At 59.0% G+C, this 57671-nt stretch carries 39 protein-coding genes, 2 rRNA genes and 1 pseudogene (2 of these 42 only partly in view); 27 read left to right on the plus strand and 15 right to left on the minus strand.

The features are described 5' to 3' along the window. The 8 genes from ACZ0AZ_RS12345 to yfiB form a co-directional block, all read left to right on the plus strand. Window positions 1-2024 (plus strand): 23S ribosomal RNA (locus ACZ0AZ_RS12345) (it extends 870 nt beyond the left edge of the window). 153 nt (window positions 2025-2177) lie between these two features. Further along, window positions 2178-2293, plus strand: a 5S ribosomal RNA gene (gene rrf / locus ACZ0AZ_RS12350). A 153-nt stretch (window positions 2294-2446) separates the two neighbouring features. After that, window positions 2447-5899: an exodeoxyribonuclease V subunit gamma gene (gene recC / locus ACZ0AZ_RS12355; RefSeq protein ID WP_463537462.1), complete on the plus strand. Its 3453-nt coding sequence runs from the start codon at window positions 2447-2449 to the stop codon at window positions 5897-5899. After that, entirely contained in the window at window positions 5896-9582 is a 3687-nt protein-coding gene (gene recB / locus ACZ0AZ_RS12360; RefSeq protein WP_463537463.1) for an exodeoxyribonuclease V subunit beta, read from the plus strand. Before recC ends, recB begins: the two co-directional genes overlap by 4 nt. Beyond that, window positions 9579-11687: an exodeoxyribonuclease V subunit alpha gene (gene recD, locus ACZ0AZ_RS12365; protein ID WP_130000072.1), complete on the plus strand. Its 2109-nt coding sequence runs from the start codon at window positions 9579-9581 to the stop codon at window positions 11685-11687. Before recB ends, recD begins: the two co-directional genes overlap by 4 nt. A 119-nt stretch (window positions 11688-11806) precedes the next feature. Continuing rightward, the gene (gene yfiR, locus ACZ0AZ_RS12370; protein WP_130000073.1) at window positions 11807-12376 is read left to right on the plus strand and encodes a regulatory sequestration protein YfiR; all 570 of its coding nucleotides are present in this window, start codon (window positions 11807-11809) and stop codon (window positions 12374-12376) included. Further along, entirely contained in the window at window positions 12373-13641 is a 1269-nt protein-coding gene (dgcN, locus tag ACZ0AZ_RS12375) for a diguanylate cyclase DgcN/YfiN (RefSeq protein WP_130000074.1), read from the plus strand. The genes yfiR and dgcN overlap by 4 nt, the downstream gene beginning before the upstream one ends. Next, window positions 13641-14141: an outer membrane lipoprotein YfiB gene (gene yfiB, locus ACZ0AZ_RS12380; protein WP_205884352.1), complete on the plus strand. Its 501-nt coding sequence runs from the start codon at window positions 13641-13643 to the stop codon at window positions 14139-14141. The genes dgcN and yfiB overlap by 1 nt, the downstream gene beginning before the upstream one ends. Here the strand turns inward: yfiB and ACZ0AZ_RS12385 are convergent. Then, window positions 14138-15085: a LysR family transcriptional regulator gene (locus ACZ0AZ_RS12385; protein WP_130000137.1), complete on the minus strand. Its 948-nt coding sequence runs from the start codon at window positions 15083-15085 to the stop codon at window positions 14138-14140. The genes yfiB and ACZ0AZ_RS12385 overlap by 4 nt on opposite strands. A 148-nt stretch (window positions 15086-15233) precedes the next feature. Here ACZ0AZ_RS12385 and ACZ0AZ_RS12390 point away from each other — a divergent pair, with 148 nt between their 5' ends. Together ACZ0AZ_RS12390 and mmsB are read left to right on the plus strand one after the other, a co-directional pair. Then, window positions 15234-16760, plus strand: coding sequence for a CoA-acylating methylmalonate-semialdehyde dehydrogenase (locus ACZ0AZ_RS12390; RefSeq protein WP_463537464.1), 1527 nt, complete (start codon window positions 15234-15236; stop codon window positions 16758-16760). A gap of 10 nt (window positions 16761-16770) precedes the next feature. Beyond that, window positions 16771-17658 (plus strand): 3-hydroxyisobutyrate dehydrogenase, encoded by an 888-nt coding sequence (gene mmsB, locus ACZ0AZ_RS12395; RefSeq protein WP_310408239.1) that lies wholly within the window; start codon window positions 16771-16773, stop codon window positions 17656-17658. 201 nt (window positions 17659-17859) lie between these two features. Here mmsB and ACZ0AZ_RS12400 read toward each other — a convergent pair whose 3' ends face one another. Both ACZ0AZ_RS12400 and ACZ0AZ_RS12405 read right to left on the minus strand, forming a co-directional pair. Beyond that, window positions 17860-18210: a cupin domain-containing protein gene (locus tag ACZ0AZ_RS12400; protein ID WP_016770579.1), complete on the minus strand. Its 351-nt coding sequence runs from the start codon at window positions 18208-18210 to the stop codon at window positions 17860-17862. Between the two features lie 39 nt (window positions 18211-18249). Beyond that, a complete protein-coding gene (locus ACZ0AZ_RS12405; RefSeq protein ID WP_130000078.1) occupies window positions 18250-19188 on the minus strand; it encodes a LysR family transcriptional regulator in 939 nt (312 codons plus the stop codon). A gap of 216 nt (window positions 19189-19404) precedes the next feature. Between ACZ0AZ_RS12405 and ACZ0AZ_RS12410 the strand changes: the two genes are divergently transcribed. Continuing rightward, complete coding sequence (locus ACZ0AZ_RS12410) at window positions 19405-20169, plus strand: sulfite exporter TauE/SafE family protein (protein WP_039759650.1); 765 nt, start codon at window positions 19405-19407, stop codon at window positions 20167-20169. Here the strand turns inward: ACZ0AZ_RS12410 and ACZ0AZ_RS12415 are convergent. Next, on the minus strand, window positions 20159-20473 hold the full coding sequence (locus tag ACZ0AZ_RS12415; protein WP_039759648.1) for a putative quinol monooxygenase: 315 nt from the start codon (window positions 20471-20473) through the stop codon (window positions 20159-20161). The two genes, ACZ0AZ_RS12410 and ACZ0AZ_RS12415, sit on opposite strands and share 11 nt — an antisense overlap. Window positions 20474-20654: 181 nt before the next feature. Here ACZ0AZ_RS12415 and mdaB point away from each other — a divergent pair, with 181 nt between their 5' ends. From mdaB to ACZ0AZ_RS12430, 3 genes are all read left to right on the plus strand, one after another. Next, window positions 20655-21245, plus strand: a complete 591-nt coding sequence (gene mdaB, locus ACZ0AZ_RS12420; protein ID WP_016771795.1) for an NADPH:quinone oxidoreductase MdaB — start codon at window positions 20655-20657, stop codon at window positions 21243-21245. A 126-nt stretch (window positions 21246-21371) separates the two neighbouring features. Further along, window positions 21372-22283 carry a LysR family transcriptional regulator gene (locus ACZ0AZ_RS12425; RefSeq protein ID WP_039759645.1) on the plus strand — a complete coding sequence of 304 codons (912 nt, stop codon included), beginning with the start codon at window positions 21372-21374 and terminating at the stop codon, window positions 22281-22283. Window positions 22284-22386: 103 nt separating this feature from the next. Further along, window positions 22387-23280 (plus strand): NAD-dependent epimerase/dehydratase family protein, encoded by an 894-nt coding sequence (locus ACZ0AZ_RS12430; protein ID WP_310408221.1) that lies wholly within the window; start codon window positions 22387-22389, stop codon window positions 23278-23280. Window positions 23281-23380: 100 nt separating this feature from the next. Here ACZ0AZ_RS12430 and ACZ0AZ_RS12435 read toward each other — a convergent pair whose 3' ends face one another. The 4 genes from ACZ0AZ_RS12435 to ACZ0AZ_RS12450 form a co-directional block, all read right to left on the minus strand. Then, complete coding sequence (locus tag ACZ0AZ_RS12435; protein ID WP_240783236.1) at window positions 23381-25678, minus strand: RHS repeat-associated core domain-containing protein; 2298 nt, start codon at window positions 25676-25678, stop codon at window positions 23381-23383. A gap of 551 nt (window positions 25679-26229) precedes the next feature. Next, entirely contained in the window at window positions 26230-30678 is a 4449-nt protein-coding gene (locus tag ACZ0AZ_RS12440) for a SpvB/TcaC N-terminal domain-containing protein (RefSeq protein ID WP_463570857.1), read from the minus strand. Next, window positions 30675-34241: a Tc toxin subunit A-related protein gene (locus ACZ0AZ_RS12445; protein ID WP_463570855.1), complete on the minus strand. Its 3567-nt coding sequence runs from the start codon at window positions 34239-34241 to the stop codon at window positions 30675-30677. The genes ACZ0AZ_RS12440 and ACZ0AZ_RS12445 overlap by 4 nt, the downstream gene beginning before the upstream one ends. Window positions 34242-34251: 10 nt before the next feature. Continuing rightward, window positions 34252-36624 (minus strand): Tc toxin subunit A, encoded by a 2373-nt coding sequence (locus ACZ0AZ_RS12450; protein WP_463572204.1) that lies wholly within the window; start codon window positions 36622-36624, stop codon window positions 34252-34254. Window positions 36625-37042: 418 nt separating this feature from the next. Between ACZ0AZ_RS12450 and ACZ0AZ_RS12455 the strand changes: the two genes are divergently transcribed. From ACZ0AZ_RS12455 to ACZ0AZ_RS12470, 4 genes are all read left to right on the plus strand, one after another. Continuing rightward, window positions 37043-38392, plus strand: a complete 1350-nt coding sequence (locus ACZ0AZ_RS12455; RefSeq protein ID WP_130000087.1) for a GntP family permease — start codon at window positions 37043-37045, stop codon at window positions 38390-38392. A 16-nt stretch (window positions 38393-38408) separates the two neighbouring features. Further along, entirely contained in the window at window positions 38409-39269 is an 861-nt protein-coding gene (locus ACZ0AZ_RS12460; RefSeq protein WP_463537471.1) for a MurR/RpiR family transcriptional regulator, read from the plus strand. A 1-nt stretch (window position 39270) separates the two neighbouring features. Beyond that, complete coding sequence (locus tag ACZ0AZ_RS12465; RefSeq protein ID WP_463537472.1) at window positions 39271-40728, plus strand: N-acyl-D-amino-acid deacylase family protein; 1458 nt, start codon at window positions 39271-39273, stop codon at window positions 40726-40728. Between the two features lie 118 nt (window positions 40729-40846). Next, a complete protein-coding gene (locus tag ACZ0AZ_RS12470) occupies window positions 40847-41215 on the plus strand; it encodes a glyoxalase superfamily protein (RefSeq protein ID WP_039759638.1) in 369 nt (122 codons plus the stop codon). Between the two features lie 71 nt (window positions 41216-41286). Here the strand turns inward: ACZ0AZ_RS12470 and ACZ0AZ_RS12475 are convergent, their stop codons facing one another. Then, complete coding sequence (locus tag ACZ0AZ_RS12475; RefSeq protein WP_463537473.1) at window positions 41287-41652, minus strand: DUF6124 family protein; 366 nt, start codon at window positions 41650-41652, stop codon at window positions 41287-41289. Window positions 41653-42127: 475 nt separating this feature from the next. Next, complete coding sequence (gene gliR / locus ACZ0AZ_RS12480; protein WP_463572206.1) at window positions 42128-43144, minus strand: AraC family transcriptional regulator GliR; 1017 nt, start codon at window positions 43142-43144, stop codon at window positions 42128-42130. Between the two features lie 188 nt (window positions 43145-43332). Here gliR and ACZ0AZ_RS12485 point away from each other — a divergent pair, with 188 nt between their 5' ends. The 3 genes from ACZ0AZ_RS12485 to ACZ0AZ_RS12495 are packed head-to-tail and all read left to right on the plus strand — an operon-like array spanning window position 43333 to window position 48076. Continuing rightward, window positions 43333-44937, plus strand: a complete 1605-nt coding sequence (locus ACZ0AZ_RS12485) for an FAD-binding oxidoreductase (RefSeq protein WP_463537474.1) — start codon at window positions 43333-43335, stop codon at window positions 44935-44937. Then, window positions 44934-46529, plus strand: a complete 1596-nt coding sequence (locus ACZ0AZ_RS12490; RefSeq protein WP_463537475.1) for a glycerol-3-phosphate dehydrogenase/oxidase — start codon at window positions 44934-44936, stop codon at window positions 46527-46529. The genes ACZ0AZ_RS12485 and ACZ0AZ_RS12490 overlap by 4 nt, the downstream gene beginning before the upstream one ends. After that, the gene (locus tag ACZ0AZ_RS12495; protein ID WP_463537476.1) at window positions 46526-48076 is read left to right on the plus strand and encodes an FGGY-family carbohydrate kinase; all 1551 of its coding nucleotides are present in this window, start codon (window positions 46526-46528) and stop codon (window positions 48074-48076) included. The genes ACZ0AZ_RS12490 and ACZ0AZ_RS12495 overlap by 4 nt, the downstream gene beginning before the upstream one ends. A 746-nt stretch (window positions 48077-48822) precedes the next feature. On the opposite strand, the gene ACZ0AZ_RS12500 is transcribed toward ACZ0AZ_RS12495, so the two are convergent. Both ACZ0AZ_RS12500 and ACZ0AZ_RS12505 read right to left on the minus strand, forming a co-directional pair. Next, on the minus strand, window positions 48823-49686 hold the full coding sequence (locus ACZ0AZ_RS12500; protein ID WP_463538775.1) for a methyl-accepting chemotaxis protein: 864 nt from the start codon (window positions 49684-49686) through the stop codon (window positions 48823-48825). After that, window positions 49681-50742, minus strand: a pseudogene (locus ACZ0AZ_RS12505) (methyl-accepting chemotaxis protein); the annotation flags it as partial. The gene ACZ0AZ_RS12500 and the pseudogene ACZ0AZ_RS12505, both read right to left, overlap by 6 nt. A 252-nt stretch (window positions 50743-50994) precedes the next feature. On the opposite strand from ACZ0AZ_RS12505, the gene pmrG reads away from it, so the two are divergent. Continuing rightward, complete coding sequence (pmrG, locus tag ACZ0AZ_RS12510) at window positions 50995-51666, plus strand: lipopolysaccharide core heptose(II)-phosphate phosphatase PmrG (protein ID WP_130000095.1); 672 nt, start codon at window positions 50995-50997, stop codon at window positions 51664-51666. Continuing rightward, on the plus strand, window positions 51663-52484 hold the full coding sequence (locus tag ACZ0AZ_RS12515; protein ID WP_463537477.1) for a phosphatase PAP2 family protein: 822 nt from the start codon (window positions 51663-51665) through the stop codon (window positions 52482-52484). Before pmrG ends, ACZ0AZ_RS12515 begins: the two co-directional genes overlap by 4 nt. A gap of 28 nt (window positions 52485-52512) precedes the next feature. Here the strand turns inward: ACZ0AZ_RS12515 and ACZ0AZ_RS12520 are convergent, their stop codons facing one another. From ACZ0AZ_RS12520 to ACZ0AZ_RS12530, 3 genes are all read right to left on the minus strand, one after another. Further along, window positions 52513-53100 carry a GNAT family N-acetyltransferase gene (locus ACZ0AZ_RS12520; protein WP_463537478.1) on the minus strand — a complete coding sequence of 196 codons (588 nt, stop codon included), beginning with the start codon at window positions 53098-53100 and terminating at the stop codon, window positions 52513-52515. Between the two features lie 238 nt (window positions 53101-53338). Further along, on the minus strand, window positions 53339-54187 hold the full coding sequence (locus tag ACZ0AZ_RS12525) for a hypothetical protein (RefSeq protein WP_463537479.1): 849 nt from the start codon (window positions 54185-54187) through the stop codon (window positions 53339-53341). A 421-nt stretch (window positions 54188-54608) separates the two neighbouring features. Further along, window positions 54609-55433: a hypothetical protein gene (locus ACZ0AZ_RS12530; protein ID WP_463570849.1), complete on the minus strand. Its 825-nt coding sequence runs from the start codon at window positions 55431-55433 to the stop codon at window positions 54609-54611. Between the two features lie 423 nt (window positions 55434-55856). Between ACZ0AZ_RS12530 and ACZ0AZ_RS12535 the strand changes: the two genes are divergently transcribed. The 4 genes from ACZ0AZ_RS12535 to ACZ0AZ_RS12550 all read left to right on the plus strand — a co-directional run. After that, window positions 55857-56084 (plus strand): helix-turn-helix transcriptional regulator, encoded by a 228-nt coding sequence (locus ACZ0AZ_RS12535; RefSeq protein WP_463537481.1) that lies wholly within the window; start codon window positions 55857-55859, stop codon window positions 56082-56084. Between the two features lie 539 nt (window positions 56085-56623). Further along, the gene (locus ACZ0AZ_RS12540) at window positions 56624-57322 is read left to right on the plus strand and encodes an inovirus Gp2 family protein (RefSeq protein WP_463537482.1); all 699 of its coding nucleotides are present in this window, start codon (window positions 56624-56626) and stop codon (window positions 57320-57322) included. A gap of 99 nt (window positions 57323-57421) precedes the next feature. Further along, window positions 57422-57640, plus strand: coding sequence for a helix-turn-helix domain-containing protein (locus tag ACZ0AZ_RS12545; protein WP_463537483.1), 219 nt, complete (start codon window positions 57422-57424; stop codon window positions 57638-57640). Between the two features lie 3 nt (window positions 57641-57643). Beyond that, a protein-coding gene (locus tag ACZ0AZ_RS12550) for a type I restriction-modification system subunit M (protein WP_463537484.1) crosses the window boundary here: on the plus strand, window positions 57644-57671 show its beginning. Its footprint extends 2159 nt past the window's final position; only the first 28 of its 2187 coding nucleotides appear in the window; the start codon lies at window positions 57644-57646; its stop codon lies beyond the right edge, outside the window.

The following is a 57671-nucleotide window of genomic DNA, read 5'->3' on the forward strand; positions in this document are numbered from 1 at the left end:
GGGTCATCCCGACTTACCAAACCGATGCAAACTCCGAATACCTACAAGTGCCGAGCATGGGAGACACACGGCGGGTGCTAACGTCCGTCGTGAAAAGGGAAACAACCCAGACCGTCAGCTAAGGTCCCAAAGTTATGGTTAAGTGGGAAACGATGTGGGAAGGCTTAGACAGCTAGGAGGTTGGCTTAGAAGCAGCCACCCTTTAAAGAAAGCGTAATAGCTCACTAGTCGAGTCGGCCTGCGCGGAAGATGTAACGGGGCTCAAACCATACACCGAAGCTACGGGTATCATCTTCGGATGATGCGGTAGAGGAGCGTTCTGTAAGCCTGTGAAGGTGAGTTGAGAAGCTTGCTGGAGGTATCAGAAGTGCGAATGCTGACATGAGTAACGACAATGGGTGTGAAAAACACCCACGCCGAAAGACCAAGGTTTCCTGCGCAACGTTAATCGACGCAGGGTTAGTCGGTCCCTAAGGCGAGGCTGAAAAGCGTAGTCGATGGAAAACAGGTTAATATTCCTGTACTTCTGGTTATTGCGATGGAGGGACGGAGAAGGCTAGGCCAGCTTGGCGTTGGTTGTCCAAGTTTAAGGTGGTAGGCTGAGATCTTAGGTAAATCCGGGATCTCAAGGCCGAGAGCTGATGACGAGTTACCCTTTGGGTGACGAAGTGGTTGATGCCATGCTTCCAAGAAAAGCTTCTAAGCTTCAGGTAACCAGGAACCGTACCCCAAACCGACACAGGTGGTTGGGTAGAGAATACCAAGGCGCTTGAGAGAACTCGGGTGAAGGAACTAGGCAAAATGGCACCGTAACTTCGGGAGAAGGTGCGCCGGTGAGGGTGAAGGACTTGCTCCGTAAGCTCATGCCGGTCGAAGATACCAGGCCGCTGCGACTGTTTATTAAAAACACAGCACTCTGCAAACACGAAAGTGGACGTATAGGGTGTGACGCCTGCCCGGTGCCGGAAGGTTAATTGATGGGGTTAGCTAACGCGAAGCTCTTGATCGAAGCCCCGGTAAACGGCGGCCGTAACTATAACGGTCCTAAGGTAGCGAAATTCCTTGTCGGGTAAGTTCCGACCTGCACGAATGGCGTAACGATGGCGGCGCTGTCTCCACCCGAGACTCAGTGAAATTGAAATCGCTGTGAAGATGCAGTGTATCCGCGGCTAGACGGAAAGACCCCGTGAACCTTTACTATAGCTTTGCACTGGACTTTGAATTTGCTTGTGTAGGATAGGTGGGAGGCTTTGAAGCGTGGACGCCAGTTCGCGTGGAGCCATCCTTGAAATACCACCCTGGCAACTTTGAGGTTCTAACTCAGGTCCGTTATCCGGATCGAGGACAGTGTATGGTGGGTAGTTTGACTGGGGCGGTCTCCTCCTAAAGAGTAACGGAGGAGTACGAAGGTGCGCTCAGACCGGTCGGAAATCGGTCGTAGAGTATAAAGGCAAAAGCGCGCTTGACTGCGAGACAGACACGTCGAGCAGGTACGAAAGTAGGTCTTAGTGATCCGGTGGTTCTGTATGGAAGGGCCATCGCTCAACGGATAAAAGGTACTCCGGGGATAACAGGCTGATACCGCCCAAGAGTTCATATCGACGGCGGTGTTTGGCACCTCGATGTCGGCTCATCACATCCTGGGGCTGAAGCCGGTCCCAAGGGTATGGCTGTTCGCCATTTAAAGTGGTACGCGAGCTGGGTTTAGAACGTCGTGAGACAGTTCGGTCCCTATCTGCCGTGGACGTTTGAGATTTGAGAGGGGCTGCTCCTAGTACGAGAGGACCGGAGTGGACGAACCTCTGGTGTTCCGGTTGTCACGCCAGTGGCATTGCCGGGTAGCTATGTTCGGGAAAGATAACCGCTGAAAGCATCTAAGCGGGAAACTTGCCTCAAGATGAGATCTCACTGGAACCTTGAGTTCCCTGAAGGGCCGTCGAAGACTACGACGTTGATAGGTTGGGTGTGTAAGCGCTGTGAGGCGTTGAGCTAACCAATACTAATTGCCCGTGAGGCTTGACCATATAACACCCAAGCAATTTGCTGACCTGAGAAGGCACCAGATTGCGGTGTGTGAAGACGAAACGAACCGAAAGTTCGAAACGCACAAACACCAGCTGTCACATACCCAATTTGCTGAAGCGAGACCATCTGGTCACGAGTCAGTACCCGAATTTCTTGACGACCATAGAGCGTTGGAACCACCTGATCCCATCCCGAACTCAGCAGTGAAACGATGCATCGCCGATGGTAGTGTGGGGTTTCCCCATGTGAGAGTAGGTCATCGTCAAGATTAAATTCCGAAACCCCAATTGCGAAAGCAGTTGGGGTTTTGTTTTGCCTGCGAGAAAGTTCTTACACCCTTTGCAGACCTCGTCCGGCTGTCACATCCGGCCGACAATGCTAAGGTTCTGCCTCGGCTTAAGCGATCTTTCAAGGAATCCATATGTCGGACGCCCAGTCCCTCAACGCTGCATTCATGGTGGTTCAGAGCAACAGTCTCGACGAGCTGCGCAGCCTTGTGGTCAGCATCATGCGGCGTTACCCATTGGCACCCTTGGAGAACGAAATCGCTTTGGTGCAAAGCAACGGCATCGCCCAATGGCTCAAACTGGCATTGGCCGAGGATCCCGAAGACGACGACCTTGGCGGTTGCGGAATCGCTGCGGCGATTGACGTTCAACTGCCCGGCAGTTTCATGTGGCAGCTGTATCGCATGGTGTTGGGAAGAGATGAAATTCCAGCGAAATCCCTGCTCGATAAAGCTCCGTTGACCTGGCGCCTGATGCGCCTCTTGCCACAGGTAATCGATCGCCCACATTTCGAGCCGCTGCAACGCTTCCTCACCCACGACAGCGATCTGCGCAAGCGCTATCAATTGTCAGAGCGTCTGGCCGACCTGTTTGACCAATATCAGGTGTACAGGGCCGATTGGCTGGAGGATTGGGCGGAAGGCCGCCACCAATTGCGCAATGTGCGAGGTGAAATCAAGCCTCTGCCACTGACCAGTTGCTGGCAGGCGGAGTTGTGGCGGGCGCTGCTGGATGACGTCGGCGAACAAGGCATGGCGCAGAGTCGTGCAGGCGTCCATCAACGCTTCATGGAGCGCATCAACATACTCGACAAGGCACCGGCTGCGCTGCCACCGCGTGTGATCGTTTTTGGTATTTCTTCATTGCCCGCGCAGGTACTTGAAGCGCTCGCAGGTCTGGCGCGTTTCAGCCAGGTACTGCTTTGCGTACACAATCCTTGCCGTCATCACTGGGCGGACATCGTCGCCGACAAGGATCTGCTGCGGCATCAATACAAGCGGCAGCAGCGCAAAAATGGAATGCCTGTCGTGCTTGATGCCGAGACGCTGCATCAGCACGCGCACCCGTTATTGGCAGCGTGGGGCAAGCAAGGTCGCGACTATATCAACCTGCTCGACAGCTACGACGATCCCAACAGCTACCGCGCAGCCTTTCGTGACGGCCGCATCGACCTGTTCAGCGAAGCCCAGCCGCACAACATGCTTAACCAGCTTCAGGACGACATCCTCGAATTGCGTCCACTCAACGAGACACGCGAACTCTGGCCTGATGTCGACCTGGCGCAAGATCATTCAATACGTTTTCACATCGCCCACAGTGCTCAGCGTGAAGTCGAGATTCTGCACGATCAACTCTTGGCGCGTTTCAGCGCCGACCCGGACTTGCGCCCGCGGGACGTAATCGTCATGGTCCCGGATATCGACAGCTATGCGCCGCATATCCGCGCGGTTTTCGGTCAGCTCGATCGATTTGACCCGCGCTTCATCCCGTTCACTTTGGCGGATCAGGGCCAGCGTGGCCGCGATCCGTTACTAATCGCAGTCGAGCACCTGCTCAAACTCCCGGACAGCCGTTTCCCGGTCAGCGAGATTCTCGACCTGCTCGATGTGCCGGCCCTGCGTGCTCGCTTTGGCGTAGAGGAGCGCGACCTGCCAACTTTGCATCGCTGGATCGAAGGCGCCGGCGTGCGTTGGGGCATGAGCGCTGAACAACGGGCCGGTCTCGGTCTGCCGGTGGAACTGGAGCAGAACAGCTGGCATTTCGGTCTACGCAGAATGCTGCTGGGTTACGCCGTCGGCAGCGCCGAGGCGTGTGCAGGTATCGAACCTTATGATGAAATTGGTGGGCTTGATGCCGCTCTGATCGGGCCACTGGTTGCTCTGCTGGATGCCTTGGAAATCGCTCACCAGCAACTCACACAACCGGCTCAGCCGAAAGAGTGGGGGCTGCGCTTGCAGGCACTGATGCAGGTGTTTTTCCAGGCCAGCAATGAGCACGACGACTACCTGCTGACTCAACTGGAAGAGCTTCGCGAAACATGGCTGGAGACCTGTGAGACGGTAGGTCTGATTGATGAATTGCCGCTGACTGTCGTACGCGAAGCCTGGCTCGCCGGGCTGGATCAAGGGCGTTTATCGCAACGATTCCTCGCCGGTGCGGTGAATTTCTGCACCTTGATGCCGATGCGTGCCATTCCTTTCAAACTGGTTTGTCTGCTGGGCATGAACGACGGCGACTATCCGCGTGCCCAACCGCCTCTGGATTTCGACCTGATGGGCAGCGATTACCGACCTGGCGACCGCTCACGGCGTGAAGATGACCGCTATCTGCTACTCGAAGCGCTGTTGTCCGCACGCTCTCAGCTCTATATCAGTTGGGTCGGTCGCAGCATCCGTGACAATAGCGATCGACCTGCCTCGGTGCTCATCGGCCAGTTGCGCGATCACCTCGCCAGCGGCTGGCGTTCAATCGATCCAAGCCAGGATCTGTTGGACGCGCTGACCGAAGAACACCCCCTGCAACCTTTCAGTGCCCGCTATTTCCACGAAGGCGAGCAACTGTTTAGCTACGCCAGCGAGTGGCAGATGTTGCATCAAGAGAAAACGCAGCAAAGTGAAGCACCCTTACTCGCGCCATATGTTCAAGAGGAACCGCTGACGCTGGCATTGCTCCAGGACTTTCTGCGTAACCCGGTTCGGCATTTTTTCACCCAGCGCCTCAAGGTCTACTTCGAAGCCGCTCAAGCGCCGTTGGCCGATGAAGAACCTTTCGTGCTGGACGCATTGCAGCGCTACACACTAAGCGACAGCTTGCTGGAAGCCGCGCTCGGTCAGCCGGACAATATCGATCAGGCGCTGCAAGCCCGGGCGCTGCGCCTGCAAAACAGTGGCCTGCTGCCTATGGCCGGTTTTGGCGAATGCCTACAGCGTGAACTGATCGAACCGCTGCCGGATCTTCTGCAGCGTTATCAACAGTTGCTGACGTTATGGCCGACGCCGTTGACCAGTGCGATCCCGGTCAGTCTCGACTTGCAAGGTATGCGGCTGGAGGGCTGGCTCGCAAGCCTGCATCAACGCGCCGATGGCGGACTGCTGTCAGTCACCACCATTCCCAACAGCATCGGCTCGATCAAAACGCGCAAGTGGCACCGGCTGACCAAACCGTGGGTCACCCATCTGGTCGCCTGCGCCAGCGAGCACGCGTTGACGACGGCATTGGTCGCCAGTGACGACACACTGTTGCTGGAGCCAATGGAGCGAGACCGCGCGCTGCGTTTGCTCGGTGACCTGCTTCTCGCCTGGCAATCCGGAATGCGCCAACCCCTGCCGATTGCGATAAAAACCGCATTCGCCTGGTTGTCGCAAACTGACCCGGTCAAAGCCGAAGCCGCTGCGCGCAAAGCCTATGAAGGTGACGGCCAGACCAGCGAGGGCGAACGGCGTGAAAGCCCGGCACTGCTCCGGCAATATCCCGATTTCGATGCACTGTTGGCAGACGAAACCTTCACCGGCTGGTGCGACGCCTTGTACCGCCCAATATTCGAAGCGCCATGGCGTTCATTGTCCAGCGAAGGTGCCCGCGTATGAGTACCAAGACACCGTTGGCTCTGGCTTTTCCGTTGCGCGGCAGCCAGCTGATCGAAGCGAGCGCGGGCACCGGCAAGACTTTCACGATTTCGGCTCTTTATCTGCGGCTGATTCTCGGCCATGGCGGCGAGACCAGCGGTTTTGCGCGCGAATTGCTGCCGCCGCAAATCCTCGTTGTGACGTTCACCGATGCTGCCACCAAAGAGCTGCGTGAACGGATTCGAACCCGCTTGGCCGAGGCGGCGCGTTTCTTCCGCGACGAGATTCCCGCTCCTGACGGACTGATCGCCGAGCTGCGCGATCAGTTCGATCCGCAGCAATGGTCCGGATGCGCCAACCGTCTCGATATCGCCGCGCAGTGGATGGACGAAGCCGCGGTTTCGACCATTCACAGCTGGTGTCAGCGCATGCTGCGCGAGCATGCGTTCGATAGCGGCAGCCTGTTCACGCAATCGCTGGAAACCGATCACAGCGATTTGCTCGGCGAGGTGCTGCGCGATTACTGGCGGCTGTTCTGCTACCCGATGCAGGGCGATGCGCTGAACTGGGTGCGCAGCAATTGGGGTGGCCCCGCAGCGTTGTTGCCTCGGGTCCGGGGCTTGTTCGCCAGCGAGCGTGACACCGATGAAGGCAAGGTGCCTGCGGAGCTGATCACCGAATGTTTGCTGGAGCGGCGGGCGGCATTGGTCGAACTGAAGATGCCTTGGCGTGACTGGGCAGACGAGCTGCTTGCTCTCTGCCATGAGGGCGTGGCCAGCAAAACCGTCGATGGCCGCAAGATGCAGGCGCGTTATTTCGAACCCTGGTTCGAGAAACTCAAGACCTGGGCCGAAGACGAGGCGGTTGAGCAACTGGACATTGGCACCGGCTTCACCCGTCTGACACCCGATGGCATGGCCGAAGCCTGGAAAGGCCAAGCCCCGAGTCATCCCGGGCTGGACGCCATGTCCGGACTCAAGTCGAGTCTTGATGCCTTGCCGACCCCCGATGCCGCTGTTCTGCAACACGCTGCCAAGTGGGTCGGTGCACGCTTCGAAGAAGAGAAGCGTCGCCGCGCGGAAATGGGATTCGACGACATGCTGCTGCGTCTGGATGCAGCGCTGCAATCGGAGGGCGGCGAGCGTCTGGCGACGTTGATCCGCGAGCAGTTTCCGGTGGCACTGATCGACGAATTCCAGGATACCGATCCGGTGCAATACCGCATCTTCGAGAGCATTTACCGCATCGAAGACAATCACCCTGACACCGGCCTGTTCCTGATCGGCGACCCCAAGCAGGCGATCTACGCCTTTCGCGGTGCTGACATCTACACCTACCTGCGCGCACGTCAGGCCACTACCGGCCGCTTGCATACGCTCGGCACCAACTTCCGCTCCAGCCACGGCATGGTCACAGCGGTCAATCATGTATTCGAACGCGCCGAGTCCCGAGAACAGGGACGCGGCGCGTTTTTGTTTCGCGAGAAAACCGGCGAAAACCCGGTACCGTTTCTGCCTGTTGAATCTCAGGGACGCAAGGAAACGCTGCGGATTGCCGGGCAAGACGTCGCGGCACTGAATGTCTGGCTATTGCCTAGCGATCAGCCGCTGTCCGGCGCAGTGTATCGCCAGCAAATGGCCGCCGCCTGCGCCAGTCAAATCACCACACTGCTCAATGGTGGGCAAACCGGCAGCGCTGGTTTTGTTCAGGGAGATGACTTCAAAGGTTTGCGTCCTTCGGACATCGCGATCCTCGTCCGCGACGGTAAGGAAGCCCAAGCCGTACGCGCCGAACTCGCCGCCAGAGGTGTGCGCAGTGTTTATCTGTCGGACAAGGATTCGGTGTTCGCCGCGCAAGAGGCGCACGACCTGCTGGCGTGGCTGAAGGCTTGTGCCGAGCCTGATGTCGAGCGTTCGCTGAAGGCTGCCCTGGCCTGCACTACTCTGAATCTGCCGCTGATCGAGCTGGAGCGCCTGAACCAGGACGAAATGGTCTGGGAAGCCCGGGTCATGCAGTTCCGCGGCTATCGCGAACTCTGGCGCAAACAGGGCGTGCTGCCGATGTTGCGCCGCCTGCTTCACGATTTCCATTTGCCGCAGACCCTGATGCAGCGCAGTGACGGCGAGCGCGTGCTGACCAACCTTTTGCACCTTTCGGAACTGATGCAGCAAGCCGCTGCTGAACTGGACGGTGAACAAGCGTTGATCCGCCATCTGGCCGAGCTGCTGGCACTGTCCGGTCAGGCAGGTGAAGAGCAGATCCTGCGTCTGGAAAGCGACGAACAACTGGTCAAGGTGGTGACCATCCACAAATCCAAGGGCCTGGAATATCCGCTGGTGTTCCTGCCATTCATTTGCTCGGCGAAACCGGTGGATGGCAGCCGTTTGCCGCTGCATTACCACGACGCCGCGGGCAAGGCGCAGATCAGCCTCAAGCCGACCGCCGAGTTGATCGCGCTGGCTGACGATGAGCGTCTGGCCGAAGATCTGCGTCTTCTGTATGTCGCGTTGACCCGTGCGCAACATGCCTGTTGGTTGGGCGTCACTGATCTCAAACGCGGCAATAACAACAGCTCTGTGCTGCACCTTTCTGCGCTGGGTTACCTGCTGGGTGGCGGCGCCGCTTTGGGCGAGTCCAGCGAATTGAATCGCTGGCTGCAGGATCTGCAGCAAGACTGCGCGGCGATTGGCATCGGCGAAATGCCTCAGCCCACTGACGAGCATTACCAGCCGCCGCGCAATGAAGCAGTGCTGCGAGCCACACTACGGCCTAAACGCAAAGCCAGTGAAAACTGGTGGATCGCGTCGTACAGCGCCCTACGCATCAGCGACGTATTGAGCGTCGGCAGCGATGAAGCACCGGACAGCCCGCAGGCGCAAAAGCTCTTCGACGACGAGCGCCTCGACCCCGACGCGCCCCGCGATATCATCAGCGGTGGCGCCGATATCCACCGTTTTCCTCGCGGACCGAATCCCGGCACGTTTTTGCACGGCTTGCTGGAATGGGCAGGTGCTGAAGGTTTTGCGGTGACCCGCGAAGCGCTGGAGGATGCGCTTGCTCGGCGCTGCAACCTGCGCGGCTGGCAAGGCTGGATCACCACCCTGACTGACTGGCTGCAGCATTTGCTCAAGTCGCCGTTGCCGATCGCTGGCGGGCAACCGCCGGTGGTTCTTGAGCAGCTGAAGCAATACCGCGTCGAGATGGAGTTCTGGTTCGCCAGCCACAAGGTCGATGTGCTCAAGCTCGACGAACAGGTGCGTCAGCATACCCACAACGGCGTCGCCCGAGTTGCGGCAGAACCGGTGCAACTCAACGGCATGTTCAAGGGCTTTATCGACCTGACCTTCGAGCACGACGGCCGCTATTACGTCGCCGATTACAAATCCAATTGGCTCGGCGTCGATGATCAGGCTTACACCGTGCAGGCCATGGAACAGTCGATTCTCGACAACCGTTACGACCTGCAATACGTACTTTATCTGTTGGCACTGCATCGCCAGTTGAAGGCGCGGCTGACGGATTACGATTACGACCGCCACATCGGCGGGGCGCTGTATCTGTTTCTGCGCGGTACGCGTGCCGAAAGTCGTGGCGTGTACTTCGTGCGTCCGCCACGGGAACTGATCGAACGCCTCGACCGGATGTTTCAGGGCAAGCCCGAACCCAAGTTCGAACCCGCCTGGGAACAGGGAGTCCTGCTATGAGCCGCACATTCGCCGATCTGCTGCCGACACCACTGGAAGCGGACAGCCTGTCGAAACTCTCGCCGCTGACCCGCGCCGATGATTTGCTGTTGTTGCTGAGCCGTTGGGTCGAGCGCGGCTGGCTGCGTGCGCTGGACCGCGCCTTTGTCGCTTTCCTGCATGAACTCGGGCCCGAGACCGACCCGTTGGTGTTGCTGGCAGCGGCGTTGACCAGTCACCAGCTCGGCCATGGTCATGTGTGTCTGGACCTGTTCGAAACCCTCAAGGCACCGGATTTTGCATTGTCATTGCCGCCCGAAGGCGATGTGCAGGGCGGTGTGTTGTTGCTGCCCTCGCAATTGCTTGAAACGCTCGATGGAGCCCATTGGTGCAAAGTGCTGGCAAGCAGTCCATTGGTGGCCCTGGCTGCTGACCCGAGTGAAACAGCGCAGACACGTCCATTGGTGCTGTCCTCGAAACGCCTGTACCTGCGCCGTTACTGGACCTACGAACGCCGCATCGATGCAGCGTTGCGTCAACGCTTGATGCAACATGAGCCGACGCCAGATGATCTGCCGCAGCGCCTCAATGAATTGTTCGGCGGCGCGGAATCTGCGGCTGTCATCGATTGGCAAAAACTCGCTTGCGCCATCGCCACGCGCAGCGCCTTCAGCATCATCACCGGCGGCCCGGGTACCGGTAAAACCACCACGGTGGTGCGCTTGCTCGCGTTGCTGCAGGCACCGGCTGTCGAGGCCGGTCATCCGCTGCGCATTCGTCTGGCGGCACCGACCGGCAAGGCCGCCGCGCGCTTGACCGAGTCGATCAGTCAGCAAGTGCAATCATTGCAAGTCGCCGAAGCGGTGCGCGCGGCGATCCCCTGCGATGTGACCACCGTGCACCGTTTGCTCGGCAGTCGACCGGGCACCCGCCATTTCCGTCACCACGCCGGCAACCGTTTGCCGCTGGATGTGCTGGTGGTCGATGAAGCGTCGATGATCGACTTGGAAATGATGGCTAACTTGCTCGACGCCATGCCGGCCCATGCGCGGCTGGTACTGTTGGGCGACAAGGATCAGTTGGCCTCGGTCGAGGCCGGTGCGGTGTTGGGCGATCTGTGCCGTGACGCCGAGGGCGGTTGGTACAGCCCGCAGACGCGACAATGGCTGGAGTCAGTCAGTGGCGAGTCGTTGCAGGGCAGCGGCCTGCATGAGGACCGCGACGGCACCCATCCACTGGCGCAGCAAGTGGTGATGCTGCGGCACTCGCGCCGCTTCGGCGAGGGCAGTGGCATCGGTCAGCTCGCGCGTCGGGTCAATCAGCAATTGGCCGATGAGGCGCGACAACTGCTCACCGCAGGCGGTTACGCCGACGTGTATTCGTTACCGCTCAAGGGCGAACATGATCAGAAGCTCGAACGCCTGTTGCTCGAAGGTCACGGCAACGGCCCGCAAGGTTATCGCCATTACTTGAGTGTACTGCGCGATCAGCGTCCACCGTCGACGCGGCCACTTGAGCATGCGGACTGGACCGATTGGGCGCGGGAAGTCTTGCAGGCGTTCGACACGTTCCAGTTGTTGTGCGCCGTGCGCAAAGGGCCGTGGGGCGTTGAAGGGCTGAACCAGCGCATCACCGCAGCGTTGCTCAAGGCGCGTCTGATCGAGAGCGATCAGCAATGGTATGAAGGTCGGCCGGTGCTGATGACGCGCAACGACTATGGTCTGGGCCTGATGAACGGCGACATCGGCATCGCCCTGAAACTGCCCGAGCGTGAAGGCGCAGAGATCGGCAAAACGGTTCTGCGCGTGGCCTTCCCGCGTAACGATGGTCAGGGCGGCGTGCGCTTCGTGTTGCCGAGTCGACTCAATGATGTCGAAACCGTGTACGCCATGACGGTGCACAAGTCCCAGGGCTCGGAGTTCGCCCATACGGCGCTGATCCTGCCGGATGCGTTGAACCCCGTGCTGACCAAAGAACTGATCTACACCGGCATCACTCGCGCCCGGCACTGGTTCACCTTGATCGAGCCGCGTGCCGGCGTGTTTGAGGAAGCGGTGCAGCGCAAGGTCAAGCGTCTGAGCGGGCTGTTGCTGGAACTGGAGGAGGGCACCGAGCCTCAGGGATAAAGCGCTGAATGACCGGCAACGATTACTGACCAACCGGTCAGAGGCCGGCGCCTCGCTGGCATTCTGGCGCTGTGCTATCGTTGCGGCATCATTTCGTTACGCTCCTAGAGAATCCCTGCATGAAGGTGGCCGTCCGGACGACAGAGCGTGTGGTTGCCTGCCAGCGCGCCCTGCTGATCGTTTTGCTCTGGTTGTTGGCGGGCAGCGCCATCGCACAAGCGCAAACCGGGCCGGCCGAGCAACGGGCCAAAGCGGTCACGCAAGTGGTTCTTGGCATCCTCAGTTATGCACGCTGGCCAGTGGAACCGGCGCAGTTGCGCTTGTGCATCATCGGTCCCACCGAATACACCGATGACCTGGTCAAAGGGACCACACAAGCCACTGGTCGGCCGGTGGCGGTGCGTCGTCTGCTGGCGGACAACCCGGGCATCGTCAGCGAATGCGATGCGGTGTACATCGGCAAGCTCACCGCCGATGAACGCAGCCGCCTGTTCGCATCATTGATCGGGCATCCAGTGCTGAGCATCAGCGAAGCGGACGATCAATGCACTGTCGGCAGTCTGTTCTGCCTGCGCGTCGGCGATGAGCAGGTGTCGTTCGAGGTCAATCTCGATTCAGTGGCTCGCAGCGGGGTACGCATTCATCCCAGCGTGCTGCAGTTGTCCCGTCGCAAAGCGGCGGCGCCATGAAGCTGTTCAGCTGGAAGGCTCGCCCGACCCTGGGCTCGGTCATCGGCCGTGGGCACTTGATTGTCGCGCTGGTGGCGGTGGCCATGGCCAGTGTCTCGCTGACCTTGCTGGGCGTGCTGGCGCTGCGGGTGTATGCCGATCACAACCTACACTTGATCGCCCGTTCGATCAGCTACACCGTCGAAGCGGCCGTAGTATTCAACGACAAAGCGGCGGCAACCGAGGCGTTGGCGATCATCGCCGCCACCGAAGAAGTGGCGGATGCCCGAGTGCTGGATGCGCAAGGCCAATTGATTGCGCAATGGCAGCGCGCCGAGACCGGCTTGTTCTCCGAGCTGGAAATGCAGATCACCCGCGCCATTCTGGAGAAACCGGTCAGCCTGCCGATCGAACATCAGGATCGCGAAATCGGTCGGGTCCTGCTCATCGGTCACGGCGGCAGCCTGATGCGCTTCCTGCTCAGCGGCCTGGCCGGGATTGTGCTGTGCACCGCGATCAGCGCCTGGGTCGCGCTCTATCTGGCGCGGCGGCAGTTGCGCGCGATCATCGGCCCGTTGCACAGCCTCGCCTCCGTAGCCCACGCCGCCCGGAGCGAGCGAGCGCTGGATCGGCGCGTGCCGCCGGCGCAAATCGCCGAACTGGATAATCTGGGCAACGACTTCAATGCCTTGCTCGGCGAACTCGAGTCGTGGCAAACCCATCTGCAAAACGAAAACGAAACTCTCGCTCACCAAGCGACCCACGACAGCCTCACCGGTTTGCCCAACCGCGCGTTTTTCGAAGGCCGCTTGATGCGCGCCTTGCGCAACGGCAAAAAACACGATGAGCGGGTCGCCGTGCTGTTTCTCGACAGCGACCGCTTCAAAGGTATCAACGATAACTTCGGCCACGCCTCGGGCGACGCAGTGCTGGTTGCGATCGCCAATCGAGTGCGAGCGCAATTGCGCGAGGATGATCTGGTCGCGCGGCTGGGCGGCGACGAGTTCGCCGTGTTGCTCGCGCCGCTGCACACCGTGGAAGACGCAGAGCTCATCGCTGACAAGATCCTCGCCAGCATGGACATGCCGATCACCCTGCCCGGCGATACCAGTGTGGTGACGTCGCTCAGTATCGGCATCGCCGTTTACCCCGATCATGGCGCCACGCCGGGGACTTTACTCAACGCAGCCGACGCGGCGATGTATCAGGCCAAGCGTCTGTCGCGCGGCGCGCAATTCACGGCCGGGTCGGAGCGCCCGGTCGATTCCGTTCACACCAGGAGCTGATGCCCGTGTTCACTCTTCCCATTCGACTGTTTTCCGCATTGCTGTTGATCGCCGCCCTGACCCTGAGCGGTTGCCAGACCGCCCAGCAAAAAGGCCTGACACCGGCGCAAGTCGCCGTGCTCAAACAGCAGGGTTTCGAATTGACCGACGACGGCTGGGAATTCGGCTTGTCGGGCAAAGTGCTGTTTGGCAGTGATGTCGAAAGCCTGAACGCACCCAGCACAGAAATCGTCGAACGCATCGGCAAGGCGCTGCTCGGCGTGGGTATCGAGCGGGTGCGCGTGGATGGTCATACCGATGCGTCGGGTAAGGAAACTTACAATCAGCAACTGTCCCTGCGTCGGGCCAAGAGCGTCGCCAACGTCCTCGGCACGGTCGGCATGAAGCAGGAAAACATCCAGCTGCAAGGCCTCGGCAGCAGCGAACCGGTAGCCTCCAATGACACCGCAGCGGGGCGCACGGAAAACCGCCGGGTGTCGATTGTGGTCAGCGCCGATTAATCGGCAAAGCGCATCTCCCGCGTTTCCCCCATCAACAACGCCTGATTGCGCTCCGTCACTTCGCGAATGTAATCCCACAACAACGTAATCCGCTTCAACTTGCGCAGATCCTCCCGGCAGTACATCCAGAACTGCCGGGTGATGTCGATTTCCTCCGGCAGCACCGGCAGCAATCGCGGGTCCTGCGCGGCGAGGAAGCACGGCAGGATTGCCAGCGAGCGGCCCTGCTGCGCGGCGACGTATTGCGCGATCACGCTGGTGCTGCGCAAATGTGCGCTGGCGCCGGGCAGCACATTGGCCAGGTAAAGCAGCTCTGAGCTGAACGCCAGATCATCCACATAACTGATGAATTGATGCTTGCTCAAGTCGGCCGGGCGGCGGATCGGTGGGTGTTTGTCCAGATAGTTCTGGGTTGCGTACAGCTGCAAGCGGTAGTCGCAGAGTTTGCAGCAGACGTACGGCCCATGCTCCGGCCGTTCGAGAGCGATGACGATGTCGGCCTCGCGCTTGGACAGGCTGATGAAGTGCGGCAGCGGCAGGATGTCCACCGAGATTGCCGGGTAGGCGTCGACGAAATGGCTCAACTGCGGGGTGATGAAGAAACTGCCGAAGCCTTCGGTGCAGCCCATGCGCACGTGCCCGGACAGGGCAACGCCAGAGCCTGAGACTTGCTCGCAGGCCATGTGCAGCGTGCTTTCGATCGACTCGGCATAACCGAGCAAGCGCTGGCCTTCGGTGGTCAAGACGAAGCCGCTGGTGCGGGATTTTTCGAACAGCAATGTGCCGAGCGCCGCTTCCAGCGAACTGATCCGCCGCGACACCGTGGTGTAGTCGACGGCCAGGCGTTTGGCGGCGGTGCTGGCCTTGCGGGTGCGGGCGACTTCGAGGAAAAACTTCAGGTCGTCCCAGTTCAGCGAGCCTAGCGAGGTGATGTTTTTTTGCATGATGGACGGGCTTATATGTGCGTTCTTATTAGAAGTTTGCACATCTATACTCCAAAAACAGTCCGACAACCATTCTGGACACACGCCTCATCTCAAGGCGAACCTTTCGCCTTGGCTCCTACGATAAAAACAAGTTCTGGAGACCAGCATGAACGCATCGCTTACGCCCAACGACACCACGCTGCAAAAGGTCAAACTGCTGATCGACGGCGAATGGGTCGAGTCGCAGACCACTGAGTGGCACGACATCGTCAACCCGGCCACCCAGCAAGTGCTGGCCAAGGTTCCGTTCGCCACCGCCGCTGAGGTCGATGCCGCCGTCAGCGCCGCCCAGCGCGCCTTCCAGACCTGGAAACTGACGCCGATCGGCGCGCGGATGCGCATCATGCTCAAGCTGCAAGCGCTGATTCGTGAGCATTCCAAACGCATCGCCGTGGTCCTCAGCGCCGAGCAGGGCAAGACCATTGCCGACGCCGAGGGCGATATTTTCCGTGGCCTGGAAGTGGTCGAACACGCTTGCTCGATCGGCACCCTGCAAATGGGCGAGTTCGCCGAGAACGTCGCCGGCGGCGTCGACACTTACACCCTGCGCCAGCCGATCGGCGTCTGCGCCGGCATCACGCCGTTCAACTTCCCGGCGATGATTCCGCTGTGGATGTTCCCGATGGCGATCGCCTGCGGCAACACCTTCGTGCTCAAGCCGTCGGAACAGGATCCGCTGTCGACCATGCTGTTGGTGGAACTGGCCATTGAGGCTGGCGTTCCGGCGGGCGTGCTCAACGTGGTTCACGGCGGCAAGGATGTGGTCGATGGTCTGTGCACGCACAAGGACATCAAAGCCGTGTCTTTCGTCGGTTCGACCGCTGTCGGCACCCACGTGTATGACCTGGCCGGCAAGCATGGCAAACGCGTGCAGTCGATGATGGGCGCGAAAAACCATGCCGTGGTGCTGCCCGATGCCAATCGCGAGCAAGCGCTGAATGCCTTGGTCGGTGCCGGTTTCGGTGCCGCCGGGCAGCGCTGCATGGCCACTTCGGTAGTGGTGCTGGTCGGTGCGGCGAAACAATGGCTGCCGGATCTGAAAGCGCTGGCGCAGAAGCTCAAGGTCAACGCCGGCAGCGAGCCGGGCACCGATGTCGGTCCGGTGATTTCGAAAAAGGCTAAAGCGCGGATTCTCGAACTGATCGAAAGCGGCATCAATGAAGGCGCCAAGCTTGAACTGGACGGTCGTGACATCAGCGTGCCGGGTTATGAACAAGGCAATTTTGTCGGCCCGACCCTGTTCTCGGGCGTGACCACCGACATGCAGATCTACACCCAGGAAATCTTCGGCCCGGTGCTGGTGGTGCTGGAAGTCGACACGCTTGATCAGGCGATTGCGCTGGTCAACGCCAATCCGTTCGGTAACGGCACAGGGCTGTTCACCCAGAGCGGTGCGGCGGCGCGTAAATTTCAGACTGAAATCGATGTCGGTCAGGTCGGTATCAACATCCCGATTCCAGTGCCGGTGCCGTTCTTCAGCTTCACCGGTTCACGCGGTTCGAAACTCGGCGACCTCGGCCCGTACGGCAAGCAAGTGGTGCAGTTCTACACGCAGACCAAAACGGTCACGGCGCGCTGGTTCGATGACGACAGCGTCAACGACGGCGTGAACACCACCATCAACCTGCGCTGAGGATTCGATCATGAAAATCGCATTTATCGGGCTGGGCAACATGGGCGCGCCAATGGCGCGCAACCTGATCAAGGCCGGCCACTCGTTGAACCTGGTCGACCTGAACAAAACCGTGCTGGCGGAACTGGAACAACTGGGCGGCACCATCCGCGTTTCGGCGCGCGAGGCGGCGGAAGATGCCGAACTGGTGATCACCATGCTCCCGGCCGCTTTGCACGTGCGCAGTGTCTGGCTGGGCGAAGAGGGCGTGCTCGCCGGCATTCGCCAAGGCGTGCCGGCGGTGGATTGCAGCACCATCGATCCGCAGACCGCCCGCGACGTTGCAGCGGCCGCCGCCAAACACGGCGTGGCCATGGCCGATGCGCCGGTCTCTGGCGGCACCGGCGGCGCGACGGCCGGGACCCTCACCTTCATGGTCGGCGCCACGCCGGAACTGTTCGCCACCCTGCAACCGGTGCTGGCGCAGATGGGCCGCAACATCGTGCATTGCGGTGAAGTCGGCACCGGCCAGATCGCCAAGATCTGCAACAACCTGCTGCTGGCGATTTCGATGGTCGGCGTCAGTGAGGCGATGGCGTTGGGCGATGCGCTGGGGATCGACACCGGCGTGCTGGCCGGGATCATCAACAGCTCGACCGGCCGTTGCTGGAGTTCTGAGATGTACAACCCGTGGCCGGGGATCGTTGAAACGGCGCCGGCTTCGCGCGGGTATACCGGCGGGTTCGGTGCAGAACTGATGCTCAAGGATCTCGGGCTGGCGACGGAAGCGGCGCGGCAGGCGCACCAGCCGGTGGTGCTCGGCGCGGTGGCGCAGCAGTTGTATCAGGCAATGAGCCAGCGCGGTGATGGCGGGAAAGATTTCTCGGCGATCATCAACAGCTATCGCAAGCCGCAGTAATCGCGATCAGCCCTTTGTGGTGAGGGGATTTATCCCCGTTGGGTTGCGCAGCAGCCCCCTGGATTGTGTCAGGCAAACCGAGTGCTCAGGGTTTGCGACTGCTGCGCAGTCGGGCGGGGATGAATCCCCTCGCCACGGGTTTTAGCAACGCCGGGACATTTGCCGGGAAATCACGTCGGGTGATTTCCCGGCTTTTTTGCATCAGGCGAAGACGAAGTATTTGCGCACGGTCTCCACAACTTCCCACGTGCCCTTCATGCCTGGCTCAACCACGAAGATATCGCCGGCGCGCAGGTGGATCGGCGCCATGCCGTCCGGGGTGATCACGCAGTAGCCTTCTTGGAAATGGCAGTATTCCCACTTCACATAATCGACCCGCCACTTGCCCGGCGTGCAGATCCACGTGCCCATGATCTTGCTGCCGTCTTCGCTGGTGTAGGCGTTGAGGTTGACGGTGTGCGGGTCGCCTTCGAGTTTTTCCCATTTGCAGGCGTCGAGTACCGGCAGCGGGTGGGTGTCGCGCAGAACGGTGATAGGGGCGGTCGCGGTCATGGGGACTCCGGGCAAGTGATTTGAGATTGAAGCCGCACCCTATAGCGCCCGGTTGCCGCTCAGTTGTCTGGGGTCGACATCGGAGTGCTCAGAAACGCGCGCAGCGCTGAGCGCTTGTAACAGTGCCTGGGCATAACCCGGCAGCGCGGCGAAGTCTCTCGCACAGAGCAATAACCTGCGGCGCGCCCACGGCTCATTCAGAGTCACGCACTTGAACTGTTCGAGCATCGCGCGTTCGACAGCGGCCAACGGCACGATGGCCAGGCCGGCACCACGGGCGACCATGCGCATTGCGCCATCAAAGCCATCGGCGCGAATGCGCACCTGCATTCGCGCGCCGCTGTGCAGCGCCTGTTCTTCCAGATAGATCGCCAATGCGCTGTCGGCGCTGAGTCCGACGAAGTCGTGCTGCAACGCGTCGCTGAAACTGACCTCGGCGGCGTCAGACAACGGATGATCGAGCGGCAGAATCAGCACCAGCGGATCGTCGCGAAACGCTTGAGTCTGTAAGCCGTTGGTGTCGACCGCGTCGGAGACGATGCCCAAGTCCGCTGCGCCTTCACGCAAGGCATGGGTGATCCGCGCGCTCGGCAGTTCCGTTAGATCGATATCGAGGTTGGGATGGCTGCGCAGGAAATCGGCGAGCACTTCCGGCAGGTACTCGGTGATCGCCGTGGTGTTGCACAACAGTCGCACCTGACCTTTCACGCCTTGCGCGTAATCGGCAAGGTCCTGCTGCATGCGTTCGGCCTGTTGCAGAAGGATGCGCGCATGCCGGGCGAGGGCCTTGCCGGCAGGCGTCGGGGTGACGCCACGGCGGCCGCGCTCGAGGAATTCGGCGCCCAGCGAGGCTTCCATCGCGCGGATTCGAGCGCTGGCGGCGGCGAGGGATAAGTGGCTGCGGGCGGCGCCGGCGGTGATGTTGCCGGTGTCGAGAATGTGCAGGTAGAGGCGCAGGTCGGTGAGGTCGAAGTGCATGGGGTTTGCCTGTGGTTTCGCGGTGGCTGGGCTGGCCCTTTCGCGAGCAGGCTCGCTCCCACAGGGACTTATGTACAGCGCAGATCCCGTGTGGGTGCGAGCCTGCTCGCGAAGAGGCCAGATGCCTCAACGCCGATGTCAGCCTCTTGCAAAGGAAGAGGCTGCCTAAGTATATGGCAGATTTCCCCCCAGCTCGGATCAGTGCACATTACCCCAATGCACACACTGACCGACTTCTACCAAACCCTGGGCCTGACACTGTCCCTGCTGGTCATTGCCACCTTCTTGCTCGCCGGCACGGTCAAAGGCGTGATCGGCCTCGGCCTGCCCACCGTTGCGATGGGTCTGCTCGGTCTGGCTATGGCGCCGGCGCAGGCAGCCGCGCTGTTGATCATTCCGGCGACCCTGACCAACCTCTGGCAACTGGCCTTCGGCGGTCATCTGCATGGATTGATCAAACGGCTCTGGCCCATGCTGCTGATGATCTTCCTCGGCACCGGCATCGGCACCCTGTGGATCGGCATGACCGGCGGCCATTGGGTGGTGCGCGGACTTGGCGCGGCGCTGTTGCTGTATGCATTGAGCGGACTGTCTCTGCCGACTTTGCACGTCAACCCGCGACATGAACGCTGGCTCGGCCCGCTGTGTGGCCTGATCACCGGCGTCATCACCTCCGCCACCGGCGTCTTCGTGATTCCAGCGGTGCCGTACTTGCAAGCGCTGGGGCTGAGCCGCGATGAGCTGGTGCAGGCGCTCGGCCTGTCCTTCACCGTCTCGACCCTGGCGCTGGCCGCTGGGCTGCTCTGGCACGGCGCACTCGGCGGTGGCGAATTGAGCGCCTCGCTGCTGGCGCTGATCCCGGCCATGCTCGGCATGTGGCTTGGCCAATGGTTGCGTCAGCGCATCAGTGCGGTGCTGTTCAAGCGGGTGTTCTTTATCGGACTGGGCACGCTCGGCGCCCATTTGCTGATCAGCGGCTAGCCGACGATTCGCTGAGCATGTCGATCGGGCGGATATCGAAATCGCGCTCCAGATAGTCCATGCGCCTGGCGAAAAACGCTTTCATGTGCGGCAAAGCCGAGTGCACATCCAAGTGCGCCTGGCTGGCCCAGATCTCGTAGAAGATAAACAGCGTCGGATCTTCCTTGTCGCGCAGCATGTGGTACTCGATGCAGCCCGGTTCGGCGCGGCTTGGCTCGACGTAAGCGCGGAACAGCGCTTCGAATTCGGCGGCTTTTTCCGGGCGGGTCTTGGCGTGCAGGATAAAACCTTGGCGTTCACTCATCACAACTTCCTCAAAAGCAGAAAGCGGCGATGCTACGGCAACAATTGGCGATCGATTCGTGCGTTTTGATCAAATGTATTTTGCGTCGATGTGGCTGTTTCCGCGCGAGATCGATGGTTAATCTGCCGCCATTCCAATTCCTGTTTCAATCCAGCCTTGAAGGCTGCGCCGAGGTTTTTCGATGAAAAAAGTCCTGCTGCTCAATGGCGGTAAAAAATTCGCCCACTCCGATGGCCGCTACAACACCACCCTGCACGAAACCGCGCTGAGCGTGCTCGATCGCGGCGGTGTCGACGTCAAGACCACGTTTATCGACGAGGGCTATGACGTTGCCGAAGAAGTGGCCAAGTTCCTCTGGGCCGACGTGATCATTTATCAGATGCCGGGCTGGTGGATGGGCGCGCCGTGGACGGTGAAAAAGTACATCGACGAAGTCTTCACCGAAGGCCACGGCAGCCTCTACGCTAGCGACGGCCGCACCCGTTCCGATGCTTCGCAGAAGTACGGCAGTGGCGGTCTGATTCAGGGCAAGCAATACATGCTGTCGCTGACCTGGAACGCGCCGCAGCAAGCCTTCGATGACCCGACTGATTTCTTCGAAGCCAAAGGCGTGGACGCCGTGTACTTCCCATTCCACAAGGCCAACGAGTTTCTGGGCATGACCGCGCTGCCGACCTTCCTGTGCGTTGACGTAATGAAGCGTCCGAACATCGACAATGATGTGGTGCGCTATGAGCAGCATCTGACTGAGGTGTTTGGCCTCAAGGCTTGAGGCTTTCAGGCTAATATCGGGGTCACAGCAAAAGATCGCAGCCTTCGGCAGCTCCTACAGGGGGAATGCATTCCAATGTAGGAGCTGCCGCAGGCTGCGATCTTGGCGATTTCAAAGAGGGAACCCGTGAAAGCCAGATCCGATGAGTTGCAGATTTTCGTCTGCGTGATCGAGTGCGGTTCGATTTCCGCCGCCGCCGAGCAGGTCGGCCAGACGCCGTCGGCCGTCAGTCGCACGCTGTCGAAGCTCGAAGCCAAGCTCGACACCACGCTGATCAACCGCACCACGCGGCGCATGGACCTGACCGAGGAGGGCAAGTATTTCTTCGAACAGGCCAAATTGATTCTCGACCAGATGGATCAACTCGAAGAACGCCTGTCCTCGCGCCAGCAAACTCCGTCCGGACGCCTGCGCATCAACGCCGCCTCGCCGTTCATGCTCCACGCCATCGTTCCCTACATCGACGAATTCCGGCAGCTCTACCCGGACATCCAACTCGAACTCAACAGCAATGACCTGATCATTGACCTGCTGGAACAAAGCACCGACGTCGCCATCCGCATCGGCACCCTCGCCGATTCGACGCTGCATGCGCGTTCGCTCGGTTGCAGTCCGTTGATGATCGTCGCTAGCCCTGCTTACCTGAAAAAACACGGCGCGCCCCGGCAGGTCGCAGACCTGAGCGAACACACGCTGCTCGGCTTCACCCACAACGAAGGCCTCAACCAGTGGCCGCTGCGCTATGTGCATGGCGACCGCTGGCCGATCAGCCCGGCAATCAGCGCTTCCAGTGGTGAGACCGTTCGCCATCTGGCGCTGGAAGGGCAGGGCATTGCCTGTCTGTCGCACTTCATGACCATCGACGACATCCGTGCCGGGCGCCTGAAAGTCCTGCTTGGTGAATTCAACAGCGGCTACCGTCAGCCGATCAACGCCGTGTACTACCGCAACTCGCAACTGGCGTTGCGCATCCAGTGCTTCCTCGACTTTATCCAGAGCAAACTCGCCGCCTACGCCAGCGCCGAATTCAAGGGCTGATTCGTGATCCCTGCGCAAGAGTGAATTGGCCTGTGGCGGGTTTTTCGCCGGGGTTTATCGGTCGATACTCGCTGCATCACTTATTCACGCAGGGAGTTTCTCCATGAACGTATTCGTTACCGGCGCTGCCGGTTTTATCGGCGGTTCCATTGCCACCGGTCTGGTGCAGGCCGGGCACAAGGTTACTGGTCTGGTGCGCAGCGCCGAGCAGGCTGACGAAATCAAAGCGTTGGGCATGCATGCGGTAATCGGCACCCTTGATGACAGCCAGTTGCTGGCGCAACAGGCGCGTGCTGCCGATGCCGTCATCAACGCTGCCAGCAGCGATCATCGCGGCGCAGTTGAAGCGTTGCTCGACGCTTTGCGCGGCTCCACTAAAGTCTTTCTGCACACCAGCGGTTCGAGCATTGTCGGCGATGCGTCTGGCGGCAAATCCAGCGACGTCATTTACTACGAAGACAACCTGCCGGAACCGACCGTCGATAAAGCCGACCGCGTTGCCATCGACAATCTGGTGCTCGCGGCGGCGCAGGATGGCGTGAACTCGGCGGTGATCTGCAACACGCTGATCTACGGCCACAGCCTGGGAGTGAAACGCGACAGCGTGCAACTGCCGCGACTGCTCAAGCAGGCGCGTAAAAGCGGCGTGGTGCGTCACGTCGGCAGCGGCCAGAACATCTGGTCCAACGTGCACATCGAAGACGTCGTCGCCCTGTATCTGCTGGCGTTGACCAGGAATGTGCCGGGCACGTTCTACTTTGTTGAAAGCGGTGAAGCCTCGTTCATCGACATGACCACCGCCATGGCCGAAGCCCTCAATCTGGGCAAACCGCAAGACTGGCCATTGCAAGACGCCGAAGCCGAATGGGGCTATGAAATGGCCAACTACGGCCTCGGCTCCAACAGCCGGGTACGCGGCAAACATGCCCGCGAACTGCTGGGCTGGGTGCCGAAGCGTACGTCGGTGGTGGAATGGATTCGTCGAGAAATGGTGTGAGCGGCATCTTCCGATGCTGCAAGGGGCATCGGGCAGACGAATCTGCCCGATGCTGCCAAGCCCTGCGCCATTGTCTGAGCCGGTACAGGGCGTTCTCCGATTAACCGGAAATATGCCTTCGGCGAGAGGTCCCGGTGTGGCGCCCTAACGGCAGGATGCCGGTGGCAACAGTGACAATGTCAGGGATGATGCCAGTGCAGTTGCCACAAGCCGGGAAATCCTGATTGAGTCCAGGGTTAGTCAGTTTCTGGACAAAAACGACGCTGTCCGACAGCGCTCGTTTGAAGCCCGACGAATCGAACTTTCCGTCCCTGAGAGGCAATTTATTGGCAATGTCGTTGACGGTCTGCACGTCAGCATGCAAGCCGGCAACGCCTGCGCGGATCGGGATTTCGGGATGTGCCCGAACATGATTCATGATCAGTTTCATTGTTTCCGGATGCAGAATCACCCCGTTGCGTTTGTACTCTTCACGCAGGGCCGACTTGAACTGTTTCCTCGCCGTCACCGAATACGAACCCAGATCACCCGTGGGCAGAAAGTCATTGTCTTTCCTCGATTGCGGATCCTTGCGAACGCCTTCAAACGTTGGAATCTGCAGATTCTGGGGGATTTTTGTCGGCATTGAGGTAATGCCCGGAAAAACATTGTTTCCCGATGGGCTGCCTTGAAAATTATGAAAAGTAGCCATTTCCGAAGAAGCGCCGCGCATGACGTAACTGGCATGTGCGATGTATTTTTTCAGGTTTTTTCCGCTGGGCGGGCCAGGGTCGGACTCGGATCGCTTATGCGCTTTTTTTCTGGATTTGGCCTTGGCCTTCGGCTCGGGCGGAGCATTTTCGGCTTGCGTACCGGTCAACCACCGGGTTTTTGCCGAGAACCTACCGTAGGAAGTGTTCGGTTGATCGACCAAATGAGCGAGAGGGGCTCGTTCGATCGCGCTGGCGGGAATGTCCAGATGGTTCAACGATTCGTACTTCTGCAGGCCGCCGTGATCGCTGTACCTGATCGGGTTGTTGCCCACCATGCAAAACAGGTTCAAGCCGTCGACGGTTCCGGCCGGGTCCGCACTGATCCAGCGTTGCAACCAAGGGGCGTAGTAGCGGTGTCCGTAGTAATAAAGACCGCTGCTGTCGCGTTCCTTGCCCGAGTGGCGCACCGTTGTGTATTGCGCCTCGATGACTGACCGCGCGGCGCTCCAGGCGGTACCTCCAAAAGGGTAATAAGCTTCCTGGCTGATCAGATTTGCGTCGTCATCAAGCTCCAGCATGCAGGATCCACAGGGTTCGTCCAGGCTATAGCGCAGTTGCTGGCGCGGGCTCATGGCTGCAGGCTTGCCCTCGGTCCAGTGCAGATAACGGATGCTGCAACGACCAGCCTGCAGAGTAATGACTTCCAGGCGCTGTTTGTTCTGTGAACGCAACTCCAGTCCCGGCAGATAAACCACTTCATCGCGATGGGTAAGCGTTCCGCCGTGAAACGTGCGGGATTTGCGCACTCGCTGGCCGCTGCTGTCGTAGGTGTAGCGCTCCTCATCATTGACGCCGTTGGCACGGCTGACCAGTGTCACGCCAGCCAATTGGCCCAAGGCATTCCATTGCAGCGGCTGACCGGGCTGCAAGGTCAGCAGATTTCCATGGACATCCGAGTTCATGACCGTGTCGGTGGCCGGGTCGCCCTGGTTCCAGGCAACAAGACGATTGCTGTCTTGGGCGATGTTCAGGGTTCTCGTGTATTGATTGCCATCGCGAACATGGCGCAACGTCGTCAGGTTGCTGCCCGTGTCGTAAGCAAAATGCTGGGTGTAGTTGAACAGCTCTCCGACCCCGATGGTCATGCTGGCTGCGGGCACCAGTTTCGGCTGGGTGATTGCTGCCTGTGCCTCGCGGCCGGTGGCACTGGTCAATTGGTAAAGGCTGTCATAAGTGAAGCGGCTGACGGCCTGTACCTGTTGATTGTTCGCGAAGCTGGCGGGCTGTGCCTTGTCGGTGATGGACAAGACGTTGCCCACTGCGTCGAAGACATACTGCAAATCCTGCAGGAGCCGGCCAGCCTTCGAGGCACTCAGCTCACAGAGGCGACCGCTGGCCATATCGTACTTCGCGCGATTGATCACGCCGTTTGCCGCCCGTTGGGACTGGATCTGCCCGAACGCGTTGTACTCGATGTCGCTGATGATCACGCGTTCGACGGGCTGGTCGGCGACTTTCAGATGCAGCGTTTTGAGCTGCCCGGCGACATTGAAGCTGTAGCGTTGGCTGTGGCCTTTCGCATCGGTCTGTTTGAGCGTGGTACCGCTGCTGTCGTACTCCCAGCGTGTGGTGTGGCGTCGGTCCTCAAGCAGGGCGTCACGTTGTTCGACGGTGTCTGGCCAATCGGGCAATTGTGCAGCGATCAACAGTTGCCGTGTCTGGTCGGACGGTTCTGCGCACAGCGCGTAGGCATTGCTCGACAGCGTGCCCGCACTGTCATCGTGACGCACCAGCCGGCCGCAGCAATTGCGCTGTGCGGAGTCGGCAGAACTATCACCATAGGTGAAGCGTTCGGCAACGCGCATGGCTTGACCGGGCGATTGTTCATCGACCCTCACAGGGCGTAACTGCCGATCATATTCCATGTTCCAGACGTGGCCGTGTTGATCCCAACGCCTGCCAGCCTGGCCGGTGGCCTGAGCGAGCGAAAGACTCCATCCGGAATCGACGCAGACAACGCCCAGTGGCGTGCCGGTCAGCGAGTACGACATTGTGCGATTAGGCGTCAGTTTTCGTGCGTCTTGTCTGGCATCCCATTGCTCGATCAGGCGCCCGGCAGTGTCGTAGGTTTGCCGCGTGACCCTGGGAGTTGCGGGTACCTGCGACTCACTGCTGCGGTAATAAGCGACGTGGCGCACCATCAGCCCACGGCTGTCGACGACGCTGACGTCAGGTGTGTTGTTGTGCAGGCGGGCGCTCATGCTTGCACTCCTTTGGAGGTGGCGAGCAGCACTTCCTCAAGGGTGTCGTTCTCGTCTTCCATGACTGAGTACCAAGGGTGATAACGGCGGCGACGCAGGTATGAAATCGCGCCCTGCTTTGCCAGAAGTGTTTTGGTCGGCCGGCCCAGTGCGTCGTAATGCTGAAGGTCGTAATGGTCCAGTGTGCGCATCGACGTATCGTTGACGTAGCAGTGCCGATCGGCGAAATACGGTCGATAGATGCGGATTGGCAGGCCCTTGCAGTTGTATTCCTGCCTGCCGGTGACGCACCAGCGTGTGGTTGTGGCGCGTTCCTGCGCGACATCGTTCTCGAGGACGAGCCGGTTGTCGTCGCCGACGAAGTAGGCCATTCCCGGATCGACCTTCTGTTTGCTTTGCAGCTCCCGGCCGAAGCCATCAAGGCACGTCAGGGAAATGCGGATCTGCTGCTGATCGCCGGGATAACGGTCCGCACTCAACATGGCGGTGTGCACGGGCTCGCGATGTGCCTGCGTAATCAGTGCTGCAAGCTGTCGCGCGTCACCGTTGAGCCGAGCGCCACTGGTGGTCAGTTCGCGGGCGCGTGTGCAGATGTGGCCGTCGGGCAACAGTAGTCCCTGTGCTACGCAGCGCTTGAACCATTCACTGTCGCGCCGTGCGTTTTCGTCGATGCGGCCCATCCAGCTGAACACATCGCTGGCGGCGATACTTGCAGCGTTCTGCAGTGCGCCCTGCGGATCGGCAATGACGCTCGACGGTGTGAGCGCGTCCGGTCGTCGGTAGCTGCTCAAACTGGCGAATCCGACCGGTCGGCCCTGCTCGGTTCCATGCACACTGCTGGCAATTACCTGACCGAAAGGGTTCACCAGCACTTCATTGATATTGCCATTGGCGTCGGTGATCTGCGTTGGCGCCATCACTCGATAATCGTAACTGGCCCGGGTGGTGCAGCCATCCTCCTGACGAATGCCCAGCACACAGCAGTGATACGCATCATGCTCTACGGTCACCCGACCCTGGAGTGCGGTGGCTTGCAGGGACTGGGGTTTATGGAAGCCTTTTCCCGAGGCTACGTTCACGAAACCGCTCCTGACCGACCAGAACCTGTCTTGCGTCCCGGCGGGCGCGAGCCAGTCGGTCATGCGCTCATAGCCAAAACGTGTCATCAATGCGTCGTCTGGCTGGAGATCGGGCGCCAGCGTGTCGAAAGCGCGCAGAGCAGATTGATCAAACTCAGCTGTTTCGACGTAGGCGCCAATGCCGGCAAATTCAGCCACGCCGTCGGGCAATACAGCGCCGGTCCGGGCGTTTTGATAGCGTTGTACCGACAACCTGGTCAACACGCCTTTCTTCGCAACGCCAGAGCCGATGAGCCATTTCTCGAACTTTTCGTAACTGATGTCGCTTGGCTTCAGCCCATCGACCGCCGTTGACTTGCCAGCTTCGTATGCCTGGCTGCGCTGGCGCCAAGGCAGGCCGAGACGCCAGCCCTGCGCGTCGGTGAGGTGAATGTATCGGGCACGGTTCTCACTGATGTAGAAGCGCTGTTGCGCCGGGTCGTGGGCATCTTTCCACCATTGGTATTCATGGCTTTGATCGAAGGGGGCGGTGTCACTGGCGGTCAGGCGTCGGGCGTAATGGATCTGGAAACTCTGCTCTATGGCGCCGAACCGGTCCCGGCGGGTATTGATCGTGTGCACGCATTGCGGATCTGCAACGAAGCCGTCGTAGTTGTAACTGATCGATTCGAGTTCCAGGGGCAGTACCCGGATGTGGTCTCGCGCAACCTTTTGAGGGGTCAGCAGGCGCACTTGGTAGCGGTGTTCTTCAACCTGCAACAGCTTGCGCGATTTCGACCCGGCGCCGAGATCAAAGACCTCGCGCCGCAGCAGGCGGCCGCACAGGGCTCTGGCAATCGCCCGGCGGGTAGCCTCATCGCTCGCTTCGACGGCGAGTTCTTCTTCTCCCTCATACCGACTCACATAGACTTTGCCCAAGCGCTGCGCGTCTTTGTCGGACGCGTCGTAGCCGCGGCGCGACGGCTCGCCTGGCTGGCCGGTATGAAACCATTGGCGGGTCCTGCCTGGCGGCATGAGATCGGCGCTGGACAAGGCTTCGCTGCTGTTTTCGATCAGCAGTCCGAATCCGCGCAGTTGCCGCTCCTTGCTGTCGTAGTAGCCCTGGCGGTAGCTGAAACGTTGAGTCAGCTGGTTTTCAGTGATTTCATCCCGTTGCGTCTGGCTCCTGACCAGATGCAAGGCAAAGGGCAAGTGGCAGGTCAGGTCGACCTTGTTCCCTTTCATGCGCTCGGTTTTTTCGTCCAGCCATTCCTGCGCGGAACTGCGGTAAGCGATGCTCGTGGACTGTCCCATGTTGTTGTTCGAAGTGGTCAGAAGGTAGGGCTTGTGCTGGACGAAGTCATAGCGCCAGTGATGTGGAGAATGGCCAGGCGCATGGATCACCAGGCTGGAGCAGCCCAGACCACGGGTGTCCACCAGATCGACACGGCACAGATCATCGAAGCGCCAATTCTCGGGCCAGGCCAGTGTCACTGCTGAATCGAAGCCGTGGCCGGCGCGATTGCTGAAGATCAGCGCGTGTTCGGCTGTCAGGTAAATCAGATCTGCCGCGCCCGAACCGTCCAGATCCGCAAGACGGATGCGCGAGGCGTCGAAGGATTCCCGCGCACGCCCCGGCCAACGCAAAACCCGACCCTTGCCAAAACGTCCGCGGCCCAGGTTTGGCCACACTTTGATTTCATTGTGACGGATGCGTACCAGATGCTGCTGGCCGCTGCCAAGCAAATCGCTGAACGCGACCAGCTCCTGCTTCGAATGGCTGAAAACCGGAAGGTTATCTTCGTCAGCGGAGCGGGCGACTTCATGGGCAGCGCCGAACCCGTCACTGCGCTGGTTGGCGTACAGCCGGATGCTGCGTGGCCCGATCACTGCCAGATCGGCCAAGCCTGCGCCCATCAGATCGGCTTGATGTGCCTTGTCGTTGAAGAAGTCCAGAGGAAACGAATCGAAAGCGCTGAAACCGGTCCACGAGCGATTCGGCGCCATGGAGAAAAAACCGCTCATGGCCGGTTGCGCAATGACCCAGTCCAGGCGTCCGTCACCGGTCAGGTCGGACAGCGATTGTCGGGATGTTCCGTTCAACACAGGCATGGCGGGCAGAAGCTGCCCTTCGCCGTAAACGACTTGTTCGCTATTCGGTTTGCCGCGCAGCGGCTCACGGTAGCGCCAATGATCATGCTGCTGGTAGAGCAACCCTGGCAGGCCTTCGCCATACAGATCGACCCACTCCATCTGGTGGCTGGCCACTTTGGGCATCTGGCTGAAAGGCTCCCAGGCAGAGGGCGATGGTCGCAGTGCAAATTCGCTGTAAGTGAACTCCACAGGCGGATGACTCTCGGGCGCCGGCCCGTCAGCGAATGCCTGCTGATGAGCTGCCGAGAGCAAATGGTAACCCGCCTCGGTCTGCCGGTAGTCGAGCAGCAAGCGCCGGACCAACTGCGGATCCTCACCCAGTTCGTTGGGGAACCAATGGAACATCAGAATCTGCCGGCACAAGCGCTTCGTGCGCAACTCAAAGCCGTACGCGTAATCAAGAACGTGATCGTCGCGATTGACCGCATTGCCAGAGGCATAATCGGGTTTTTGCGAATACCCGGTATCGCGTCCTCCGTAGTCCAGTATCAGTTCAAAATGCCAGCGCACGGCCTCCAGACGCTTGGGACGCCACAGATACAGGTGTTGCTGGGATTTCTCGTTGCCATAGCAGACACGGCTCAGATAACGCTGTGCCGTTGTTTTTCCATCTTCAATGTCGGTCTGATAGTCATAGAAAATGTGCTCGCCTGAAGCGTTGACGCTTTCCTGCAACAGCCATTCACCGACCCGCAGTGGATCCGCAGGGTCGGCCCGTCGTGCGATGGCCTGACGGCCGAACAGGTGAAGGGTTCCGTCGGCACCATGAACCAGCCAGAAGCCGGCGCGGTCATCGTCGGCAGACCAATGTTCAATCCGGTCGAAAGCGCTTTCCACGCGAGCCAGATAGCGCGTAACCGCATAGCTTTTTTTTAGATCGAGGTCGTTGTACCGATCTTGTTTGCTCGATTCTGCCGGATACCACTCGACGCCGTCGGGGCCGGCGATTTCGTCCTTGCTGGTGTAGGTCGGCACGCCTTTGGCGGTCACGCGCGTCACCGCCGGTGTCGGCAGGCTCCAACCGATGCCGAACACACCGTTGCCTGCCGAACTCGAGTAGCCCAGGGTCAGGGACGGGTCAAACCCGCGCCCCGTCGAAATCGGCAACCCCAGCTGGAAACTGGAAGCGCCGGTCGGTCCGACAGGCCCCCAGCCTTTACCCACGCTTTGAATGGCGCCACCGCCCTTGGGCAACGCGGGAATATTGATGGACAAGGGCTCCGGGCGGCTCACTGCTGGCCTCCTGCCGACCTGGCCGTGTAGTTGATGTGTATGAGCACGTCAGTCAGCGAGTCGATGAAAGTCGTTTGCCCATCCTTATCGGACAGGCACAGCCGCCAACTGGAAATGGCGCCAGTGAATTCGAAGGGCAGGTAGCGCTCATCGTTGAAATTGAGAGTGAACAGGCCGTTATCGTCAATACCGGTCGACAGCGCAATGATTTCGTTGACCCGTTGGTTTCTCAGGATGGAGTCTGTTGCTGAGGTCAGTTGGACTTCGCTGGAGAGTTGCATCAGGGTCGCCCGGACGTTCTCGTACGGAGCGAGAACTGCCGGGAAGGAAACGCTGATGGTTTTGATCCGGCGCAGATAGTGATTGCTGTAATCCTGTTCGAACAGCTCTTTTGTGAGTTCGAAATCGCACTTGCCCGTGGATTTGAAAGTATTCAGGACGCTGTTCCAGTCTTCTTTTTTCCCGGTTTTGAGCTGATGCAACGACACGGTTTTGCGAATCTCCAGTTCCCGGTGATTGCGCCGCAAGTATTCAGCCTGCATTTTCATCAAAGCCAGCTTCAGGTGCTCTCCGGCTCCAAGCCCACGCTGATTGTTTTGCCAGGTGCCTTGCGGCAGGAACGTTGTGTTGAAATCTGCAATCTCGTATTGCCACGCGGCCTGCGCGTCCTGGCACAGCGCCAGTGTCATGTCGTAGGCCTGGCTGTAAAGAGGAGCAAGCTGCGTACCAAGCCACTGATACAACTGCGCCTGGGTGAAGCGCCTGCTGAGGAACTCGTGGTTGCTCCTGGCTTGGGACAATGTTGTCTGGGCCTGGCGAATCAATAACTCTGCGGCTTTCTGTTGTTCTTCCATCGATGTCAACTGGGAGGCAATCTGGGTCAACTCCAGTGCGGCCTGGTCGCGCGCAAGCGTCCATTCCTCACGTCGTCTACTGAACTGCGCCGTACGATCCAGATGGCTGGCTGCGGTTCGGTCAGCGGCCGCTCCGCCTTGGGCGAGTGCGGTCAAGGCATGCAGCGCGCCTTCCCAGCGCATGCCGCCATTGGCGAGGCCGAAGGTGTTTGGCGCCAGCATCAACGCGCCGGCACCGACCTGGGAGGCTAACGCCAGCTGTTCGGCTACACCGCTGCGCAAGTACAACTGACTGGCGCTGGCCTCCTCGACACTGAGGTCCTGTTTGAGCAAGCTTTCAAAATGTTCAAACCGCTGCTGCACGATTGTTTTGCCCACTAGCAGCGCTTTGTGATTCTGCTGCTCGGCGCGCAATGCCTGCGTCTGCAAGTCAACCGACAGCGACGCCAGTGCCCAGGCTTGCTGCTGCTGCACCTCCTGGAGTTGCGATTGTTCCTGACGCTCTATCAGCGACAGCAGCGTAATGCCGAACTGGATCAGGCTATCAACGGCGCTCAGCGCCTGCCCATGCATCACACTGAAGCGATAATGCGGGATCTGCGTCGAGGCAAAAGACGATCGCGTACCGCTCTCGCCACCGACGTTGCCGGCCTGCAACAGCGCGCGCGGCTCTTGAGGCGATTCGTACACGCGAACGGGTTTGCGTTTACCGGCGATGTCCAGACCATGCCTCAAGTTGTACAGGCGACTTTCCACCTGATCCCAGCGCTTGAGCAATTGCGGGTGGAAGGGAATATGCAATCCGGGTTTCGGCGAGATCTTGTCGTTCACGCCAAGATCCTGTTCAGGCTGATCGGTTACCAGTTCGCCCAGTGTGATGCTTTGCCAGAGGGCGTTACGCCGGTTGATCACTGGCCGAGCGCCGAGCAGATGTTGCGCTTGCAGATAGAGTGACTTCGCCTGGTCAAGGCTCTCGGTTGTCAGGCGGCGATAAGCCTCGTCAGCGCGATTGAGCAGTATGTCGACATAAAGAAAAAACACGGCCTTGCGAAAATGCACGCGATGGCTGAGCGCGATCTGATGCGGGTCATACGGATTGTTCTGCGCATAGGAGGGCTCTTCGACAGGACTCAGGGGTTCTGACTTCCAGTGCTGTGGCTGGCTAGCCTTGTCCTGCCCCCAAGGATCGAAGAGATAATTGACCCAGGTCATCGCCTCTTCGTAACGGTGCTCGGTATTCAATCGGGTCGCGACCACCCATGGCACGTATAAAAACAGTTCTGTGAAGTACTGGCCGTAAGCGCCATGAAAATCCAGCGCCTGCGTGGGGGATGAGCTCGGCGCGGAAAACTCGGATTTCGGTGAGTCGAGGTTGAACAGTTCGTCCAGACTGTTCTCCGCGCGCCGGATCATCTCGGAGGCGAAACCGGTATTGAGGCTGATCTGGTCATCAGCGTCTGGAGACGTTTTGCTGGCGTCGGGCTTGTACTGCAAAGTCTGCGACGACTCTTTAGTGGCAATCTTCCAGTCAGTGATCTTGTGGTTTTTCGCCATCAAGACTTCTCGGAGTGAAAGGAAGTCGATCGTAAGCTTCAATTGCTTCTTTACATCATCCTCCTTTGCACCGTTCTCCTTTGCATCATTTTCTGCGGTAGTTCCAGCGGTTATCGAAACCGAAAAATTCTTATCGATATCGCCAGTCAGGCTTTTCGCACCCAACGCAATTCCTATGGCGATCTTATCGTTCAGCTCATAAGCGTAGATTTCGACGTATTGATTGAATCGCTCTGGTGTTAGGGCGTTCCAGATGCTCTCAAAAAAACGTTCAAGGCAGGTTGCCGGCAGGCTCCAGTTCCCGTCGATTTTGCGCCATGCATAATTGAGTTTCAGCTGCGGGTTGCTCTTGCCCGTTGCACTTTGATCTGCAAGCTGGCCGGGGTGCTGACGGTAACTTTCTGCCCAGAATATGAATAACCGATTGTTGAACCAGACGGGCCGAATGGTATGTTCGATGGCGTTCTGTGAAATCGGTACATCGGCTTTTTTCCATTGGCTCCAGGCCTGAGGTTCAGGACGCTGGCGCTTTTTCTTCCCTTCGCCGATCAGCTTCTCAGGTCGCTGCGACATATCGAGCGAGCGCCAATAGTAGCGATCAGCTGTGCGTGATTTGGCCAGCAGATAACAAACACCGTTAGTGACGTCATCGCCATCAATATAACCATTGAGGATTTTCAGGTTCGCCACTTCCTCAAAGCGCGTGAGGTAACCCAGTATCGCTTTATGCGCGGTCGCAGCGTCGAGCCGACCCTGCGTCAAGTCGTTTTCCAATTGGCAGAAATTTTCGCTTTTATCGATCCGCAATGCAGGGTCGAGATAGAGCGACGGGAAATACATCAGTTGCTGGTGGGCTGCCCAAGTGGAATAGTGGCTCAAAATATTGTGCCACGAGGAACGCTGCTCCTCGGTCGGCGAATGATCAGAGGAATGACGAGTCATGATCAGTTCGATGTAGTGTTGAAGACTGGATATCGCGAAGCTTACCGGCGTCGTCGAGACATCGTGACTGACGAATGGGTCCAACAGGAAGTTATCGTAAAGCGTTTCAGCAGAAGTGTTTTTCGTTGGTCCGTCTTTCAGATGAAGGTAATAGGCTACCTGAGCATCGCGCAGGCCTTCCTCCAACTGCTTTTCCATATTCAGGGTGTTCATGTTCAGTTCCTTAAACATTTGCGGCGTGAAGAAGTTTGGCTGCGACGGTGCTCCATTCGTCCATTGAGCTTTCGTTATCCAAAGCCAACGTTTCATGCAGGCTTTCCAATGCAAGCCCAGCGCTTTTGCAGACTTCAAGGTGACGCGTGACCCAATCCAGTTGCTGCATGTTTTCAACACGCTCCCGGGATAAAGGCTGGGTTAGGCTGCTCAACGAATACTTGATATCAAGAAAGTCTGTCAGCGCTTCATTGGCTTTGTTTTTTTCATCGGTGGAGGCGATGTCTAAGTAACCTAGAAGATCTCCGCCTGCTCTCGCGTTGCCTCGGCTGTAATTGGCAAAGCGTTCAAGGCAATAGAAGTCTTCCAGTGCAAATACGTTGTTCCAGCCTGATTTCAGCAGCTGGGGCGTATTCAACAGCTTTAGCAATACGTCGCTGCTCAGGTTTAATGTCTGGCAGATTTCAGCGGCGGCCAGTGATTGTTTCAGCAGCAGGATTCCCCCGGCTCTGATTTGCGTACATAGCGCCTGTTCGCTGGTGTTGACCATTTTCATGACGCAGGGAATGTATTGCGCCGAAAGCCCGGCGACGTCCTGCAGCATTTGCTGCACGGCAAGCCTTTGTGGTTCTTCAGCGCTGGCATCGCGCATGGCTCTTATCGCAGCGATATGCGTGGGCAGCGTTTCACGCGCAAAAGGAACGCGCTGCCCGAGCATGCGTAACAGTTGCGCGGCAGTCAGGCCGGCGGATCGCAACCATGCCATTACTCCGTCCAGTGCCATCAGCAAATGGAGAATGTCCGGTTTGTCATTGCCTAATTTTCCGGATACCAGCAATTCCTTGAAGGCTTCGCCTCCCAATACATTGACCAACTCGACGCATTCGAGCGGGGACAAACCAAACAGCTTTGCGATGCGCGCCTGGCGATAAAGCGATGAAGCGGTCTGCAAGTTTTGACGCAGGTTTTTCGAATATGTTTTGCTTAGTTTCGCCATCTGCTTGAGCGAATGGTACGAAATCCCGAGATCCATTCCTTCGGCAAGAGAGGCGATAGTTGCTTCCATCTCTCCCCCCTCTTGTTGGAACAAATTGGCCGTCAGGGAATTGCGACGCAAAACACGATCAGACAACGGCGTGCGGCCGTCGACCGAGTGGGTAGGTAACCGATACAGCAACGCGGCGAATTCCTCTGCCTCAATCCCGTAATGTAGTTTGAAATATTGATAAACACCCAAGGCGCGCAATGTGGACGTACTGATGAATTCATCACTGCCATCACTGCCATCACTGCCATCGCTGGAAATTGCGTTGCAGACCAATGTGTCGAGATCCCCCAGCGAGATTTTGCTCCATCGATGCAAGCGTATTATTCGCTGGAGGCGATCAAGGGCGGTAAACAAGTGTGCATTGGCATTTTCGTGTTCCAGACAAATGTTTTTCAGTTCGCTGCCCTTTATATCTTCCACGACAGGATGTGAATTTTGTGACGGGTATGATTTGCTAACTTGAAGGTCCAGGAGCTGCTTGATTTCCGATGGTGAGCAATGGGTTTGAGAAGCGAACAGGTCCAGCGGGTAACGCCCGTCGTTTATTTCGGATCTGTTGACTACAGTGTTTGCTGTGCCTGTCGGGATATCTGACCGGTCGATATATTCTGCGAGCTTGACGGTGAGGACTTCGATTTGCCTGTTGCTCAGATTCGACATCTTTAGCTGGGCTTTGCAAAGCTCTTTTGTCTTCAGGTTTTCGGAATCCGCAACATGGCAATGTGGCCATTCAAACCGCAATTTGTAATCCAGAATGCCCAGTCCCAGATTCTTCGCGGCGAGCGCTACCACACATTGCTGGTGAGCGTGATGGTAGGGGAAATAAAGGGGCTTAGTCTTTTTCGACATTATCTCCAATGCTTGCTTGCGGCTGACGTTTTTTGCATCGTTTGTTATTTTTCGGCCCAGTACATTGTTGACGAGTTTCAATGTCGAGAGTGATTCAAAAACAGTGCTGGCATCTATCTTTTGCTCGGCGATATCCGGACGAAGGTCTGTTATTTTTCGCCCGGGTTTAGCTTTCGCGTCGAATTGCTTGGCAAACAAGTACAACGCGCGCAGATAAGCAACTGGAGAATCGATCGAAGCGATATCGTCATGAGCGCAGAACTCCCCCCAGTTTTCTTTGAACAGATTGTTATAAGTTGTCTCGATTTTTGTCAGGTCGCGCTTGTTTCGTGTTTTATCTGTCTCGTCTGTCTTGTCAGCTTTGTGCAGTTGGCGCTCCATTTGTTCCCGCGTCATTTGCCGGGCAGGACTGCTGGCATAAGCCAAAGTCCAAGTGTCTGCCGTTTCGCAAGTCTTTTTGAGTATGTCTGATTCTCTTGTACTCATGATCTATTCGCCGGTTAGTGCTGTGAGTTGTCGTGGCGGCGAACATAACTTAGTCCAAAGAATTTTAGGTGTAGGAATATTCTCTGCTGAGGGTAAGAAGAAAAAAACTTGAACTAAGTGGTTTGTAGGAAAAGTTCTGAAAGGATTGTTCTGGCTCGGTATTCAGGACGTTTTATTCGACTTTAGCTAGTTGTTTGTTACCGGACGTGCGCTGCCATCGTCGGCGCGAATGTTTATAAGAAATTTCGATGGCGAAAATGGATGGGGGTGATTTTCATAAAACGCGACTTGGCATATCCATTAGCGACACACCTTATCTCTCCACGAAAATTATTTTCATGCGGTTTGAAATCTCTTTCTCGAAATGATTTATGAGTTTCACAACCCATTCGAACGTGACCCTTTCGAGGAGTACCGCATGACGCCTTCCTTCGGCTATTGGCTGCTGGTCTATGCCGCCGTGGCCATCATCGCGCTGATCGTGTTGATCGCCCGTTACCGGCTCAATCCGTTCATTGTCATCACCCTGATTTCCCTGGGCCTGGCGCTGGTGGCCGGGATGCCGCCGTCGGCGGTGGTCGGTGCGTATGAGGCTGGCGTCGGCAAGACGCTGGGGCATATTGCGCTGGTGGTGGCGTTGGGGACGATGCTCGGGAAGATGATGGCCGAGTCCGGTGGGGCCGAGCAGATGGCGCGCACGCTGATCGAGCGATTCGGCGAGAAGAACGCGCATTGGGCGATGGTCTGCATCGCTTTTCTGGTCGGGCTGCCGCTGTTTTTCGAAGTCGGTTTCGTATTGCTGGTACCGATTGCCTTTACCGTGGCGCGGCGCGTCGGCGTGTCGATTCTGATGGTCGGGCTGCCAATGGTCGCCGGCCTGTCGGTGGTGCATGCGCTGGTGCCGCCGCATCCAGCGGCGATGCTCGCGGTGCAGGCCTATCAGGCCTCGGTCGGGCAGACCTTGCTGTACGCGATCACGATCGGCATTCCGACCGCAATCATCGCCGGGCCCCTGTACGCCAAGTTCATCGTGCCGCGCATTCAATTGCCGACGGACAACCCGCTGGAAAAGCAATTTCTCGACCGTGAACCGCGCGATAAACTGCCGGGTTTCGGCATTACCATGGCGACCATTCTGCTGCCGGTGGTGCTGATGTTGATCGGCGGCTGGGCCAACCTGATTTCCACCCCCGGCAGCGCGTTCAATCAATTCCTGCTGTTCATCGGCAACTCGGTGATCGCGCTGTTGCTGGCGACTTTGCTGAGCTTCTGGACGCTAGGAATTGCCCAAGGTTTCAACCGCGAATCGATCCTCAAGTTCACCAACGAATGCCTCGCGCCTACCGCCAGCATCACCTTGCTGGTCGGCGCTGGCGGTGGCTTGAACCGGATTCTGGTGGATGCCGGCGTCACCGATCAGATCGTTGGCCTCGCCCATGAATTTCACCTGTCGCCGCTGATCATGGGCTGGTTGTTCGCCGCGCTGATGCGTGTCGCCACCGGTTCGGCAACCGTGGCGATGACCACCGCATCGGGCGTTGTCGCGCCGGTGGCCATCGGTCTGGGTTATCCACACCCTGAGCTTTTAGTGCTGGCGACCGGCGCAGGCTCGGTTATCTTTTCCCACGTCAACGACGGCGGCTTCTGGTTGATCAAGGAATACTTCAACATGACGGTCGCGCAGACGTTCAAGACCTGGACCGTGCTCGAGACGCTGATCTCGCTGGTCGCGTTCGCGCTGACCGTCGGCCTTTCCTACCTGCTGTAACCGGAGCCCGCCGCCCATGGACATCCTCTACCAGATCCGCGCCCGCCAGGATTCCTTCAGCGCCGGCGAGGGCCGCATTGCGCGGTTGATGCTCGACGATGTCGGCTTTGCCGCGAGTGCCAGCCTCGAAGACCTCGCGCAACGGGCCGAGGTCAGCACCGCCACGCTGTCGCGGTTTGCCCGCACGGTCGGCTGCCGTGACCTGCGTGATCTGCGCCTGCAACTGGCCCAGGCCAGCGGCGTCGGCAGCCGTTTTCTCGACCCGGCGGGCACACCTGAGCAATCAGCTTTTTACGGGCAGATCGTCGGCGACATCGAAACCACCCTGCGCCAGCATCTGGCCGAATTTGACGAGTCACGCTTCGCTGATGCGGTGAAATTGCTCAGCCAGGCGCGGATGATTCATGCGTTCGGCATGGGCGGTTGCTCGACCCTGTGCAGCGATGAATTGCAGGTGCGTCTGGTGCGCCTCGGCTACCCGATTGCGGTGTGTCATGACGCTGTGATGATGCGCGTCACCGCCGCCAGCCTCAACGCTGAACAAGTGCTGATCGTTTGCTCGTTGACCGGCATCACCCCGGAGCTTTTGGAAACCGTGGAGCTGGCGCGCAACTACGGCGCGCGCATTCTCGCCATCACTCGCGGCGATTCACCACTGGCCGAACTGGCCGACGTCGTCCTGCCGCTGCAAGGCGCAGAAACCTCGTTCATCTACAAACCGACGGCGGCGCGCTACGGCATGCTGCTGGCCATTGACGTGCTCGCCACCGAGCTGGCGCTGGCCAGCCCTGAAGACAATCAAGAACGTCTGCGGCGGATCAAACTCGCCCTCGACGAATACCGTGGCGGCGACGATCACCTGCCGCTGGGAGACTGACATGCAGTACGACATCCTGATCCGCAACGCGCTGGTCATCGACGGCAGCAACACGCCGGGCTACCGCGCAGACGTGGCGATTCTCAATGGTCGCATCGAGCGCATCGGCGACCTGCACGATGCTCGCGCCAGCGAAGAAATCGACGCCGCCGGCCGGGTGCTGGCGCCGGGTTTCATCGACGTGCACACCCACGACGACACCGTGGTCATCCGCCAGCCCGAGATGCTGCCCAAGCTCAGCCAGGGCGTGACCACGGTGATTGTCGGCAACTGCGGCATCAGCGCTTCGCCAGTGAGTTTGAAGGGCAATCCACCCGATCCGATGAACCTGCTCGGCACTGCCGCAGCATTTGTTTATCCACGTTTCTGCGATTACCGCGCCGCCGTCGAAGCGGCCAATACCACGTTGAACGTCGCCGCACTGGTCGGCCACACGGCGCTGCGCAGCAATCACCTCGACGACTTGTTGCGCACCGCGACGCCCGCTGAAATCACTGCGATGCGCGAGCAGTTGCGCGACAGTCTCGAGGCCGGCGCGTTGGGTTTATCCACAGGCCTCGCCTACGCCAGTGCCTTCAACGCGTCCACCGATGAAGTCATGCAACTGACCGAAGAACTGACGGCGTTCGGCGCGGTGTACACCACCCATTTGCGCAGCGAATTCGCCCCGGTCTTGGAGGCGATGGATGAAGCGTTCCAGATCGGCCGACACGCGCAATCACCGGTGATCATTTCCCATCTCAAATGCGCCGGCGTCGGTAACTGGGGGCGCAGTCCGCAATTGCTCGCAGCGTTGGAAGACGCAGCGAAAACCCACCCGGTCGGCTGCGATTGCTATCCGTACGCGGCGAGTTCTTCGACGCTGGATTTGAAGCAAGTCACCGACGCCCACCGCATCACCATCACCTGGTCGACGCCGCACCCGGAAGTCAGCGGGCGCGACCTGATCGACATTGCTGGCGAATGGAAGCTGTCGCTGGAAGAAACCGCGAAACGTCTGCAACCGGCGGGCGCGGTGTACTACGGCATGGACGAGGCCGATGTCAGAAGAATCCTCGCCCATCCGCTTTCGATGGTCGGCTCTGACGGACTGCCCGAAGACCCGTTCCCGCATCCGCGCCTGTGGGGCGCTTTCCCACGGGTGCTGGGCCATTTCAGTCGCGACGTCGGGTTGTTTCCACTGCACACCGCCGTGCACAAGATGACCGGCCTGTCGGCGGCGCGTTTTGGCTTGCAGGAACGCGGCGAGATTCGTGAAGGACATTGGGCGGATCTGGTGTTGTTCGATCCGGCGACCGTGCGTGACGTGGCCGATTTCAACGATCCGCAGCGGGCGGCGCAGGGGATCGACGGGGTTTGGGTCAACGGCGTGTTGAGTTATCGCGACGGGCAGGCAAATGGGGCGAGGGCAGGGCGGTTTCTTGCGCGACAGGGCGACCTGCGTGACCACTTTCGTTAAGGATTCGTGGTGTGCGTCACAGTGATGGCACATTGCAATTAAAGAAAGCCATCCACAAGCCGATTTGCTGACATCCTCCCCGTCTACACTGTGGGGCCAATCAGTCAGGGAGCACCCCATGAGCTTCGGCAAAACCACCCCGATCCTGCGGATCTTCGATGAGGCCAAGGCTGTCGAGTTCTACGTCGATTTTCTCGGTTTCAAGATCGACTGGCAGCATCGCTTCGAAGCGAATTTTCCGCTGTATCTGCAGGTGTCACGGGGCGAGTGTGTGCTGCATTTGTCCGAGCATCACGGCGATGCCTGCCCGGGTTCGGCGCTGCGTATTGAGACCGATGAGCTGGAGGCGTTTCAGCAGCAACTGATGGCCAAGGATTACCAGTTCTCGCATCCGCAGATTCAGGCGATGCCGTGGGGAAGTCAGGACATGACGATTGCCGATCCGTTTGGTAATCGGTTGGTGTTTACCAATGCGATCAGTCTTTGACTTGAACGCCTGGCGCGACCTGACCTCTTGGGATTGCCCGCAGGCATCAGTAACACTTGCGGGCGCTCACCTCATTCCGTCGGCACCAACCGATCCAGCACCCGATTCACTGCCATCTCCGCAACCATCACAATCTGCGCAATGCCCTGCAACGTCTTGCGCTGCGAGCCGTTCACCAGCCCCGCCTGATCGTTGAGCATCACCGTCGCCGAGCCCAAGGTTTCGCAGGCGTCGGCCAATAGCGATTCGTTGTCAGCCTCGGGATTGGCCATGTACAGCGTGTTGGATTTGTACGGCGGGGCCATGAATTCGGCGCTGGATGGGCCGAGGTAATGGTCGAGGGCGCGGTCGGCGGCTTCGTGGAATTTCTTCGAGTCGGCGGATTCGTAGGGGGATGCCGGGTCGGTGGGTGGCGGGTTTGGGGTTATTTTGAACATATCCAGATCCTCATTTGGCTGGCCACCGCTTTCCTACTAAAGAAAGTGGAGGCAGCTGTGCGCAGGTTAGTAGACCGGGGATCTGGGAAACCGGCGCGCCCGAGAGCGCCCTGCGCACAGCCACCATAAAGCTCAGGCGAGACCTGACTGTCTGATGAACGATGCACCCCAAATACTCCGGGCTACTAAACCCGATCACTGATAGGCAGTGACGCAATCACAGTAGCGATGAGGTCTGGGGCGCACAAGCCGGCGGATTCTGGCGCAGGCGTAGGCAGCGGCGCAAGGAATTGTGGGTGGTTTCGCGGAATGCCGTGTCGCTTTAAACAGTTGTGCCAAGACGTGTTTAATCGGTGTGGCGAATGACGCCTTCGCGAGCAGGCTCGCTCCCACAGGGGATCTGCGGTGAACTCCGAAATGCAGACAACCGAGAACTACTGTGGGAGCGAGCCTGCTCGCGAAGAGGCCTTCAGCATCACCGCCGATTCCGCAGCCGAAACTCCCCCGGCGGCATCCCGCGCCAGCTCTTGAAGGTGCGATGAAACGAGCGCGGTTCGGTAAAGCCCAGATACTGCGCAATGTCCTGAATCGGCAACGTGCTGTTGAGCAAATAGTGCTCCGCCAACTCCTGACGCAGCTCATCGAGAATCTGCTGATATGACGTCCCGACCTGCTGCAATTGCCGCTGCAACGTGCGCACCGAAACGCTGAGCTGCTCCGCCACTTGCTCCTTGCGCGGCAAGCCCTCCTTGAGCAATCCGCGCAGGATGTTTTTCACCTGCTGCGCCAGCGACGCATCCTCCAGCGTCGCCAGCAAACCCATCGCGTGTTCTTCCAGGGTTCGCAGCAATTGCGCATCGGCCTGGCGCAGCGGCAACTGCAAATACGCCACCGGCACCACCAGCGCCGAATACGCCTGATCGAACCGCACCGGGCAACCGAAAAACGCCTCGTACTCGGCCAGCGTCACCTCATCCGGCCGCGCATGCTCCAGCCATACGCAGGCCGGCGACAGCTGCGTGTCGGCGATCCAGCGCGCGTAGTGCAGCCACGAACCGAGCACGTTTTCCACCAAATGCCGGCGAATCCGTGGCCGCTCGTAGCGGCAAGTCCAGACCAGATGCACATGATCGTCCTGCACCTCGGCGCGGCTGACGCCCATATCACCGACGAGTTTTTCGAATGGCATGATCCGGCTCATGGCATCGCCCAACGTGGCGCAATTCATGGTGATGTAACCGAGCACGCTCCACGAATTGGGCAGGACGAAATTCGCCGCATGCAGGCCGAACAACCCATCGCCCGAGCGCTCGCAGAAATAATCCAGCAAGCGCTCGTGCACCTCGCCCGGCAGACGCAAGGTGTTGTCGCTCAACTGCTGCGCCTGTAACCCGGCGGCCGCCAACGCAGGCTCGATGGCCATGCCCAACTGTTCGGCATGGCGCAGGTATTTGAGCAGCGGCGGAACGGAAGTGAAGCCGAGCGATGGCATGGTCGCGGTCCTTTGATCGACGGCGCGTGAGCGAATGAATGCCGCAAGGTAAGTGGATTACCCGGCGAAAGTAAATGCCCGGACGTTTGGCGCCATTCGCTACAGGTTCTGGCCGGATGCGACCGTGACAGATCTCCAGCGCTGACTAGTATGCAAGCTTGATCCAACGGCAGAAAAAGGACACACGCATGCGACGCTGGAACGGCTGGGGAGAGGCAGGCACCGTGGTCGAACTGCCGGCCCAGGGCGCGACATTTCTCCACGAACGCTTGGGCGCTGGCCGCGCGTTGCCCGATGCGACCCTCGCAGCGGCGTTGGCGCAAGTGCCGACTTCGCGCCTGGTGCCGCATCGCTTGTACAGCGTCGATACTCACGATCGCCTGCTGCACGCGCGCGGCCAGAGCCTGCCGGACTGGCTGGCATTACGCGAAGGCGCACTGGGCACGTATCCCGATGCCGTGGCGTTTCCCGAAACTGCCGAGCAGATCCGCCAATTGCTGGCGCTCGCCCATGATCAGGATTTGTGCCTGATTCCCTATGGCGGCGGCACATCGGTGGCCGGGCACATCAATCCGCCGAACTCCGCGCGCCCGGTGCTGACGGTGTCGCTGGCGCGGATGAATCGCCTGACCGACCTCGACGAACAGAGCCTGCTGGCGACGTTCGGCCCCGGCGCCAGCGGGCCGCAAGTCGAAAGCCAGTTGCGCGCGCGCGGCTACACGCTGGGGCATTTCCCGCAGTCGTGGGAGCTGTCGACCCTGGGCGGTTGGGTGGCCAGCCGTTCCAGTGGTCAGCAGTCGTTGCGCTACGGGCGGATCGAGCAATTGTTCGCGGGCGGCACCTTGGAAACGTTCGCCGGGCCTCTGCAGATTCCAACCTTTCCCGCGTCGGCGGCAGGTCCCGATCTGCGTGAAATGGTGCTCGGTTGCGAGGGCCGTTTCGGGATCATTTCCGAGGTAAAAGTGCGGGTCAGTGCGTTGCCGACGGACGAGCGTTTCTACGGCGTGTTTCTGCCCGATTGGCCGCAGGCGCTGCAAGCAATCCGGCAACTGGCGCAGGCGCGCGTACCGTTGTCGATGCTGCGTCTGTCCAACGCGGTGGAAACCGAAACGCAACTGGCGCTGGCCGGCCATGCGCAGCAGATCGCCTGGCTGGAAAAGTACCTCAAGCTGCGCGGCGCCGGCGACGGCAAATGCCTGCTGACCTTCGGCGTCACCGGCAATCGCCAGCAAAACGCACTGTCGCTGAAACACGCGCGCCAGCATCTGAAAGCCTTCGGCGGAGTGTTCACCGGCACCCTGCTGGGCAAGAAGTGGGCGCAGAACCGCTTCCGCTTTCCCTACCTGCGCGAGAACCTGTGGAACGCCGGCTACGTGGTCGACACCCTCGAAACGGCCACCGACTGGAGCAACGTCGACCACTTGCTCAGCCTCATCGAAAACAGCCTGCGCGATGCCCTGGCCGCCGAGGGCGAGCGCGTGCATGTGTTCACTCATCTCTCGCACGTCTACGGCGAAGGCTCGAGCATTTACACCACTTACGTGTTTCGCCCGGCCGCCGACTATGCCGCGACGCTGGCGCGCTGGCGGGTGCTCAAACACGCGGCCAGCCAGACCATCGTCGACAACCACGGCACCATCAGTCATCAGCACGGCGTCGGCAAGGATCACGCGCCGTATCTGCTGCGGGAAAAAGGCCCGCTGGCGATGCAGACGTTGCAGGCGCTGAGCGAACATTTCGACCCGGAAGGGCGCCTCAACCCGGGCACGCTGTTGCCAGAGTCGCGGCCATGACGGCGAACTGGAACGCGCAGTGGCGCGAGCAGATTCTGCCGACACTGGCGGATGAAACCTGGGACCTGATCGTCATCGGCGGCGGCATCAGCGGCGCCGGAATCGTCCGCGAAGCCGCGCGCCGGGGCTGGCGCTGTTTGCTGCTGGAACAGCGCGATTTTGCCTGGGGCACCTCCAGCCGATCATCGAAAATGGTCCATGGCGGTTTGCGTTACATCGCCAACGGCCAGTGGCGCCTGACCCGCGATTCGGTGCGCGAGCGTCAGCGCCTGCTCGACGAAGCGCCGGGGCTGGTCGAGCCGATGAGTTTCATGATGCCGCACTATCGCGGCGGCTTTCCCGGGCCGCGCGTCATGGGCGGCCTGCTCTCGGTTTACGACGCGCTGGCGGGGCGGCGCAACCATGCTTTTCATGACGCCGAGCAACTGCGCTTTCTCGCCCCGGGGGTGAAGGAAAACGGCCTGCTCGGCGGCAGCTGTTTTGTCGATGCGCTGACCGATGACGCGCGACTGGTGATGCGCGTACTGCGCGAGGCCCGGGCCGATGGTGCGGTGATTGTCAGCGGTGTGCGCGTCACGCAACTGCTGCGTGAAGGCGGGCGGGTGAGCGGGGTTCAGATCGAAGATGGCGAGGGCGGCGCGACGCTGCAATTGCGCTCCTCTGTGCTGGCCGTGGCCACGGGTGCATGGGCTGAGCGCCTCCGTCCCGCTGACGCTGCGAAGCAATTGCGCCCGTTGCGCGGCAGTCATCTGTTGCTGCCGGGCTGGCGTTTGCCGGTGGCGCAGGCGTTCACTTTTCTGCATCAGCGCGATCGGCGCCCGGTGTTTGTGTTTCCGTGGGAAGGCGCGACGGTGGTCGGCACCACGGACCTCGATCACCGCGAGGACCTCGACCACAGCGCACGCATTTCCAGCGAAGAGCTCGACTATCTGCTCGCCGCTTGCCAGCAGCAATTTCCCGGCGCCGAAATTGGTGCCGACGATGTGCTGTCGACCTGGTCAGGCGTGCGTCCGGTGGTGGGCAGCGCGGCGGGTGCGCAGCAGGACAAACCGTCCAACGAAACCCGCGAACATGTGCTGTGGCAGGAGCCCGGTTGTGTGACGTTGGCCGGTGGAAAACTGACCACATTTCGCCCGCAAGCGATCGAAGTGCTCAAGGCGTGTGCGGGGATGCTCGGGCGCTCTTTTGTCGATGACGACGCGCCGGTGTTCGCTGCTGTGTCGCCGCTGACGATTGCGGGACTGAGCGGCAGTCAATGGCGACGCTTGGCCGGACGTCACGGTCGAGACCTGCCGAGGCTGGCGCAATTGCTCGGCGAACTCGGTCTGGAAACGGTTGGCGCCAGCGATACGTTGTGGGCAGAGCTGGCGTTTGCCTGCGAGGCGGAAATGATTCTGCACCTGGATGATTTGCTGCTGCGCCGCACCCGTTTGGGCCTGTTGCTGCCGCGCGGTGGCGAGGACTATCTGCCTGCAGTTCGCACGCTCTGCCAGTCGCGATTGGCCTGGGACGATGAGCGCTGGCAAACGGAAACTCAGCGTTATCGGTCGTTGTGGCTGCGCGATCACGGCTTGCCGGAGATCACGCCATGAAATACCTGTTAGCAATCGACAACGGCACTCAGAGCGTGCGCGCATTGCTCTTCGATCAGCAGGGCAATCTACTCGGCAAAGGCAAAGTCGATCTGCAGGCGTATTACTCGACGCAACCCGGTTGGGCCGAGCAGGACCCGGAATATTACTGGGCGAAACTCGGCGAGGCCTGCCAGCAACTCTGGCAGCAGACCGGCATCGACCGTGCGCAGATTGCCGGCGTGTCGCTGACTACCCAGCGCGGTACGGTGATCAATGTCGACGCAGAGGGCAAACCGCTGCGCCCGGCAATTGTCTGGCTCGATCAACGCCAGACCGAGGTCGAGGGCGGCATCAAAGGGCCGTGGGGCTGGCTGTTCAAATTGGTCGGCGCCCAAGCAACGGTGGATTATTTTCGCGCCCAGGCCGAGGCCAACTGGATCGCCCGGCATCAGCCCGAAGTGTGGTCGGCGACTGACAAGTTTCTCCTCCTCTCCGGCTTTCTCACTCATCGCCTGTGCGGGCGCTTCGTCGATTCGGTCGGCTGCTGCGTCGGCTATCTGCCCTTCGACTTCAAACGCCTGAAATGGGCGGCACCGCGCGACTGGAAATGGCAGGCACTGGCGGTGCGCCCCGAGCAGTTGCCAAGCCTGCACAAACCCGGCGAAACACTCGGCTACATCAGCGCCGAAGCCGCCCGGCACACCGGAATTCCCGAAGGCCTGCCGCTGATTGCCGCCGGCGCCGACAAGGCCTGCGAAGTGATCGGCTCCGGCGTGGTCGATGCGCGCACCGTGTGCCTGTCCTACGGCACCACCGCGACCATCACCAGCACCCGCTCGCGCTATCTGGAAATCGTCCCGCTGATCCCGCCGTATCCCTCGGCCGTGCCCGATCAGTACAACTGCGAAGTGATGATTTATCGCGGTTACTGGATGGTCAGCTGGTTCAAGAACGAATTCGGCCTGCGCGAGATGCAGCAGGCAACAGAGCAAGGCATCGAACCGGAGCAACTGTTCGACGCGCTGGTCGACGAAGTGCCGCCGGGCTCGATGGGTTTGATGCTGCAACCCTACTGGTCACCGGGCATCCGCGAACCGGGCGTGGAAGCCAAAGGCGCGATGATTGGCTTCGGCGACGTGCACACCCGCGCGCACATCTACCGGGCCATTCTCGAAGGCCTGGCCTACGCGCTGCGCCAGGGCATGGAGAACATCGAACGGCGTTCAAAAGTGTCGATCCAGCGCCTGCGCGTGGCCGGCGGCGGCTCACAAAGTGACGCCGCCATGCAACTGACCGCCAACATCTTCGGCCTGCCGGCAGAACGCCCGCATGTTTATGAAGCGTCCGGGTTGGGTGCTGCGATTTGCTGTGCGGTGGGGTTGGGATTGCATCGGGATTTTCCATCGGCCATTGCGGCGATGACTCGGGTGGGGGCGGTGTTCATGCCGCAGCCTGATGCGCAGAAGGTTTATGAGCAGTTGTACAGAGAGGTGTATTTGCGGATGTATCGGCAGCTTAAACCGCTGTACCAAAGCATCCGCAAAATCACCGGGTATCCCGAATAGTCCCGACACCCTGGACCCCTGTGGGAGCGAGCCTGCTCGCGAGTGCGCAGTGTCAGTCAATGATGATCTGAATGATCCACCGCTTTCGCGAGCAGGCTCGCTCCCACAGGGATTTTGCTGTGCGCTCAAAATCCGGTGAGTCACACAAATCCAAATGTGGGAGCGAGCTTGCTCGCGAATGCGCAGTGTCAGGCAACATGGATTTGATTGACCCACCGCCATCGCGGGCAAGCCCGCTCCCACAGGGGTATTGCGGTGTGCTCAAAATCCAGCGAGCCCCACAAATCCAATGTGGGAGCGAGCCTGCTCGCGAAGGCGCAGTGTCAGGCAATGTTGATTTGACTGACCCACCGCCATCGCGGGCAAGCCCGCTCCCACAGGGATTTTCGGTGAGCTCAAAATCCGGTGAGTCACACAAATCCAAATGTGGGAGCGAGCTTGCTCGCGAATGCGCAGTGTCAGGCAACATGGATTTGATTGACCCACCGCCATCGCGGGCAAGCCCGCTCCCACAGGGGTATTGCGGTGAGCTCAAAATCCGGTGAGTCACACAAAACCAAATGTGGGAGCGAGCCTGCTCGCGAAGGCGGAGTGTCAGGCAATGTTGATTTGACTGACCCATCGCCATCGCGGGCAAGCCCGCTCCCACAGTTATCGAGGTGAACACATCAACAGTGCTCGAACACGAAAACCTGTGGGAGCGGGCTTGCCCGCGATTCGATTTCAGCCTCAGCGCAAAACCAACGTCATACGCGGAAGTGGCTGACCATCTGCTGCAACTGACCACCCAACCGCGCCAGCTCAACACTCGACGCTGCCGTCTCATCACTCGCCGCGGCGGTCTGTTCGGACACGTCGCGTACGTTGATGATGCTGCGGCTGATCTCTTCGGCCACGGCGCTTTGCTGTTCGGCAGCGGCGGCGATCTGCTGGTTCATCGACTGGATGTTCGACACCGTGCGGGTGATGTTTTCCAGCGAGGCGCCGGCCTTGCGCGTCAGGGCGACGCTGCTGTCGGTCAGCGCGCGGCTGTTGTTCATCACCGCCGAGACTTGCTGGGTGCCGTTCTGCAGACCGGCGACCAGACCTTCGATTTCCTCAGTCGACTTCTGCGTACGTTGAGCCAAACCGCGCACCTCATCCGCAACCACGGCAAACCCACGCCCGGCTTCACCGGCACGCGCTGCCTCGATCGCGGCGTTGAGCGCGAGCAGGTTGGTCTGTTCGGCGACAGCCTTGATCACGTCCATGACGCTGCCGATCTTGTCGCTTTCCTGTTGCAGCACGCTCATCGCTTCGGTCGAACGCACCACTTCGCTGGCCAGACGTTCGATCTGCGCGATGGCCTCATTCACCACCTTGTCGCCTTCACGTGCTTCGCCGTCCGCAGCGGCAGCGGCTTGCGACGCTTCCTCGGCATTGCGCGCAACTTCCTGCACGGTGGCAGTCATTTCGTGCATGGCGGTAGCGACCTGATCGGTCTCGATTTTCTGGCTGTTCACGCCGGCGCTGGTCTGTTCGGTCACTGCCGAAAGTTCTTCAGCGGCGCTGGCAATCTGGGTGACGCCGTCGCGGATGCCACTGATCAAATCACGCAGGGTCACGCCCATGCGCGCGATGCCTTGCTGCAACACGCCGAGTTCGTCGCGGCGAGTAACGGTGACATTCTGGGTCAGGTCGCCGCTGGCGATGCGCTCGACCACGGCGAGGGTTTCCTGCAACGGCCGGGTGATCTGACGGGTGATGATCACCGCAGCAATCACGCCAACCAGCAGCGCCAGCAACGTGCTGATCAATTGGAAGGTGCGCGCCTGGGCGCTTTCAGCGTCACGGCGATCAAGCTGGATCTGGTACAGCTGCTCGCTCAGGGCGACGATGGTGGTGCCCTGATCGGTCATTTCCTTACGCGCCTGCACGGCCTCGGTGTTGGCGTTCTTGTACGCCATCAACGCGCTGCGGTAGCTGGTCAGCGCGGTTTCCAATTGGCGCAGGGCATCCTGCTGAGTCGCGGCAAATTGCGCATTCAATGGCTTGAGGCTGGCGATGGCCGCGTCGATCTGGCCGACGGCTTTCTGCTCGGTCTCGGCATTGCTGGTCGCGGTGTAACCACGCACTTCATAGCGCGCGAGGATGAACGCTTCCTTGGCCGCAGTGACAGCCTGGAACTGCTCGAAACGCTGATCGCTCAACTCCATCTGCTGCACGCGCTGGCTGATCGATTCGATCAGGTTATAGGCGGTCTGGGCGTTGGCGCTCATGGTGTCGCGGGCGCTGTTGCCGGTGCGATAGGCGTTGCGCATTTTGTTCAGCGAGGTCTGGTATTCAGCGATGGTCGCCGCCTGCTGCTTGAGCAGTTTGACGTTCTCCGGACTCTTGAATTTGCTGATCAGCGCCTGCTGCTGAGCGGCGAAACTTTCCAGGGTGGTCTGCACATTCTGCGCGGCGGTTTCGTCGCCGTTGGTCAGCATGTATTGCAGGCGCACCACGCGCAATTTGGTCAGGCCAGCGTTGAGCTGGGTGATATCGCTCATCCAGTTGCTGCGGTCGATCAGGCCGCCGAGACTGGTCCAGCCGGTCAGCGCCAGAACGCAGGTCAGGGCCAGCACCAGGCCGAAGCCCAGGCCGAGTTTCATGTTCACGCTGATGTTACCGAACCAGCTATTCATGCAAATCCTCCAGAAACGTTGGGTTTCTTGGTCGTCAGTTAAGCTGGAAGATTGTTGTTCTTTTGAGCCAGCAGGGGTGTTAGCAGGTCTGTATCGGCCGCAAACCCGAGAGCTGAAAGGATTTTTGTCTGACAGTCCCCGGAGCAAGAATCCCAAGGACTTTTTCACATGGGTTTCACTGGCTGCCCACGTACGCCTCTGTACTTTCGCCGCATCGAATGACCTGTGATGCTGAGTGGCGAGGCGGTTTTTGTGGAATTGAGACTGAGTCTGTTCGGCGTCAAACGCTCGATCGATCTGAGCGCTCTGACGCGTTTTCGCGATGCATGGGTGGTGCTGGCGGCATCGATTTTGGTGATCCCGCTGACCCTGTGGTTGCTGGCGCCAAATGCCGTGCCGGACCTGGCCCACGGTAATCAGGCGGGTGCACGAGCTTTGGCGGCGGGGTGGGCCAAGGGCGACATGATCGTGCTGGTGCGCCACGTCGAACGTTGCGATCACTCCAAAGCTGCGTGCCTGAGTGGCAGTGACGGCATCACCGACCGCTCGCGCAGTGTCGCCGTGGCAGTCGGTGCTCGTTTCGAACAACTGGGCCTGACCGACGCCGACATCTATAACAGCCCGTCAATGCGCACCGTGCAGACGGCCGGCTATATGTTCAACCATGCCGCCAGTGGCGATGACTGGTTGATCAACTGCAGAGGCCGCATGTTGCAGGATGCCCTCGCGCACAAGGTCCCCGGGCGTAACCTGGTTCTGGTGACCCACAGCGAGTGCATGGCGCAGATCGAAAAAGACCTGAAAGTGCCAGCCTCGAACATGGGGTACGGCGCGTCCTTGTTCATATCCGTTGCCAGCCCGGCTGCACCGAAGATGCTCGGCTTCATTGAAGCCTCCGACTGGCGCACGGTGACTACCCGATGAAATCCCGTTTCTACGCTTACAACCTCGGCATTCCGCTGGTTTGTGCGGCAGTGGTGTTCCTGATGTTCGACATGACCAACATCGACATCGCCTTCAGCAATCTGCTGTTCGACCCACTGAGCCAAACCTTCCCGATCGACAAAATCCACTTCTTCGAGAAACTTACCCACAAATGGGCGCGGATCATTCCGAACTGGACGGCGGAGATCGCGCTGATCGGCGCACTGCTGTCGCTGATCTGGCCAGGGGTCAATCCGCACGAACGGCCACGACTCGGCGCCTTTCTGGAGCGCAGCAGAGTCGCACCAGTGCTGCGATTTGCCGCAGATCAACGTAGGGATTTTTTCTTTGTCGTGATCGCGTTTGCGCTCTGCACGGGCGTGATCCACTTCCTCAAATCCCACACCAGCGTCTACTGCCCGATCGAGACCACGTTGTACGGCGGGAAAATGCCCCACATCGAGTGGTACAGCAATTTCCAACTGTTCCACGAAGCCGGGAGTGGCCGTTGCTGGCCGGGCGGCCATGCGTCGGGTGGCTTCACCATGCTGGCGCTGTATTTCGTGGCGCGACGGCATCAGTGGCGTTTTTCCAATGCGATCTTGTGGGGCTCGCTGCTGCTGGGCTTGGTCTACGGCACCACCCGCGTCCTGCAGGGCTGGCACTACATGTCCCACACGTTCTGGGCCGGCATCTTCGTCTGGCTGACGTGTTTACTGACAGCACTGGCCTTCTACGGACGGGCACGCTTGGATTTACCGGTGCGGGCCAAAAGCACGCAGGAAGCTTTCACCGCACAGCCTGAAGTCTTGCTCTGAACGCGTTCAGAAAGACATGGATTGAACGTCAACCCAGGCGCCGCGACCAACGCTGATCCGGCGCCTCGAACCCCGGATTGACCAGCGCCGTCAGCACATGATCCTGCCAACGCCCGGCGATATTCAGATACGCCTTCGCATAGCCCTCACGCTCAAAACCCAAACGCTCAAGCAACCGCGCACTGCGCTCATTGCCGGGAATGTAATTGGCCATGATCCGATGCAGATTCTGCACATCGAACATATAACCAATCCCCGCTTCCAGCCCCTCCTGCATCAAACCCTGCCCCTGATGCGCCTCATCAATGTGATAACCCAAATAACACGCCTGAAACGCCCCGCGAATAATCCCGCTGAAATTGCACGCCCCGATCATCTGCTGACCGTCCGGCGACAGCAGAGCGAAATGCATGGCTAACGCGGCTTCGAAGGCGCTGGCCTGAATCTCCAAGCGACGGCGGATGTTGGCGGTGGAGAAGTAGTCGGTGGTGCGGATGGGTGACCAGCGAGCCAAGTGCCGCTGATTGCGCTGGTAGAAAGCGCTTTCGACCTCGGCCTGATCGGGGGAGAGGATCGCCAGCGTCAGGCGCGGGCAGGGCAGGGATAACAGCGGCATCGAGCGCTCCTTGGCGAGGGATCTGCTGGCAGAGTCGCGCATATGCTGGGGAGCGGCAAGGTGTGCTGGATGGCAGACGAAAAAAAGCCCGCTAGGAGCGCGGGCGAACCGTAGTTTCTTGAATGAGCAGGGGGATTTTATGGGATTGGCCGGGTGGGCGTAGTGAAGAAAAGTTCATGTCGCTTTTGCCGACTGAGTTGATGTCCCGCCAGTCGATCTTCAGCGCGCTATGCCAATTTCATCGCCCATACAGCACCGTATTCATCAACGCATTGACCTGATTCGGCATCGTGTGGATGAGCCAGTCGAAAGCAAGACCTGAGGTAAGCAGGTACGCGAGAACCAGCAGGATAGGCATGAAGATTATGTTTTTGCGCAGATTGGCGTACTTGCGGGTTTTTCTGGAAAGCCATGGTTCGCCAGTGCCATTGTTATTGGCATGAGCGCCCGCAACGATGAAGTAGGTTGAAAAAAGCATCATCCGCAGACTTGTGTAAATAAGCAGGATCACGCCAAACAGATGCAGCAAAAACCAATGCATATCTAGCAAGACGAAATTTTCCTTAATCCCCGTCAGTCCCTGCTCATTGATGATTCGCTGGCCGTTTTCGAAATTTGGCGGCGCCTGTGTGGGCATAAAAGCTTCGTCGGTGACATACGTCGCGGCCACGCAAAAGACCAAGCAAAACAACAGCGCAACGACCCACTTAGTACCCACGAAGAAACCCCGGTAAAGGCTATGCAAGGTGCCGCCAGCCCACAGGGAAATGGTGAATAGCGTGATCCAGGAAATCAGGTTGAGTATCTCGGCCCGGAAAAACACATAAATCAGCCCGGCAATCACCATCATCATGCAGATGACTGGAGTCATATCCTGGCTCGTGCTGGCGGCGTTCACGCCCGGCGTTGGATTGACCACCGTATTGAACGTCAGGTTTACCGTATGGCCCGGCTGATTGGCGGATTGTGGAGAATCGCCTTTCAGTACCCGATCCAGAATGGCTCCCAGAATCAGGCCGAGGATGGTGAAGAACGCCGATATGTAGATATCGACTTCCTTGGATTGGATTGTTTCGATGAAGCTCATGGTTTATTGCCTTCCTTGTGCAGTTTGAGTATTTCACGTGCCGATCGGTTTTCTCTGCGAGGCATCCAGCCAGCTGCGGAATGGTAAGGGGATGGGGGTGGTTTGGCTATCACACAAGCGCACTCGTCTTACAGCCAAACTGGTTTCGTTAAAATGGAGAATGAGCCCAAGCGGTGCCGCCCCAGCGTCCTTTTAGTACAACGTCGAACATTCACAGCCACCGGCAGGCTTGAGAATATGAAGGAAATGGGCGGCCATTCGACTAACCCCAGATGCGACAAAGCCCGCACTGGGCGGGCTTTGTCGTTGAGAGTTGGTGGGCCGGGGTAATCTGAACTCAACGTATAACTTCATGATTTTATTGCATAAAACTCGGTTAAGTTTTTATTTGGAATACTGTTTGGAATACCGGCGGCCGTATCTAAAGCTTGCGGAGCATCTGCCCAAGGTGCAAACCGGTCTGTACCTCGTTGAGTATGAGCTTTTCGATGATTTTCGTCCTAGACAGCTTATGTTCCAGGGCAAGCTTATCGAGGGCTGCATTGACATCGTTGGTGAGTACAAAGTTGTATTGCTTCTTGTTGGGCGAATTCTCTCGCGTCTTTCGGGTACTCCAACGCCGCTTGATTTTGGCAACGTAGAGCTCTTTTTCACCTGCGGTCGCGTCGTGACGGTCGAAAAAGTCCAGTAGCTCGCTATGGCGTGCGAAGGGGAGCTCATTGCGTATTTGTTGAGGCTGGTGCTTCTTCATCCACTCCCAAGCCATCAAGCATTTTGTTTTCTCGTCCTCCTCTTTGAACCACCTAAATAGGTCGTCGTGCTGCAGATGCTCACGCCACGCAAATTCAAGGTCGATCAGCGCCATTTTCTTGTCGCTTAAGCGGGCGTCCCAGAGATCAAAAATTGCAATTACTTGCTGCCGAATCGGCAATGTTGTGAGTGGCTGGGGAAGCCGTCTTTCGCCTATAGCTTGCAGGGCTTTGCGTACAAGCCAGTTTGGCTGTCGCCCATCTTTCGCGACCCAGCGGAAGTCATCTTCGGGAAGAAACTGGGTGGCCTTGGCATGCTCAAGTGCCGCCGTGAGCTTTAAGGTGAGGTGCTCAGCTATCTGCTGGCGCATGACATGGCTGTTGAGCTGGCAGTCGTCAAACTCAATTCCTTCATTTAACAGTGCATGCCAAAGCCACGTTATCTCCCTAGGGGACATCTTCATAGCACGAACGAGTGCGCTTTCACCTCTGCTCATTGCCCTCTCCTAGAATAATTATAGATGATTTCTAGCCTCAATCTATAATGATTTATAGATGTTTTCTAGGATTATTATAGATGTTTTTAAAGGCGAGTTGCGCCATATTTTTCAGCGGTTTCGTGGCTTTTTGAGGTTCACTCATTCGCTCCAGGCTCCATCCGCTGGATAAGTACTGATCCCAGACGTCGCGGCGACCTTGAGTTTCTGCTACCTAACGAAGCCGCTGGAGGTTGCTGGATCCCAGTCAGAGAGCATTGGAGAGCTCTTGCTAACTAGAGCAAGGCCACAGAAAGATTGAGAACATTAAGGTGCTTGCGTGGACCAAGGCCGAGCCCTCCATACGTTTCGTTCTATCCGGGTGAGACCCAGTTTTTTCTAACAGCTCCTGCAGATCTTCTGAGCTAACAGAGGAGCCTGCTCATGAGGATCATCCGCCTGAAAGAAGTTATCGACTCGACCGGCCTGGCCCGGTCGACCATCTACAAATACATCGGGGAGGGTACTTTCCCGAAGCCGGTCTCACTGGGAGATCGTTGCGTCGGTTGGGTTGAAAGCGAGGTGCACGACTGGATTTTGGCAAGAATCGAGGAGCGTGATCTAGCTGAGGACACTGTGACCCGACCTAGCCGCTTGAGTGTGGCCAGCTAATCAACCATCTGCGTCATGACCGGTTGGTAGCCGGTCATGGCGTTTATGCCGCTAGGGGAACCCTGCATTCTCAGTTAACTCCTGCAGGATCCCAATGGGGTACTCTCGGCAGGCTCGGTAATACTGCTCATCATGGCTCGGTCCATCGGGAGAGAGGATGTTAGGTTTCTCGCTGTGTCAGGGCCGCTGATCGATGGTTTATCTCCGGAGTTGACACCCTGAAGAAATTCACGGTGCAGCTTTGAAAAATCCTCCCTCAATCCCGGTGTGTCCGAGAGTGTCATTTGCTGTGCGGGTAGTATGCTTTTACTGTACGACCGTCCGTAGGGTTCCTAGCCACCTACTCGTAAGTAAACATCGTCTGAACAATCAGTCGAACAGTTGGTAGGGGCCGGCACTGAACCGGCCTCACCTGCCTGGATCCTAGCTAACTGGCGCTCGTCAAGTATCGACCCAGTCCGCCAGTAGGCTGGAGGTAACGGTAAATAACTCCACTCTAGGCCTTGGTTATGAAACTCACCCACTGAGGAGTCATAACCATGCTTCATCATCCCGATGCCATCCGCCGCCACCCGCTTCGCCATTCCGACAATACCAACCTTCACCTGCACTACGACGACACCTTTGAAGGCCTACCTGTGATGAATAAGGGGCCTTTCATCAGGGAGTACCTTTCCGCTCTCAAGCGCACCATCGAATTGGCTACGGCCGAGTATCCGAGGGTGCTGGCATTCAGAGTGGATTTCAGGCTACCTCAGGCTATGGATCTGCGTGGCTACGCCTCTACGAACCAGGTCATCAGCAACTACTTCGAATCCTTCAGAAGGAGGATTCAGTACCACCAAGCGAAGGTGCGTGAACGTAGTGGGTACGCTCGTGGCTGCAAGGTCCGGTATGTCTGGTCTAGGGAGTTCGGTCAGGGAGGTAAGCCGCATTATCACGTGCTCATCCTGCTGAATGGGGATGCCTACTACACCGTGGGGCGGCTACGTTCTGAGAATGCCAACATGATCAGTCGTATGGAAGAGGCCTGGGCTAGTGCTCTGGGGCTGTCAGTGGACCAGATAAGGGGGTTGGTCCATATCCCTGAGAGTTCTGAGTATCGAATAGACCGATATGTACGTCCTGGTGATCTGGACGAGTTGCCAGCGCTGTTTCGTCGTGCAAGCTACCTATGCAAGAAGGCTACGAAATCCTTTGGTGATCGCCAGCGTGGATTCGATACCAGCAGAGGCTAGGGAGGCTGCATCCAGGGGGATACAGAGCTGCGTTATACGCTAGCGGCTGTTAGACTCTGGTCGACTTTAAACGACTATGGCAGCTTGAGCGTAACTACCATGATTACTGAGCCTTGGGTCACTGCTGAGCAGGTTGCCCTTCACTTAGGTGTGGCCAAGGACACGGTCTACCGCTGGCGTGAGCGACGGGGCATGCCCGCTCATCGCATTGGCAGGCTTTGGAAGTTCAAGCTGTCAGAAGTAGATGGCTGGGTCTGTTCTGGAGGGGCTGATGAGTCGGCTTCGCCGTCTGGCCCTTCCGCTGCCCGCAAGGAATGATTGATGAACGTCCAGCAACTTGAAAATGAAC

The organism is Pseudomonas sp. AC239, from assembly GCF_979258545.1.

Bases quoted from the DNA above. Each gene is read 5' to 3' on its own strand.
- ACZ0AZ_RS12455 (WP_130000087.1), top strand. From the start codon at position 37,043: ATGACGCCTTCCTTCGGCTATTGGCTGCTGGTCTATGCCGCCGTGGCC.
- mmsB (WP_310408239.1), top strand. From the start codon at position 16,771: ATGAAAATCGCATTTATCGGGCTGGGCAACATGGGCGCGCCAATGGCG.
- recB (WP_463537463.1), top strand. From the start codon at position 5,896: ATGAGTACCAAGACACCGTTGGCTCTGGCTTTTCCGTTGCGCGGCAGC.
- recD (WP_130000072.1), top strand. From the start codon at position 9,579: ATGAGCCGCACATTCGCCGATCTGCTGCCGACACCACTGGAAGCGGAC.
- ACZ0AZ_RS12450 (WP_463572204.1), bottom strand. From the start codon at position 36,624: ATGAGTACAAGAGAATCAGACATACTCAAAAAGACTTGCGAAACGGCA.
- yfiB (WP_205884352.1), top strand. From the start codon at position 13,641: ATGCCCGTGTTCACTCTTCCCATTCGACTGTTTTCCGCATTGCTGTTG.
- ACZ0AZ_RS12535 (WP_463537481.1), top strand. From the start codon at position 55,857: ATGAGGATCATCCGCCTGAAAGAAGTTATCGACTCGACCGGCCTGGCC.
- ACZ0AZ_RS12445 (WP_463570855.1), bottom strand. From the start codon at position 34,241: ATGAACACCCTGAATATGGAAAAGCAGTTGGAGGAAGGCCTGCGCGAT.
- ACZ0AZ_RS12475 (WP_463537473.1), bottom strand. From the start codon at position 41,652: ATGTTCAAAATAACCCCAAACCCGCCACCCACCGACCCGGCATCCCCC.
- ACZ0AZ_RS12410 (WP_039759650.1), top strand. From the start codon at position 19,405: ATGCACACACTGACCGACTTCTACCAAACCCTGGGCCTGACACTGTCC.
- ACZ0AZ_RS12460 (WP_463537471.1), top strand. From the start codon at position 38,409: ATGGACATCCTCTACCAGATCCGCGCCCGCCAGGATTCCTTCAGCGCC.
- ACZ0AZ_RS12520 (WP_463537478.1), bottom strand. From the start codon at position 53,100: ATGCCGCTGTTATCCCTGCCCTGCCCGCGCCTGACGCTGGCGATCCTC.
- ACZ0AZ_RS12545 (WP_463537483.1), top strand. From the start codon at position 57,422: ATGATTACTGAGCCTTGGGTCACTGCTGAGCAGGTTGCCCTTCACTTA.
- ACZ0AZ_RS12465 (WP_463537472.1), top strand. From the start codon at position 39,271: ATGCAGTACGACATCCTGATCCGCAACGCGCTGGTCATCGACGGCAGC.
- ACZ0AZ_RS12470 (WP_039759638.1), top strand. From the start codon at position 40,847: ATGAGCTTCGGCAAAACCACCCCGATCCTGCGGATCTTCGATGAGGCC.
- ACZ0AZ_RS12540 (WP_463537482.1), top strand. From the start codon at position 56,624: ATGCTTCATCATCCCGATGCCATCCGCCGCCACCCGCTTCGCCATTCC.
- yfiR (WP_130000073.1), top strand. From the start codon at position 11,807: ATGAAGGTGGCCGTCCGGACGACAGAGCGTGTGGTTGCCTGCCAGCGC.
- ACZ0AZ_RS12495 (WP_463537476.1), top strand. From the start codon at position 46,526: ATGAAATACCTGTTAGCAATCGACAACGGCACTCAGAGCGTGCGCGCA.
- ACZ0AZ_RS12515 (WP_463537477.1), top strand. From the start codon at position 51,663: ATGAAATCCCGTTTCTACGCTTACAACCTCGGCATTCCGCTGGTTTGT.
- ACZ0AZ_RS12525 (WP_463537479.1), bottom strand. From the start codon at position 54,187: ATGAGCTTCATCGAAACAATCCAATCCAAGGAAGTCGATATCTACATA.
- ACZ0AZ_RS12430 (WP_310408221.1), top strand. From the start codon at position 22,387: ATGAACGTATTCGTTACCGGCGCTGCCGGTTTTATCGGCGGTTCCATT.
- recC (WP_463537462.1), top strand. From the start codon at position 2,447: ATGTCGGACGCCCAGTCCCTCAACGCTGCATTCATGGTGGTTCAGAGC.
- ACZ0AZ_RS12385 (WP_130000137.1), bottom strand. From the start codon at position 15,085: ATGCAAAAAAACATCACCTCGCTAGGCTCGCTGAACTGGGACGACCTG.
- gliR (WP_463572206.1), bottom strand. From the start codon at position 43,144: ATGCCATCGCTCGGCTTCACTTCCGTTCCGCCGCTGCTCAAATACCTG.
- ACZ0AZ_RS12530 (WP_463570849.1), bottom strand. From the start codon at position 55,433: ATGAGCAGAGGTGAAAGCGCACTCGTTCGTGCTATGAAGATGTCCCCT.
- ACZ0AZ_RS12390 (WP_463537464.1), top strand. From the start codon at position 15,234: ATGAACGCATCGCTTACGCCCAACGACACCACGCTGCAAAAGGTCAAA.
- ACZ0AZ_RS12405 (WP_130000078.1), bottom strand. From the start codon at position 19,188: ATGCACTTCGACCTCACCGACCTGCGCCTCTACCTGCACATTCTCGAC.
- ACZ0AZ_RS12400 (WP_016770579.1), bottom strand. From the start codon at position 18,210: ATGACCGCGACCGCCCCTATCACCGTTCTGCGCGACACCCACCCGCTG.
- dgcN (WP_130000074.1), top strand. From the start codon at position 12,373: ATGAAGCTGTTCAGCTGGAAGGCTCGCCCGACCCTGGGCTCGGTCATC.
- ACZ0AZ_RS12500 (WP_463538775.1), bottom strand. From the start codon at position 49,686: ATGGGCGTGACCCTGCGTGATTTGATCAGTGGCATCCGCGACGGCGTC.
- ACZ0AZ_RS12490 (WP_463537475.1), top strand. From the start codon at position 44,934: ATGACGGCGAACTGGAACGCGCAGTGGCGCGAGCAGATTCTGCCGACA.
- ACZ0AZ_RS12415 (WP_039759648.1), bottom strand. From the start codon at position 20,473: ATGAGTGAACGCCAAGGTTTTATCCTGCACGCCAAGACCCGCCCGGAA.
- mdaB (WP_016771795.1), top strand. From the start codon at position 20,655: ATGAAAAAAGTCCTGCTGCTCAATGGCGGTAAAAAATTCGCCCACTCC.
- ACZ0AZ_RS12485 (WP_463537474.1), top strand. From the start codon at position 43,333: ATGCGACGCTGGAACGGCTGGGGAGAGGCAGGCACCGTGGTCGAACTG.